The 57,671-nt window shown below is 56.0% G+C and carries 47 protein-coding genes, 6 tRNA genes and 2 pseudogenes (2 of these 55 running past the window's edge); 37 read left to right on the top strand and 18 right to left on the bottom strand.

Annotation, left to right across the window (positions count from 1 at the left end; translation table 11 throughout):
- From ACA373_RS16005 to ACA373_RS15995, 3 genes and pseudogenes are all read left to right on the top strand, one after another.
- Window positions 1-1,818, top strand: the 3' portion of a protein-coding gene (locus tag ACA373_RS16005) for a peptidase domain-containing ABC transporter (RefSeq protein WP_253455958.1). Its footprint begins 282 nt before the window's first position; the window shows 1,818 of its 2,100 coding nt (coding positions 283-2,100); the start codon falls outside the window, past its left edge; it ends in the stop codon at window positions 1,816-1,818.
- Window positions 1,819-2,214: 396 nt separating this feature from the next.
- Window positions 2,215-2,390 (top strand): annotated as a pseudogene (locus ACA373_RS16000) (DUF4400 domain-containing protein); the annotation flags it as partial.
- 63 nt (window positions 2,391-2,453) lie between these two features.
- Entirely contained in the window at window positions 2,454-2,738 is a 285-nt protein-coding gene (locus ACA373_RS15995) for a hypothetical protein (RefSeq protein WP_253455955.1), read from the top strand.
- Window positions 2,739-2,841: 103 nt separating this feature from the next.
- Here ACA373_RS15995 and ACA373_RS15990 read toward each other — a convergent pair whose 3' ends face one another.
- Window positions 2,842-3,678, bottom strand: coding sequence for a hypothetical protein (locus tag ACA373_RS15990; protein ID WP_301253281.1), 837 nt, complete (start codon window positions 3,676-3,678; stop codon window positions 2,842-2,844).
- Between the two features lie 231 nt (window positions 3,679-3,909).
- Between ACA373_RS15990 and ACA373_RS15985 the strand changes: the two are divergent.
- Window positions 3,910-4,116, top strand: a pseudogene (locus tag ACA373_RS15985) (RAQPRD family integrative conjugative element protein); the annotation flags it as partial.
- Between the two features lie 267 nt (window positions 4,117-4,383).
- Here ACA373_RS15985 and ACA373_RS15980 read toward each other — a convergent pair.
- The 5 genes from ACA373_RS15980 to aspA all read right to left on the bottom strand — a co-directional run bounded on the left by ACA373_RS15980 (window position 4,384) and on the right by aspA (window position 10,458).
- Window positions 4,384-4,459 (bottom strand) — tRNA-Phe (locus ACA373_RS15980).
- A 343-nt stretch (window positions 4,460-4,802) separates the two neighbouring features.
- Window positions 4,803-5,381 (bottom strand): transcriptional regulator, encoded by a 579-nt coding sequence (locus tag ACA373_RS15975; RefSeq protein WP_253455949.1) that lies wholly within the window; start codon window positions 5,379-5,381, stop codon window positions 4,803-4,805.
- Between the two features lie 63 nt (window positions 5,382-5,444).
- Window positions 5,445-7,409, bottom strand: coding sequence for a protein-disulfide reductase DsbD (gene dsbD / locus ACA373_RS15970; RefSeq protein ID WP_370734799.1), 1,965 nt, complete (start codon window positions 7,407-7,409; stop codon window positions 5,445-5,447).
- A gap of 200 nt (window positions 7,410-7,609) precedes the next feature.
- Window positions 7,610-8,911, bottom strand: coding sequence for an anaerobic C4-dicarboxylate transporter (locus ACA373_RS15965; RefSeq protein ID WP_301253285.1), 1,302 nt, complete (start codon window positions 8,909-8,911; stop codon window positions 7,610-7,612).
- A 116-nt stretch (window positions 8,912-9,027) separates the two neighbouring features.
- Window positions 9,028-10,458 (bottom strand): aspartate ammonia-lyase, encoded by a 1,431-nt coding sequence (gene aspA, locus ACA373_RS15960; protein WP_253455939.1) that lies wholly within the window; start codon window positions 10,456-10,458, stop codon window positions 9,028-9,030.
- 315 nt (window positions 10,459-10,773) lie between these two features.
- On the opposite strand from aspA, the gene ACA373_RS15955 reads away from it, so the two are divergent.
- The 3 genes from ACA373_RS15955 to groL all read left to right on the top strand — a co-directional run bounded on the left by ACA373_RS15955 (window position 10,774) and on the right by groL (window position 13,431).
- Window positions 10,774-11,235 (top strand): FxsA family protein, encoded by a 462-nt coding sequence (locus tag ACA373_RS15955; protein ID WP_253455937.1) that lies wholly within the window; start codon window positions 10,774-10,776, stop codon window positions 11,233-11,235.
- A gap of 211 nt (window positions 11,236-11,446) precedes the next feature.
- Window positions 11,447-11,740 (top strand): co-chaperone GroES, encoded by a 294-nt coding sequence (locus tag ACA373_RS15950; protein ID WP_125290273.1) that lies wholly within the window; start codon window positions 11,447-11,449, stop codon window positions 11,738-11,740.
- A gap of 44 nt (window positions 11,741-11,784) precedes the next feature.
- A complete protein-coding gene (gene groL / locus ACA373_RS15945; RefSeq protein ID WP_125290274.1) occupies window positions 11,785-13,431 on the top strand; it encodes a chaperonin GroEL in 1,647 nt (548 codons plus the stop codon).
- 60 nt (window positions 13,432-13,491) lie between these two features.
- On the opposite strand, the gene ACA373_RS15940 is transcribed toward groL, so the two are convergent.
- Window positions 13,492-15,588, bottom strand: a complete 2,097-nt coding sequence (locus ACA373_RS15940; protein ID WP_370734798.1) for an autotransporter outer membrane beta-barrel domain-containing protein — start codon at window positions 15,586-15,588, stop codon at window positions 13,492-13,494.
- A gap of 923 nt (window positions 15,589-16,511) precedes the next feature.
- On the opposite strand from ACA373_RS15940, the gene ACA373_RS15935 reads away from it, so the two are divergent.
- The gene (locus ACA373_RS15935; protein ID WP_253455934.1) at window positions 16,512-16,862 is read left to right on the top strand and encodes a DUF4156 domain-containing protein; all 351 of its coding nucleotides are present in this window, start codon (window positions 16,512-16,514) and stop codon (window positions 16,860-16,862) included.
- 56 nt (window positions 16,863-16,918) lie between these two features.
- On the opposite strand, the gene epmB is transcribed toward ACA373_RS15935, so the two are convergent.
- Entirely contained in the window at window positions 16,919-17,947 is a 1,029-nt protein-coding gene (gene epmB / locus ACA373_RS15930) for an EF-P beta-lysylation protein EpmB (RefSeq protein ID WP_253455932.1), read from the bottom strand.
- Window positions 17,948-17,988: 41 nt separating this feature from the next.
- Here epmB and efp point away from each other — a divergent pair, with 41 nt between their 5' ends.
- Window positions 17,989-18,555, top strand: coding sequence for an elongation factor P (efp, locus tag ACA373_RS15925; protein ID WP_125290277.1), 567 nt, complete (start codon window positions 17,989-17,991; stop codon window positions 18,553-18,555).
- A 259-nt stretch (window positions 18,556-18,814) separates the two neighbouring features.
- Window positions 18,815-18,949 carry an entericidin A/B family lipoprotein gene (locus tag ACA373_RS15920; protein ID WP_034939964.1) on the top strand — a complete coding sequence of 45 codons (135 nt, stop codon included), beginning with the start codon at window positions 18,815-18,817 and terminating at the stop codon, window positions 18,947-18,949.
- Window positions 18,950-19,003: 54 nt separating this feature from the next.
- Here the strand turns inward: ACA373_RS15920 and ACA373_RS15915 are convergent, their stop codons facing one another.
- The 5 genes from ACA373_RS15915 to frdA form a co-directional block, all read right to left on the bottom strand.
- Window positions 19,004-19,528, bottom strand: a complete 525-nt coding sequence (locus ACA373_RS15915; protein ID WP_253455930.1) for a lipocalin family protein — start codon at window positions 19,526-19,528, stop codon at window positions 19,004-19,006.
- Window positions 19,529-19,600: 72 nt separating this feature from the next.
- On the bottom strand, window positions 19,601-19,954 hold the full coding sequence (gene frdD / locus ACA373_RS15910; protein ID WP_253455928.1) for a fumarate reductase subunit FrdD: 354 nt from the start codon (window positions 19,952-19,954) through the stop codon (window positions 19,601-19,603).
- Entirely contained in the window at window positions 19,954-20,358 is a 405-nt protein-coding gene (gene frdC / locus ACA373_RS15905; RefSeq protein WP_253455926.1) for a fumarate reductase subunit FrdC, read from the bottom strand. The genes frdD and frdC overlap by 1 nt, the downstream gene beginning before the upstream one ends.
- A gap of 11 nt (window positions 20,359-20,369) precedes the next feature.
- Window positions 20,370-21,104: a succinate dehydrogenase/fumarate reductase iron-sulfur subunit gene (locus tag ACA373_RS15900; protein WP_301730312.1), complete on the bottom strand. Its 735-nt coding sequence runs from the start codon at window positions 21,102-21,104 to the stop codon at window positions 20,370-20,372.
- Window positions 21,097-22,878 carry a fumarate reductase (quinol) flavoprotein subunit gene (gene frdA / locus ACA373_RS15895; RefSeq protein WP_370734797.1) on the bottom strand — a complete coding sequence of 594 codons (1,782 nt, stop codon included), beginning with the start codon at window positions 22,876-22,878 and terminating at the stop codon, window positions 21,097-21,099. The genes ACA373_RS15900 and frdA overlap by 8 nt, the downstream gene beginning before the upstream one ends.
- A 262-nt stretch (window positions 22,879-23,140) precedes the next feature.
- Here frdA and epmA point away from each other — a divergent pair, with 262 nt between their 5' ends.
- A complete protein-coding gene (gene epmA / locus ACA373_RS15890) occupies window positions 23,141-24,118 on the top strand; it encodes an elongation factor P--(R)-beta-lysine ligase (RefSeq protein WP_370734796.1) in 978 nt (325 codons plus the stop codon).
- A gap of 108 nt (window positions 24,119-24,226) precedes the next feature.
- Here epmA and mscM read toward each other — a convergent pair whose 3' ends face one another.
- The 3 genes from mscM to rsgA all read right to left on the bottom strand — a co-directional run bounded on the left by mscM (window position 24,227) and on the right by rsgA (window position 29,602).
- On the bottom strand, window positions 24,227-27,556 hold the full coding sequence (gene mscM, locus ACA373_RS15885; protein WP_253455916.1) for a miniconductance mechanosensitive channel MscM: 3,330 nt from the start codon (window positions 27,554-27,556) through the stop codon (window positions 24,227-24,229).
- A 9-nt stretch (window positions 27,557-27,565) separates the two neighbouring features.
- Window positions 27,566-28,465 carry an archaetidylserine decarboxylase gene (gene asd / locus ACA373_RS15880; RefSeq protein ID WP_253455913.1) on the bottom strand — a complete coding sequence of 300 codons (900 nt, stop codon included), beginning with the start codon at window positions 28,463-28,465 and terminating at the stop codon, window positions 27,566-27,568.
- Window positions 28,466-28,552: 87 nt separating this feature from the next.
- The gene (gene rsgA / locus ACA373_RS15875; protein ID WP_253455910.1) at window positions 28,553-29,602 is read right to left on the bottom strand and encodes a small ribosomal subunit biogenesis GTPase RsgA; all 1,050 of its coding nucleotides are present in this window, start codon (window positions 29,600-29,602) and stop codon (window positions 28,553-28,555) included.
- 91 nt (window positions 29,603-29,693) lie between these two features.
- Here rsgA and orn point away from each other — a divergent pair, with 91 nt between their 5' ends.
- The 5 genes from orn to ACA373_RS15850 all read left to right on the top strand — a co-directional run bounded on the left by orn (window position 29,694) and on the right by ACA373_RS15850 (window position 30,762).
- The gene (gene orn, locus ACA373_RS15870) at window positions 29,694-30,239 is read left to right on the top strand and encodes an oligoribonuclease (protein ID WP_253455908.1); all 546 of its coding nucleotides are present in this window, start codon (window positions 29,694-29,696) and stop codon (window positions 30,237-30,239) included.
- A gap of 150 nt (window positions 30,240-30,389) precedes the next feature.
- Window positions 30,390-30,465: transfer RNA gene (locus ACA373_RS15865), tRNA-Gly, on the top strand.
- Between the two features lie 22 nt (window positions 30,466-30,487).
- Window positions 30,488-30,563: transfer RNA gene (locus ACA373_RS15860), tRNA-Gly, on the top strand.
- Window positions 30,564-30,586: 23 nt separating this feature from the next.
- A tRNA-Gly gene (locus tag ACA373_RS15855) sits at window positions 30,587-30,662 on the top strand.
- Window positions 30,663-30,686: 24 nt separating this feature from the next.
- Window positions 30,687-30,762: transfer RNA gene (locus ACA373_RS15850), tRNA-Gly, on the top strand.
- 275 nt (window positions 30,763-31,037) lie between these two features.
- Here the strand turns inward: ACA373_RS15850 and ACA373_RS15845 are convergent.
- The gene (locus ACA373_RS15845) at window positions 31,038-31,502 is read right to left on the bottom strand and encodes a winged helix-turn-helix domain-containing protein (protein ID WP_253455906.1); all 465 of its coding nucleotides are present in this window, start codon (window positions 31,500-31,502) and stop codon (window positions 31,038-31,040) included.
- Window positions 31,503-32,292: 790 nt separating this feature from the next.
- Between ACA373_RS15845 and ACA373_RS15840 the strand changes: the two genes are divergently transcribed.
- Entirely contained in the window at window positions 32,293-32,529 is a 237-nt protein-coding gene (locus ACA373_RS15840) for a hypothetical protein (protein ID WP_370734795.1), read from the top strand.
- A 533-nt stretch (window positions 32,530-33,062) separates the two neighbouring features.
- Window positions 33,063-33,138 (top strand) — tRNA-Gly (locus tag ACA373_RS15835).
- 313 nt (window positions 33,139-33,451) lie between these two features.
- Here the strand turns inward: ACA373_RS15835 and queG are convergent.
- The gene (queG, locus tag ACA373_RS15830) at window positions 33,452-34,591 is read right to left on the bottom strand and encodes a tRNA epoxyqueuosine(34) reductase QueG (RefSeq protein WP_253455902.1); all 1,140 of its coding nucleotides are present in this window, start codon (window positions 34,589-34,591) and stop codon (window positions 33,452-33,454) included.
- Here queG and nnr point away from each other — a divergent pair.
- From nnr to rnr, 19 genes are all read left to right on the top strand, one after another.
- On the top strand, window positions 34,590-36,113 hold the full coding sequence (gene nnr / locus ACA373_RS15825) for a bifunctional ADP-dependent NAD(P)H-hydrate dehydratase/NAD(P)H-hydrate epimerase (RefSeq protein ID WP_301252883.1): 1,524 nt from the start codon (window positions 34,590-34,592) through the stop codon (window positions 36,111-36,113). The genes queG and nnr overlap by 2 nt on opposite strands.
- Entirely contained in the window at window positions 36,110-36,577 is a 468-nt protein-coding gene (gene tsaE, locus ACA373_RS15820) for a tRNA (adenosine(37)-N6)-threonylcarbamoyltransferase complex ATPase subunit type 1 TsaE (RefSeq protein ID WP_253455898.1), read from the top strand. The genes nnr and tsaE overlap by 4 nt, the downstream gene beginning before the upstream one ends.
- On the top strand, window positions 36,574-38,205 hold the full coding sequence (amiB, locus tag ACA373_RS15815; RefSeq protein WP_370734794.1) for an N-acetylmuramoyl-L-alanine amidase AmiB: 1,632 nt from the start codon (window positions 36,574-36,576) through the stop codon (window positions 38,203-38,205). The genes tsaE and amiB overlap by 4 nt, the downstream gene beginning before the upstream one ends.
- Window positions 38,206-38,218: 13 nt before the next feature.
- Window positions 38,219-40,174, top strand: a complete 1,956-nt coding sequence (gene mutL, locus ACA373_RS15810) for a DNA mismatch repair endonuclease MutL (RefSeq protein ID WP_370734793.1) — start codon at window positions 38,219-38,221, stop codon at window positions 40,172-40,174.
- Window positions 40,167-41,117 carry a tRNA (adenosine(37)-N6)-dimethylallyltransferase MiaA gene (gene miaA, locus ACA373_RS15805; protein WP_301730308.1) on the top strand — a complete coding sequence of 317 codons (951 nt, stop codon included), beginning with the start codon at window positions 40,167-40,169 and terminating at the stop codon, window positions 41,115-41,117. Before mutL ends, miaA begins: the two co-directional genes overlap by 8 nt.
- 100 nt (window positions 41,118-41,217) lie before the next feature.
- A complete protein-coding gene (hfq, locus tag ACA373_RS15800) occupies window positions 41,218-41,529 on the top strand; it encodes an RNA chaperone Hfq (protein WP_246760812.1) in 312 nt (103 codons plus the stop codon).
- A gap of 178 nt (window positions 41,530-41,707) precedes the next feature.
- A complete protein-coding gene (gene hflX, locus ACA373_RS15795) occupies window positions 41,708-42,988 on the top strand; it encodes a ribosome rescue GTPase HflX (RefSeq protein WP_370734792.1) in 1,281 nt (426 codons plus the stop codon).
- 62 nt (window positions 42,989-43,050) lie between these two features.
- Entirely contained in the window at window positions 43,051-44,283 is a 1,233-nt protein-coding gene (gene hflK, locus ACA373_RS15790) for an FtsH protease activity modulator HflK (protein WP_125290307.1), read from the top strand.
- A 2-nt stretch (window positions 44,284-44,285) separates the two neighbouring features.
- The gene (hflC, locus tag ACA373_RS15785) at window positions 44,286-45,290 is read left to right on the top strand and encodes a protease modulator HflC (protein ID WP_253455887.1); all 1,005 of its coding nucleotides are present in this window, start codon (window positions 44,286-44,288) and stop codon (window positions 45,288-45,290) included.
- Window positions 45,291-45,757: 467 nt separating this feature from the next.
- Window positions 45,758-46,780 carry a glycosyltransferase family protein gene (locus tag ACA373_RS15780; protein WP_301252891.1) on the top strand — a complete coding sequence of 341 codons (1,023 nt, stop codon included), beginning with the start codon at window positions 45,758-45,760 and terminating at the stop codon, window positions 46,778-46,780.
- A complete protein-coding gene (locus tag ACA373_RS15775; protein ID WP_370734791.1) occupies window positions 46,780-47,985 on the top strand; it encodes a glycosyltransferase family 4 protein in 1,206 nt (401 codons plus the stop codon). The genes ACA373_RS15780 and ACA373_RS15775 overlap by 1 nt, the downstream gene beginning before the upstream one ends.
- Window positions 47,986-48,015: 30 nt before the next feature.
- The gene (locus ACA373_RS15770) at window positions 48,016-49,191 is read left to right on the top strand and encodes a glycosyltransferase family 4 protein (RefSeq protein ID WP_370734790.1); all 1,176 of its coding nucleotides are present in this window, start codon (window positions 48,016-48,018) and stop codon (window positions 49,189-49,191) included.
- Window positions 49,191-51,008: an ABC transporter ATP-binding protein gene (locus ACA373_RS15765; RefSeq protein ID WP_370734789.1), complete on the top strand. Its 1,818-nt coding sequence runs from the start codon at window positions 49,191-49,193 to the stop codon at window positions 51,006-51,008. The genes ACA373_RS15770 and ACA373_RS15765 overlap by 1 nt, the downstream gene beginning before the upstream one ends.
- Window positions 50,995-53,271, top strand: coding sequence for a phosphotransferase family protein (locus tag ACA373_RS15760; RefSeq protein WP_370734788.1), 2,277 nt, complete (start codon window positions 50,995-50,997; stop codon window positions 53,269-53,271). Before ACA373_RS15765 ends, ACA373_RS15760 begins: the two co-directional genes overlap by 14 nt.
- Window positions 53,272-53,285: 14 nt before the next feature.
- On the top strand, window positions 53,286-54,533 hold the full coding sequence (locus tag ACA373_RS15755) for an alginate export family protein (protein ID WP_370734787.1): 1,248 nt from the start codon (window positions 53,286-53,288) through the stop codon (window positions 54,531-54,533).
- 86 nt (window positions 54,534-54,619) lie between these two features.
- Entirely contained in the window at window positions 54,620-54,820 is a 201-nt protein-coding gene (locus ACA373_RS15750; RefSeq protein ID WP_125290314.1) for a DUF2065 domain-containing protein, read from the top strand.
- Between the two features lie 131 nt (window positions 54,821-54,951).
- A complete protein-coding gene (locus tag ACA373_RS15745) occupies window positions 54,952-56,250 on the top strand; it encodes an adenylosuccinate synthase (protein ID WP_253455869.1) in 1,299 nt (432 codons plus the stop codon).
- A gap of 186 nt (window positions 56,251-56,436) precedes the next feature.
- A complete protein-coding gene (gene nsrR, locus ACA373_RS15740; RefSeq protein ID WP_253455868.1) occupies window positions 56,437-56,880 on the top strand; it encodes a nitric oxide-sensing transcriptional repressor NsrR in 444 nt (147 codons plus the stop codon).
- 19 nt (window positions 56,881-56,899) lie between these two features.
- Window positions 56,900-57,671, top strand: partial view of a ribonuclease R gene (gene rnr, locus ACA373_RS15735; protein ID WP_253455866.1) — the start only. The gene runs 1,682 nt beyond the window's last position; 772 of the gene's 2,454 nt are visible here — the first part of the coding sequence; it begins with the start codon at window positions 56,900-56,902; its stop codon lies off the right edge, out of view.

The following is a 57,671-nucleotide window of genomic DNA, read 5'->3' as shown; positions in this document are numbered from 1 at the left end:
ATGCCCTGCATACTTCACTGGGATTTTAACCACTTTGTCGTGCTGGTCAGCGTGAAACGCAACCGTTTTATTCTGCACGATCCTGCCAGAGGACGAAGGCATATCGGGCTTGAAGAAATGTCGCAACACTTTACCGGTGTCGCGCTGGAAGTCTGGCCCGGCAGTGAATTTACAGAACAAACGGTTAAGAATCGCCTGAGCCTGCGTACGCTGATTAGTAGTATTTATGGCATTAAAAGTATGCTGGCAAAAATATTTTTCCTGTCAGTAATTATTGAGGCCATCAATCTGGTGATGCCGATAGGTACGCAGCTGGTGATGGATCATGCTATTCCGGCAAGCGATAAAGGATTATTAACTTTGATTTGTTTCGGATTAATGTTCTTTATATTTCTGCGAGCGGCAACGGGCATTGTTCGAGCCTGGTCTTCACTGGTTATGGGGACTTTTATTAATGTGCAATGGCAGTCTGGCCTGTTTAATCATTTGTTAAGGCTTCCTTTAACTTATTTTGAAAGGCGCAGGCTGGGTGATATTAATTCTCGTTTTGGCTCGCTGGATACGCTACGTTCTACCTTTACGACCAGCGTTGTTGGCGCCATCATAGACAGTATTATGGTCGTCAGTGTCCTGATAATGATGGCGCTATATGGTGGTTGGTTAACCTGGTTTGTACTGGGTTTTACTGCGGTCTATGTTATTATTCGGCTATTGACCTATGGTCATTACCGTCAGGTTTCAGAAGAAACGCTTGTCAGAGGTGCGCGTGCCAGCTCCTATTTTATGGAGACATTGTATGGTATAGCCACGGTCAAAATACAGGGAATGACGGAAAGGCGCGGAACACACTGGCTGAATTTGAAAATTGATGCGATAAATTCTGGTATCAAATTAAATAAGATGGATCTCCTTTTTGGCGGAGTAAATACGTTTGTAGCTACATGCGATCAGATTGCTATTTTATGGCTGGGCGCTGGGCTTGTTATCGATAACCAAATGACCATAGGTATGTTTGTAGCATTTGGTGCGTTTCGTGGCCAGTTTTCCGACAGGATTGCTTCACTAACAAACTTTCTCCTGCAACTGCGCATCATGAGTCTGCATAATGAACGTATTGCGGATATCGCTTTACATCAACGGGAAGAAAAAAAAGCGGATATCGACTATATCGCGACTATGAATCCGGTATCGCTGGAAATATCAGATATCAGCTACAGCTACGATAGTCAGTCAGCTGCGATATTCAGCAGCCTGTCGTTTTCAATTTCACCAGGCGAAAGTGTAGCGATAACAGGTAACTCTGGTTCGGGCAAGACCACATTGATGAAAATATTATGCGGGCTGCTTGAACCTGATACCGGTAAGGTAATCGTTAATGGGATTGATATCCGTCAGACGGGAATAAATAACTATCATAAAATGATTGCCTGTATCATGCAGGACGACAGGTTATTCTCTGGTTCAATACGTGAAAATATCTGCGGATTTGTAGAGAATGTAGATGAAAGCTGGATGATAGAGTGCGCCAGAACCAGCTATATTCACGATGTGATTATGAAAATGCCTATGGGTTATGACACGCTAATTGGAGAACTGGGTGAAGGACTGTCAGGTGGGCAAAAGCAGCGAGTTTTTATTGCCCGCGCACTTTATAAAAAGCCTTCTATTCTGTTCATGGATGAGGCGACAAGCTCTCTTGATAGTAATAGTGAGCGGTTTGTAAATGGAGAAATTAAAAAGCTCAATATTACAAGAGTTATTATTGCACATCGGGAAAAAACGCTTAAGGCTGTCGACAGAATTATTGCAATAAATTAGTTGCTTGTATGCACGGCGCAACATGGAGGCGTGGTGCATATCTTATAGCCAATGTCGGCTCCATTTTGCACGGGATTGGATGACACCTGCTGGATTTGCCGAAAAACCGGCCGTTTGCCAGAATAGGCAACCAGTTATGCCTGGATCAGATTCGGGAGCGGGGCCATACCGTCGGAGCTTCTTTACTGGCTGATGGATAACGTTTCAGCTTACTGCGCGTCAGCCATCTCTATTAAAAATAGTATTTAGGGTAATCCCTTGTAAGGCGAAGATGATTTTTGCATTAGGGCCATAACCGATAATTTTCATCGTCAACTTTGGTCTGCTCATCGAACTGACGTCGCGGTAAAAATCCTGTGGCATGTAATGAAACAGCCGCCACGCGTCGGGTAGGCGTCGAGTTTTGTGTATCACCATGCAAAACGAATGGTGAAACCCGCAATTTATGTCCCTGTATGCTGTATCTGTCGTGGCCAACGGCGGTATATCCCAACCTGCTGCTGTTGCCCGCCGCTATTTTGCTGGGTATTGCAGTGACGGTGACCACAGCTTCGTTTAAAAAGTACCTTTAGTAGTTGATCCTGATTGATATCTGAGTGAAAAATATGCAGGTGATTAATGACAGGAGAGAATATATGAAGGGATTCATTTTTAGTTTCATGCTGGGAACGATAGTGCTAAGCGCACCAGTTCTGGCCAGCAATGCTCAACAACAAGATGCTCAAACTATAAAGATTGAACAGTGGGCTGATTCGAACCCCGAGGAGTTCAATACATTTTTAGTTAAATGTAATGAAAACAAGGTGTTTAGATTAGATAACTTACGGTCTTGCAGTATCGCTTCTTCTTATAAGGCTGAGCAAATATCAAACCAGTATCGGAAAGAAGTGCAGAGCGCGCAGTCAGCTCCTTCGTACTAGAGTAGTAAGCTGGGCGGCGGCGCACAAAACTGGCTTTTGTGCGCTGTCGTCAGCAGACAAGCCCTGTAAAAACGGTTACTGGCGCGTCAGTAAGGGAAGTATTTTAAATTTGATACATACTCACTTCATTTTCCCAGCATAGCTGAATCATCCGCCATTGCTGTATTAACTCAGATAATGCCTGTACTCGACCGTCAATATAAACAAGTACGCCAGAGGGAAAACCTGGTAAAAATGGCGGTTCATCGCCTTTATAATATGATCCCGAATCCAGTTGTGTATTTTCGGGAAGCAGCTTGATAAGTTCTTCTGCTATTCGCTGTAGTTCAAAGATTTTATTTCTAAATTGGTGGGAGTATATATTAAAGGTAGGCAGGCCTATTCCTCTTCTGGCAAGCCCCCAGAGCGTTACGATAATCTTGTGATCAACTCTGAAAGTTCGGAACTGAGTTCCTTGAACCTTTAAACAAAATTGATAGATAGTGTCAATAAAAGGACTGGTGAAGTGGAGGTATTTTTCTGTTTCCCGACAGTCGTCAAGCGTCGTTCGTCCATATCCTGGATTCTTCCAGCGGTCTCTCCCCTCGGGGTTATTACTCTGTTGCGCCTCTCTTTTCCACTGAAAAAGATGTTCTGCTGGGAACATCAGTTCACAATTATCGACACGACGATGGCAAGTTGTACAAAGGTATATTCCGTTAGTTTGAGCGCTGAGTTGTTCAGGCGTCATATGTGGGTTGGATCGAGGGCCACTTCCCGACAGGCTAACAGCAGAATAAATATGGGCTACATCGCCCAGTTTTCGAGTTTTATTTTGTTCGGTGTAGAACTCAAGTAAATGCATACGGCAGCCAGGATTTGCACAACAATATCCGGCTTCCTCCATGACCATTTTTCTGGTTGCTTCTGTGAACTCCACCCTACCTGATGATAACGTCATGCTATTTTCTAACCTTCTGGATCAGACAGTAATAATTCGCTAATGATAACGCAGCGATAGATATATTGTTGTCTCTACTAATCAACTTGTATAGCGCTTTGGCTTGCTATTTGTTAATACGAAAATTATCAAAAAACCATAAACAGTTATCCCCTGACCCGTCTTCACATTTATCGCACCCTCACAGCACCCTAAATCACTGAGGAGTGCTTAACCTGACGAGCCGGCTGTTTGCTGGGGCTGACATTGCTGATCGCGTTACCCGTCCATGCATCTGAAAAAGATGAGCTGGCGTCTGCCCAGCACCTATTGATTCAAATACAGGCAGCACTTGAACGTGCTCGCGTTGCTGCCGTTCAGGCTGACCGGCCAGAACAGGGGCGTTTCTGGTTCGACTATTCCCGTGTCACATCGGATCTCAAAACCATCAATACCGGATAGGAATGTGGTTTTGCCGTCTCGCCATATTATTTTCACCATAACCTCACGACGGCGCTGATAACATCGTCGGAACGGAATCTTACGCTGGTGAAAGACTTACTGGGGCATCAAAGCGTCAGTACAACAAAATACGTGGGGCAGAATGCCCATTTGGCACCATCGGGAAGCGGGGGCAGACAGAGAGAAGGATAATATCTACTGGTAATCCAGTGATTTTTTGACGCATAAAGCAAAAACCCCCGCATAAGCGAGGGTTTGGAATAGTGGTGCCCGGACTCGGAATCGAACCAAGGACACGGGGATTTTCAATCCCCTGCTCTACCGACTGAGCTATCCGGGCAACGGGGCGCATTAAACCGTAAAGGCCGCCCGCCGTCAACGGCTTTGTCATAAAAAAGCGTTAAAGCGTGACTGACTGCCTGCTTTTCAGACAGTCAGCCTGAAAGTTATGCAAATCCATTCGGGACAGCCTGTCTTTCAGGCTTCCGTCGTGTGCGTTTCCTTTGTCAAAGAACGCGACGACCTGTGCGGCGCGGCGCACTTACAGTACAGGACGCTGATTAAACGCACCACCGCGCTTACGGCTCAGCGCGCCGCTCTGAGATCGCAGAAGGCTTCCGTGTTTACAGTTTAGCGCGCCGCTCTGAGGCCGCAGAAGGCTTCGGCGCTTACGGCTCAGCGCACTAGCTCAGTGCGCCATTCTTACGGCATAGCGCGATACTCAGCACGTCTTCCGCCAGCGAACGGGCCGTCACCACTTCCTGCACGTTGCGTTTCACCAGCAGCCGGCTCAGGCAGCCCTCCAGAATCAGCTCCATCTGATGAGCGAGCAGTTCCGGGTTATCGGTTTCCAGCTGGGTCAACAGCTCGTGGGTATATTGCCAGGAAGCGCGCTTCTGCTGTTCGGCAACCTGATGGATAGGGTGGTCCGGCTGCGGATAAAAGCTGCACGCGGCCACAAACAGGCAGCCGGGATAGCGGTTATTGTTAACGGCCTCCTCCAGCACCTGATAACGCGCCAGCAGCTTGCGTGCTGGCCCCATAGTGTCATCCAGCAGCAGCTTGCGCCGCCAGATATCAACCTGCTGGCTGTGATAGCGCAGGGCGTCATAGAGCAGCGCCTCGCGGTCGGGCCAGTAGCGTTGCAAATCTTCCTGTTGGCAGGCTGCCGCCTCCGCCATCATGGCGAAAGAGGTGGAGGGGGCCAGCCCGTTCTGCTCGAGTACGTTCAGTGCATGCTCGAGTACCTGTTCACGTTGCAAGCGACTCTCCTCTTGAATGCATTACTTTACGGTCGCGACCGTAAAATTCTTCTCTAGTGTCGTTTACTGCGACAATTTCTGCAAATGCTCCCGGAAGGCTGCGGCATCCATAAAACCGGTCACGCGCGAGCCGGGGATCTCTTTGCCGCTGGCGTCAAAAAACAGGATGGTAGGCAGCCCCAGCACGTTCAGCCGTGCCAGCAGCGCTTTGTCTTCTGCATTATTAGCCGTGACGTTCGCCTGTAACCGCTGCGTTTTATTCAGCGCATTCTGTACCTGCGGCTCGCTGAACGTATATTTTTCAAACTCCTTACAGGCTACGCACCAGTCGGCATAGAGATCCAGCATGGTGATGCCGTTATGCTGCTGCAACGCCCGATCGAGCTGGCTGACGGTGGCGATGCGCGTAAAGCTTAACGTCGTGCGGCTTGCCGCTGCAGGCGTACCGAACGCCCAATCCTGCAAAGGACGGGCCGCGACCAGCGCCGCCGCCAGCATCAGGATCTGCCCCAGGCGCAGCCAGCCGTTAGCGGATTTCAGGCTGATAAAGGCCCAGCCGAAAAAGGCGACGGCCAGCAGGCTCCACAGACGCAGTCCCCAGGCGTCGCCCACCACGCGCTCAAGCAGGAAGACCGGCAGCGCCAAAATCACGAAGCCAAAGCCTTCTTTTACCGTTTGCATCCACGCGCCGCTTTTCGGCAGCAGGCGGTTGCCGAACAGCGTCACCAGGATTAGCGGCAGCCCCATGCCCACGGCGTAAAGCCAGAGCGTGCCCGCCCCGGCCAGCATGTTGCCGCTTTGCGCGATATAAAGCAGGATGGCGCTGAGCGGCGCGGTAGTACAGGGCGAGCAGATCAGACCGGCCAGCGCGCCCATCAAAAAGACGCCCGGCAGCGAGCCGCCCTGCTGACGATTGCTTAACAGCGTTAGCCGGGTTTGCAGCGCAGAGGGGAGCTGGAGCGTAAACAGCCCGAACATTGACAGCGCCAGCAGAATAAACAGCACGGAGAGGCCAATCAGCACCGCTGGCGACTGCAACGCGGCCTGAAAACGCAGCCCGGCAGCGGCGACGATCACGCCCAACGCGGTATAGGTCAGCGCCATACCTTGTACATAGACCATAGCCAGCGCAAACAGGCGCTTCAGCGAATAGCGACGGTTGCCACCAAGGATAATCCCGGAGATCAGCGGATACATCGGCAGCACGCACGGCGTAAAGGCAACGCCGATGCCGATCAGCAGCGCCCACAGCGGCGAGAAGGGCAGTTTATGATCCGGTTGCGCGGGTTGCCCGACGAGGGCGTCGGTCTGCGTGCCGGAGGCCGCATTGCCTGCATCGGTCTGCATAGCGGAGGCAACATTGCCTGCATTAGTTTGCGCATCCGAGGCCGCATTGCCTGCATCGGTCTGCATAGCGGAGGCCGCATTGTCTGCATTAGTTTGTGCATCCGAGGCCACCTTGCCCGCATCGGCTTGCGTACCGGAAGCAGCATTTTCTGCATTAGTTTGCGTATTGGAAATCGCGTTACCTGCCTCAGTTTGCGTGCCGGAGGCCGCGCTTTCCGCATCCGCTGGCGGCTGGCTGGCGGCCGTCACTTCGTTCAGCGGCACGCTGCGGGTTTCCGGCGGATAGCAAAAACCGGCGGCGGCGCAGCCCTGCCAGGTTACGCTGAGCGTCGCGCCCTTTTTCGCTTCCAGCAGCGTTAAAGGCACCGTCAGGCTGTCGGGATAGATTTCCGTTTTGCCGTAAAACTCGTCTTCATGCGGTTTGCCCGCGGGCAGCGCCCAGTCGGCCAGCTTCGCGCCCTGTGCGGTCAGGGAGATTTGCTGGCGATAAAGGTAGTAACCGGGCTTCACCGTCCAGCTGAGCGTCAGCCGATCGGCCCGCTGGCTGAAATCAAAGCTGAAGGCCTGGTCGACGGTGCCGAAGTGGCTGTTGGCGTTGTTGCCAAACAGCGAGGCGCTGGCACTCGTACTAAAGAAGGCGATCAGCGCCAGCAGCAGGCAGGTTGTGATGCGTTTCATCATGACAGGGATCATTTTTCCACTACCGATATAAACCAGAAAACAGGCAGACTCCGACGCGGCGGAGATCTTATGCAAGGCGCAGACTATATCACGGCCTGGCGGCTGCGGCTGTTGCAGGATGTCGCACTGGAAGCAACGGAAAGGGTGTGGTTAAGGCGGGGTTTAACCAGGCGGGCCGTCAGCGCAGCCCGCCCTTATCGCTACAGGAACAGATTGGCGAAGAGAAAGCCAAAGGCGACCGACAGCGCAATCGCCAGCGTGCCGGGCACGATAAAAGAATGATTAAAAACGAATTTTCCGATGCGTGTCGAGCCAGTATCGTCCATTTCCACGGCGGCCAGCAGCGTAGGATAGGTAGGCAGCACGAACAGCGCCGAGACGGCGGCGAAAGAGGCTATCGCGGTATGCGGCGACACGCCCAGCAGCAGCGCCGCAGGCATCAATGCTTTGGTGGTGGCGGCCTGCGAATAAAGCAGGGTGGAGGCAAAAAAGAGGATCACCGCCAGCATCCATGGATAGTCGCGCAGCAGGCTGCCGGCAAAATCCTGAATTTCGTTGATATGCGCTTTGACAAAGGTATCGCCCAGCCAGGCGACGCCCATCACGCAGATGCAGGCGCTCATGCCGGAACGGAACGTGCTGGCGGAGAGGATCTTTGCGGTATCTACTTTACAGCTCAGGCAGATCAGCGCCGCAATGGTCAGCATAAAAATCACAATAGCTTCGTTGCGCGGCAGCACGGGGTTCTGGATCAGCCCAACGGTTTCGCTAATCGCGGTAGCGTAAAGCACGACGGCTATAATGCCGATCAAAAACAGCAGTACGGATAGCTTCGCGCCCGGTTTCTCTTTAAATACCGTTTCGCCGCGCAGCGTGACTTCGCCCTTTGCCAGACGCTGCTGATAAACCTGATCTTCATGCAGCTCTTTGCCCAGAAAATTGGTGATCATCGCGGCGATGAAGATCGCGACCATCGTGGAAGGGATCGCCACGGCCAGCAGGCCCAGATAGCTGACGCCCTTCGGTTCCAGAATGCCGGAAAGGAACACCACGGCGGCGGAAATAGGCGAGGCGGTAATGGCGATTTGCGAGGCGACTACCGCAATAGAAAGCGGGCGGGAAGGGCGAACGCCCTGTTCCTTCGCCACCTCGGCAATCACCGGCAGCGTGGAGAATGCCGTATGGCCGGTGCCGGCCAGCAGCGTCATTGCGTAGGTCACCAGCGGCGCCAGAAAAGTGATATAGCGCGGATGCTTGCGCAGCAGGCGTTCGGCCAGGCTGACCAGATAATCCATTCCGCCCGCGACCTGCATTGCCGCAATAGCCGCGATCACGCCCATGATGATTTCAATCACATCGAACGGGATTGCACCTGGCTTAATCTGAAACCCCAGCGTCAGGATCAGCATGCCCACGCCGCCAGCGAAGCCGATGCCGATGCCGCCCAGTCGCGCGCCCAGATAGATCGCCGCCAGCACGACAATAAGCTCAGGTAAAATCATAGTTTGCTCCCCTGGTCTGTTTGGTTATGAATTGGTTGATAGCATGTAACTTGCGGCATAAAAAAAGGCACGTCGTTCTGTGAACCAACGTGCCTTTTTTCGCTTACCGCGGCGGATTACTCTTCATCGGTGTAGCGTTTCGCTTTATAAACCGGATACATCAGGTTCTGGGTCGAGAAAATGTCGTCCAGCTCCGTTTCGGTCAGCAGGCCGCGCTCCAGCACCACTTCGCGCACGCTTTTACCCGTTTCGGCGCAAATCTTGCCGACGATATCGCCGTTATGGTGGCCGATATAAGGATTCAGATAGGTAACGATGCCGATTGAGTTAAAGACGTAGGCTTCGCAAACCGCTTTATTGGCGGTAATGCCGTCCACGCATTTCTCCAGCAGGTTGGCGCAGGCGTTGGTCAGGATAGACACCGACTCAAACAGCGCCTGGCCGATGACCGGCTCCATTACGTTCAGCTGGAGCTGGCCCGCTTCTGACGCCATCGTCACCGTCACGTCATTGCCGATAACCTTAAAGCAGACCTGATTAACCACTTCCGGCACGACCGGGTTGACCTTGGCAGGCATAATAGAAGAGCCGGCCTGCAGTTCCGGCAGGTTGATTTCGTTCAGGCCGGCGCGCGGGCCGGAAGAGAGCAGGCGCAAATCATTACAGATTTTCGACAGCTTCACCGCCAGGCGCTTCAGCGAGCTATGCACCATGACGTAAGCGCCGCAGTCCGAGGTCGCCTCGATCAAATCTTCCGCCGGTACGCACGGCAGATTGCTGACTTCCGCCAGCTTCTGTACGGCCAGCTGCTGATAACCATCCGGCGTGTTAAGGCGGGTGCCGATAGCCGTTGCGCCCAGGTTAACTTCCAGCAGCAGCTCGGCGGTGCGCAGGATGTTTTTGATCTCTTCCTTCAGCAGCACGTTAAACGCGTGGAATTCCTGGCCCAGCGTCATCGGCACGGCATCCTGTAGCTGGGTACGGCCCATTTTCAGGATGGTGTTGAACTCAATGGCTTTACGCTCGAAGCCTTCGCTAAGGTTGCCGATAGCGTCCAGCAGTTGCAGGATCGAGCTGTAAACCGCGATGCGGAAACCGGTAGGGTAGGCGTCGTTGGTGGACTGGCATTTATTGACGTGATCGTTGGGGTTCAGAAACTGATATTCCCCTTTCTGATGGCCCATCAGCTCCAGGCCGATATTGGCCAGCACCTCGTTGGTGTTCATATTGACCGAGGTCCCGGCGCCGCCCTGATAGACATCAACCGGAAACTGATCCATACATTTGCCGTTAATCAGCACTTCATCGCAGGCTTTGATAATGGCGTTGGCAACATTACGGGGAATGGTTTGCAGCTCTTTATTGGCCATGGCGGCCGCTTTTTTTACCATCACCATGCCGCGAACAAAGGCCGGAATATCGCTGATCTTACTGTTACTGATATAGAAATTTTCGATCGCACGCAGCGTATGAACACCGTAGTAAGCATCCGCCGGAACTTCTCGCATACCTAACAGGTCTTCTTCGATACGAATGTCGTTAGCCATGAGCACCTTCTTGTGATTGCTGCCGGTTATACTAGCCAGAGTCAGAATGATCCATGAGTCGCCATCAGTCCGGGACCGATATGTTAACGTTTTGCGTCATCAGGAGCATCACTATATTCGTTAAAATATTGACGCTTTTCACTTTATCGCGAGGTTTTTTTGGCCGTCGTGTTGCCGTTGTTTATCTGACGAGGCGGCAGGGAATTTTCCGCTGACGGTTGAAAAGACGGGGCGACGTGCCCATCTTTAATCGATACGATCCTTTTTTCGCCGCTATGCCTGGCGCATGGCGGCTCTAACCGACAGGAGACTGCGGTGCGCTGGTTACCGTTTTTAGTACTTTTTGTTCTCGCCTGGATTGAGATCACTATTTTTATCCAGGTCGCCCATGTGATGGGCGTGCTGCTGACGCTGCTGCTGGTGGTGTTCAGCTCGTGCATCGGTATTTCGCTGGTGAAAAACGAAGGCATGAAGAACTTTATGCTGATGCAGCAAAAGCTGGCGGCGGGGGAAAGCCCGGCGGCAGAGATGCTAAAAAGCGTCTCGCTGATCCTGGCCGGTTTTCTGCTGCTGCTCCCCGGCTTTTTTACCGACTTCCTGGGCCTGCTGCTGCTGCTGCCGCCGGTGCAAAAACACCTGACGCTGAAGCTGATGCCGCACCTGCGTAGCTGGCGCGGGCCTGGCGCGGGGCCGGACAGCGGCTATACCGTGGACGGCGAGTATGAGCGTAAAGACACCACGCTTATCGAACACGACGACAAGCACGACAGGCAGTAATCTTCAGAAAGGCGGGCAACCCGCCTTTTCTTTTATCCGCCGTTTCGCTGACTGTTATTTGTGCAGTTGTGACGCAGAAGCAAAATTTTTATTTTTTACCCCTTGAAAGGGTCGGGCGCTGTCCCTATCTCTTGCGTCACGAGGCCGGTGCCAGTGAAGCCCGGCATTCATCCCAAAATGACTGATTGGACTTCTCAAAGGAGAGCTATCAATGAAAATTCGTCCATTGCACGACCGTGTTATCGTCAAGCGTAAAGAAGTGGAATCTAAATCGGCTGGTGGCATCGTTCTGACCGGCTCAGCAGCAGGGAAATCTACCCGCGGCGAAGTGCTGGCTGTTGGCAATGGCCGTATCCTGGAAAATGGCGAAGTGAAGCCACTGGACGTAAAAGTCGGTGACGTCGTGATTTTCAGCGAAGGCTACGGTGCGAAAACTGAGAAAATCGACAACCAGGAAGTGCTGATCATTTCTGAAAGCGACATTCTGGCAATTGTTGAAGCGTAATTTACGTAACTCATTGAACGAAACGAATTTAAGGGATATTGATAATGGCAGCTAAAGACGTAAAATTTGGCAACGACGCTCGTGTTAAAATGCTCCGCGGCGTTAACGTACTGGCAGACGCAGTAAAAGTAACCCTGGGCCCGAAAGGCCGTAACGTAGTGCTGGATAAATCCTTCGGCGCACCAACCATCACCAAAGACGGCGTTTCCGTTGCACGTGAAATCGAGCTGGACGACAAGTTCGAAAACATGGGCGCGCAGATGGTGAAAGAAGTTGCCTCTAAAGCGAACGACGCAGCGGGCGACGGCACCACCACCGCCACCGTGCTGGCACAGTCTATCATCACCGAAGGTCTGAAAGCCGTAGCCGCGGGCATGAACCCGATGGATCTGAAGCGCGGTATCGATCAGGCCGTTATCGCTGCGGTTGATGAGCTGAAAAAACTTTCCGTTCCTTGCTCCGATTCCAAAGCCATTGCTCAGGTTGGTACCATCTCCGCTAACTCCGATGAGAGCGTGGGTACCCTGATTGCTCAGGCGATGGAAAAAGTGGGCAAAGAAGGCGTGATCACCGTTGAAGAAGGCACCGGCCTGCAGGACGAGCTGGACGTGGTTGAAGGTATGCAGTTCGATCGTGGCTACCTGTCTCCTTACTTCATCAACAAGCCGGAAACCGGTGCGGTTGAGCTGGAATCACCGTTCATCCTGCTGGCTGACAAAAAAATCTCCAACATCCGCGAAATGCTGCCGGTGCTGGAAGCTGTGGCAAAAGCAAGCAAGCCGCTGCTGATCATCGCTGAAGACGTTGAAGGCGAAGCGCTGGCGACTCTGGTGGTTAACACCATGCGCGGCATCGTGAAAGTGGCTGCGGTTAAAGCACCTGGCTTCGGCGACCGTCGTAAAGCTATGCTGCAGGATATCGCTGTGCTGACCGGTGGTACCGTTATCTCTGAAGAGATCGGTATGGAGCTGGAAAAAGCGACGCTGGAAGACCTGGGTCAGGCAAAACGCGTTGTGATCAACAAAGACACCACCACCATCATCGATGGCGTGGGCGAAGAGTCTGTGATCTCTGGCCGCGTAACGCAGATCCGTCAGCAGATCGAAGAAGCGACCTCTGACTACGATCGTGAAAAACTGCAGGAGCGCGTAGCGAAACTGGCAGGCGGCGTGGCCGTGCTGAAAGTAGGCGCAGCAACTGAAGTTGAAATGAAAGAGAAGAAAGCTCGCGTTGAAGATGCTCTGCACGCTACCCGTGCGGCAGTAGAAGAAGGCGTGGTTGCCGGTGGCGGCGTGGCGCTGGTACGCGTGGCGGCTTTGCTGTCCGAGCTGAGAGGCCAGAACGAAGACCAGAACGTGGGTATCAAAGTTGCGCTGCGCGCAATGGAATCCCCACTGCGTCAGATCGTTTCTAACGCAGGCGAAGAGCCATCTGTGGTCGCTAACAACGTGAAAGCGGGCGACGGTAACTACGGTTACAACGCGCAGACCGAAGAATACGGCAACATGATCGACTTCGGTATCCTGGACCCAACTAAAGTGACCCGTTCTGCGCTGCAGTACGCGGCTTCCGTTGCGGGCCTGATGATCACCACCGAGTGCATGGTCACTGACCTGCCAAAAGCTGATGCGCCAGACTTAGGTGCAGGCGGCGGCATGGGTGGTATGGGCGGCATGGGCGGCATGATGTAAGTCGGCACCCAGCCCCTGTAAGAAAAAAAACCTGCCAGCGATGGCAGGTTTTTTTTATGCCTAAAATCCGATGCGAAAGCCCAGATTGGCGGTCAGAGGGGATTCAACAGCACGCCCTTTTTGATAGGTGAGTTCGCTATACAGTGAAGCATCCCTGGCAAGGCTGATATCGATCCCCGCGCCGTAGCTTCCTGCGCTGGCGTTAGCGGCATCGTTAAAATCCCAGCGATCGTTCAGCCGGACTTTAGCGGATTTGGCGAGTCCGTGCGTTACGCTGGCCTTCAGGTAAGGATCAAGCACGGCTTTACCGAGCCGGACGCGTTTACCCATCTGCAATCCTGTTTCGGCCTGCACCAGGGATGGCTGATAAATTTGCGCTCTCATGCCGTTGCTCAGCGTCATTTGGCTTCCGTCAGCCCGAAAAACCATCATTCTGGCAAAAGGCTCCACCCAATAGTCATCCGCCAGTACGATATGCCAGCCGCCCTCCAGTGCGCCGCCCAGGCCGTACTGATTGTAGCCGCCGCTGACCGCCACGCCGTCGCTCATGCGCGTGTGCAGCCGGCTATTAAAGCGGTTCATTTTGATTGTCGTATCCAGATACAGGCCGCTATCGGCAAACCAGCTGGCGTACGCCCCGATACCGTAGCTGTCAATCTGGCTGTTGCCGCCACGAACATCCCTGACGGAATTATTGGTGATGGAGGCCATTACGCCGACAAGCAAGTTGCCTTGTCCTGCCGCAACGGCTTTATCACCGCCCAGTTCAAAGCCGTTCTGGCCCAGCTTCCAGCGGCTCGTCGCGCTGTTTATCCGGGTGTTTTGGTGAAGATAACGGCCCCAGAGCCCGCCATCGCCGGCTTCCCGACCACGAAGATCGCCCCGACGCTGACGCAAGTTTTGCAGTTCGTTAGTAAAAATAAGCCCTGGCGCCGCAGCCATGTTCAATACGGCATCTGCCGAAGGCGTAAGCGAAGGCTGCGGAGGGTTATCAGGCGCATCGGGCGTATCGGGCACGTCAGGCGTATCGGGTGCATCAGGCCGGGCGCTGTTAGCCAGATACCATGCATTATCTTTCTGGATCAGATCGTACTGCCAGACGCCCGCATCCACTTTCCCGCCATACAGCGCAAACAGCGCCGTATTGGTCGGTCCCTGCACTACCTTGAGCATGGCGTCTGGATCGTCAGGCTCCGCACCGCTGTTCGCCACGCGCAGTAAAAACGTGCCATAGAGGTCGCGGGTAATATTGAGCATATCGCCCTGCATCTTCTGCAAACTGGTATTCAGCGCAAACAGGCCGGCGCCGGTGAGGCTGTCGATCGTTAAGGTATGATATTTATCATTCGGGTCAACATCCGGCATCAGAATCGAGCCGCCGATAAATAACAATTGTTTAATGTGATTATCCGCCGTCATTTTCCACTGCGCGCTTCGGCCGATCTCCAGCGTACCCACACCGGTTATATTGCCTTCCAGCTGGCTGGCGCCGCTTAAAAGAACGTTCACCCGGCTGCTGTCATCCGCAAAAATATCACCCCTGGCATAAATGTTATAGAGTGAGAAATCCACCTGGCTATTATTAAGCGCTTCCAGCAGCTTACCTTCTTTACTGGTGACAGAAGGGGAGCCTGACGAATAATTGTTGCGGAGGGCGATGGCGGCATTACCCTGGTTAACGCTGAAAACGGCTTTCTGTGCGTTGATGGGAGAGTCGCTGACGTCAAACTGGGTTTTATTTTCTCCCGTTATAAATACGCCAACGTTGTTGCTGTTGATAACGGAGTGTTGACTGACGAAAACATTAGCGCCTTCCACATGCAACGCCCCGCAGCCGTTGATGGCGGCGCTCCCCGCATAACAGGCTATTTCATCGCCGTTGCTGGCGGTATTTAACGTTGAGTTATAAATGATCATATCGCTGTTAGCGGCTTCGAGCGCCGAGGCTGCCTTAGCCGACAGTGTGGAGTTGCTGATAAACAAATTGTCCAGCACGCCGTCGTCAGCGCTGTTACGCATTCTGATCGCCGTTCCGTCGCTGGTAATAACAGAATTCATAATATCAACGTTATCGACATCCTGAAGCAGGATGCCGGTGACGCCTATCGCCATTGCGCCCGTATAATCACTGGTGCTGTTGATATCAATCTTTTGCAAAATGGCGGAATCAGTATTTCTGATATCCATCACCGCAAAGTTATGGTTATTAAGTTTACTGTTTTCAACAATCAGGCTGCCGCTATAGACAGATAAAGGGGAAACTCGTCCCTGTCCATTAAAAACGTCGTCCTTAATGGTTACCGTTTTATTATGGTTATTTTGTCCGGTCCTGATACTGCCGTTTACGACAGAGGCATTAATATAAATGTCACCCAGACTGGCTGAGGAGAGCGGCCTGATATTTCCGGTATAGGTACTGTCAGAAAAAATAATATGGCTGTTATTGCTGTCTATATCGCCTGAAAAGATCGCATTGCTGTTCAACGACAGCGTTGAATCGCTAAACAGATGCGATTGCGGCGAGGGGGTAAACCCCGCTTCCGCGTTGCTGATGGTTAAGCTGCCGCCATTGGTAACGTTAAAAAGGGTTTCTTCGCTTTGCGGCGTATAAATATAAACATGCTCGTTATTAATGTTGACTATATTAGGGGCGCTAAAGGCGAGAGGTAAGTAATTTGTTAAAATTAATAAGCTGCACCCTGTGCCAACGAGTTTCAGTTTTTTTATTACCGGTGTTGAAAACATTGTGATGCCTTAAGAAATAAAGGAGAAAGCGTGGTGGGTAGGATTTATTTTATTTATAATAACATCCCTTTTCTTATTAAATTAAACCGGCATTCAACGCTATAAAGAATAATCCTAAACATCATCGGGTTGCGACGGCATCTTGCAATGGGTATGTATATAAAATGCGATAGTTATGAAAACTAATATTGGCATTTTATGATCAAGCAGGCGCTTTCCCCTTTCTTTTGCCATGCCCGTCGACTCTTTTTTTCATCGGCGCAGCAGAAGTTCAGGCGTATCGCCGATTTTATGTTAATCTGCGGATGAGTCTGTTAATAATAATGGAGATTAAAATGCGGATTAACGTCTTGCTGGGGCTCTCTGTCGCGGCGGTGCTGCTGGCGGGCTGTAGCAGCTCTACCAAACTGAGTTCAGCAGGTGAACGCGTCACCTTCACCGACCAACAACCGGCAAGCAGCTGTCAGCTGCTGGGCAACCTGACCGGCTCACAAAGCAACTGGCTGAGCGGTGCGGGCGGCGGTGAAAGCAGCTCTCTGCGCGGCGCGGCTAACGATCTACGCAATCGCGCGGCGGAAATGGGCGGCAACGTGATTTACGGCGCAACCAGCCCAACGCAGAACATTTGGTCAAGCTTCGCGCCGCTGGACAGCAAAATGAGCGGTCAGGTTTATAAGTGTCCCTGAGGCGTTAGCAGCACGGATTACCCGGACAGGAGAAGACTGCCGCTTCTCCTGTTTTTTTATTGCTGACGCAGCTGCAAATCAAGCGGCGTTTTGCTTGGCTCACCGCCAATCTCCCTTGCCAGCTTCGGCACCATATAGCCGGAAACCTGGCTCAGCAGTTCCCGCATAATATTCCTCGCCTGCTCGTCGGAAACGTAGAAGTGCGCCGCGCCCTGGACTTTATCCAGCACGTGCAGATAGTAGGGCAGGATCCCGGCGTCGAATAGCGCGTTACTGAGCTCCGCCAGCGTGGCGGCGCTGTCGTTGATGCCGCGCAGCAGCACGCTCTGGTTCAGCAACGTGACGCCCGCTCGCTTCAGCTGCCGCATGGCTTCCCGCAGCTCGTCGTCAATCTCGCGCGCGTGATTGATATGGGTGACCAGCAGCGTTTGCAGCCGTGTCTCTGCCAGCCGCTGGCAAAGCGCAGCCGTGATGCGCGCAGGGATAACCACCGGCAAACGAGTGTGGATACGCAGCCTTTTCACGTGCGGGATCTGCTCCAGCTCGGTTATCAGCCACGCCAGCTCGCTGTCTTTCGCCATCAGCGGATCGCCGCCGGAGAAAATTATTTCATCCAGTTGCGGCTGCTGTCGGATATACTCCAGCGCCTGCTGCCAGTTGCGCTTGTTGCCCTGGTTATCCGAATAGGGAAAATGACGGCGGAAGCAGTAACGGCAGTTGACGGCGCAGCCGCCTTTCACCAACAGCAGCGCGCGATTATGATATTTATGTAACAGACCCGGCACTACGCTGCTTTGCTCGTCGAGCGGATCGGTACTGTAACCTGGCGCATCGATAAACTCCTGGCTTTGGGTGATCACCTGGAGCAGCAGCGGATCCTGCGGATCGCCCTTTTGCATTCTTGCCGCAAAAGCGCGCGGCACGCGCAGAGCAAAAAGACGGCGCGCGTTGGCGCCGCCCCGAAGCTCAGGATGTGAATCAAGGCCTAAAAGCTGTAATAATTCATCAGGGTCGGTGATTACATCTGCAAGTTGATGCAACCATTCTTCTCGCGAAGGGGTATTTAGGGTTACAATGTGTGCCATTTTTTTGGCTAAGTACCAGTATTAAATTGTAGAGGGCCTTTATGGCGACTTATTCTAGCAACGATTTCCGTCCCGGTCTTAAAATCATGTTCGAAGGCGAGCCTTATGCCGTCGAATCCAGCGAGTTTGTTAAGCCAGGTAAAGGCCAGGCGTTCGCACGTGTGAAAATGCGTCGTCTGCTGACCGGCACTCGCGTTGAGAAGACCTTTAAGTCTACCGACTCCGCCGAAGGCGCAGACGTAGTAGATACCAACCTGAACTACCTGTACAACGACGGCGAGTTCTACCACTTTATGCACCCGGAAACCTTCGAACAGCACCCTGTCGAAGAGAAGACTGTTGGCGACGCGGCAAAATGGCTGCTGGACAACGCAGAGTGTATCGTGACGCTGTGGAACGGCAAGCCGATTCAGGTTCTGCCGCCAAACTTCGTTGAGCTGGAGATCGTGGATACCGATCCAGGCCTGAAAGGCGATACTGCCGGTACCGGCGGCAAGCCAGCCAAACTTTCTACCGGCGCGGTAGTGAAAGTGCCTCTGTTCGTACAGATTGGCGAAGTGATTAAAGTAGACACCCGTTCGGGCGAATACGTTTCTCGCGTAAAATAAGTGGTATGGGCCTGCCTGCGCGGGCCCTTATTTTTTCCCGCCCCATAAACCGCCTCTTTTATTGCTGTCACTCTAACGGCCTGCGCGCTGAGCGCAATATTTTCCACGGCTTCGGCAAAGACGCCCGGCACCCGGGCGGCGTCATCTCACACACTGTCAGCTGAGTTCCCGTCTTCCTTTCCGCCTCGCCAGACGCATTCGCGAAATTACGACTATGCTTAACACGCTGTACTTTACTTCTAATTAAAAGGAACTGGTTATGTTAAAGAAAAGTATTGTCGCGATCTTTTCCGTTCTGGTGCTCTCTTCTGCGCTTACCGCCTGTAATACCACCCGTGGGGTAGGCGAAGACGTGTCCGCAGGCGGACGAGCGATCCAGCGAAGCGCTCAGTAAAAGAGAGGCCGGTGTTTGCACACCGGCCTTCTTGTTTTCAGCCTTCACAGGGTATTAATCCTGCTTCACCCAAATCAGCTTGTTCACGTCAAAACCGGCCTGACGCGCCTTCGCCGTCAGCTCTTCTTTTACCTTGCCGTCGAGCTGCGGCGTGCGCGATAAAATCCACAGATAGTTTCTGTTTGGCCCGCAGACCAGCGCGTGCTGATAGTCTTTATCCAGCGCGATCACGTTGTAGCCGCCATAAAAAGGCCCGAAGAAGGAGACTTTCAGCGCCGCCTGGCTTGGCGAACCGGTAAAGTAGGCTTTGCCGATGCTTTCCTGCCAGCGCTGTTTTTTGACGTTAAAGCCGCGGTTGATCACCTTCAGCCCGCCGTCGTCGCGCTTGCTGTAGGTGGCGGTCACGTGATCCAGGCCGCGTTCGAAACGGTGATCCAGACGGGCGATTTCATACCAGCTGCCCAGATAAAGGTCGGCGTTGAAGCCTTCGATGGGCGTGACGCCTTTCGGCGGCGTGGTGGTACAGGCGACAGAGAGAAGGGCGCCGGCGCCTGCGGCCAGCATTTTCCAGAGAGACATAAGCGATTCCTTTGCGTTTGAACTGCTTAAGTATAGGCCATTTTGCGCAGGCGGCCCGAAGCCGCCCGGTTATCAAAGCGTCAGTACGCCAATCGCGGTGACGATGCTTAAAATGGCGGCCAGGCCATAGAAAATCCATTTGCTGGCGGGAAGATGAATTTTCAGGTCGTGCGTCATGTGGTGCAGCCGATGCACCGCGCACCAGAGCGGCAGCACGATAGCCAGAAAAAGGAAGAGGCGGCCCGGCCAGCTTTGCGCAAAGCCAAGGATGCGCTCAAAGCTGAAGGCCGACGGCGCGCCCAGTCCCAGCGGCATCATGATACCCGCCAGCAGCACCACAACGGGCGACACCAGCGCGGCCCACATGCCGCCCGCGCCAAACATGCCCCAGAACAACGGCTCGTCAGAACGGTTTTTATTTTTCATTATCCCTCCCTTACCAGCAGAACAGCGGCCAGCATGGCAAGGCTAATCAGCGCCATCGCCAGCCACAGGCTTTTAACAATCGGCCCGGACGACAGCTTCTTGTCGCCAATAACGATAATCGACGCCTTAGGCGCCAGCTCAAACCAGGTTTTGCTGTGCAGCAGCGCCGCGGCCAGCGCAATCAGGTTCAACAGCAGCAGCACGGGATGCTGTAGAAAATTCACGAAGGCTGCCCAGCTTTCCGCTCCGTGCTTTAGCGCGTACAGCCCGAAAATCAGCTCTACGCTAAACAAGAGCGCCGGAAGCGCCGTGCCTTCGCGCAGCATATAGAAGCGATAGAAACCCGTTTTTCGCCACCAGTCGGCTGTAACCGGGCGGTGATAAGCATTGCGTTTAGAACTCATCTGGCAACTCCTTATTGTGGCCTGAGGCTGGCGATCAGATAGTCTTTGGCGCTTTCCACTTTGCTCTGCTGGATAGCGGCGGCCGGATCGACATGTTTCGGGCAGACCTCCGAGCAGAAGCCAACAAAAGTGCAGGGCCAGACGCCGTTATCGCCGTTCAGCTGCGGCATTCGCGCGCGTTTGCCTTTGTCGCGGCTATCGAGGTTGTAGCGGTGGGCCAGCGTAATAGCGGCCGGGCCGATAAATTCCGGGTTAAGCCCGAACTGCGGACAGGCGGCGTAGCACAGGCCGCAGTTGATGCAGCCGGCAAACTGGTGATAGCGCGCCATTTGCGCCGGCGTCTGCCGGTTGGGGCCGTTCTGCGCCTGCGACGAATCGCCGATAATCCAGGGCTTGATTGCCGCCAGGCTCTCGATAAAGCGGCTCATATCCACCACCAGATCGCGCTCGATGGGGAAGTTAGCCAGCGGCTCTACGCGGATCCCCTGCGGATAGTGGCGCAGGAAGGTTTTACAGGCGAGCTTTGGCACGCCGTCCACCATCATGCCGCAGGAGCCGCAGATAGCCATGCGACATGACCAGCGAAAGGACAGATCGCCGGCCAGGTTGTCTTTGATATATCCCAACGCGTCCAGCAGCGAGGTTTGCTCGTCCCACGGAACCGGGTAGGTGACAAAGTAAGGTGCCTTATCCGTTTCCGGGTTATAGCGTTGGATGGCAATGTTGCAATGCGCCTGGTCAGCCATTTTGCGCCTCCTTATGTTCTGATTCCGCGCCGTAAACGCGTTTCGCCGGCGGCAGCCGGGTAATCACGACGTCGCCCCAGGCGATGGTCGGCGCGCCCTGCGCGTTGAAAAAGCTCAGCGAGTGCTGCAAAAAACGCTCGTCGTCGCGCTCGCGGCAGCCCTCATCCAGACGCTGGTGTGCGCCGCGCGACTCTTTACGCGCGAAAGCCGCGTGCGCCATACATTCCGCCACGTTCAGCCCGTGCTCCAGCTCAATGGCATAGAGCAGTTCGGTGTTGAAGACGCTGGAACTGTCGCGGATGCGCACGCGGCCGAAGCGCGCTTTCAGCTCCGCCAGCTTGTCGATAGTCTGCTGCATCAGTTCCGGTGTGCGGTAGATACCGCAGCCTTCCTCCATCGTCATGCCCATTTCATCACGCAGCGTCGACCAGCGCTCGTCGCCGGGCTGATTAACCAGCGCCTTCAGCCGCTGCTCGCAGTCGCGGGCCTGGGCATCCAGCGCGGCGGTGGCGAAGTTACGGTTTTCCAGCGCCCTGACGGCGGCGTTTTCACCGGCCAGACGGCCAAACACCACCAGCTCCGCCAGCGAATTCGATCCCAGCCGGTTGGCACCATGCAGGCCTACCGACGAGCATTCGCCCACGGCAAACAGCCCACGGATAGTGGTTTCACAGCTGGCGTCCGTAGCGATACCGCCCATGGTGTAGTGCGCCGTCGGACGGATAGGGATAGGGCTGGTAACGGGATCGACGCCGACGTAGGCTTTGCTCAGCTCGCAGATAAACGGCAGCCGCTCCAGCAGTTTTTTCTCGCCCAGATGGCGCAAATCGAGATGGACGACCTCGCCGCGCGGCGTATGAATGGTGCGGCCTTTCTGCGACTCATGCCAGAAAGCCTGCGACACCTTGTCGCGCGGCCCCAGCTCCATATATTTGTTTTTGGGCTGGCCGAGCGGCGTTTCCGGCCCCATACCGTAATCCTGCAGATAGCGATAGCCGTCTTTATTAACCAGGATGCCGCCCTCGCCGCGACAGCCTTCGGTCATCAGGATACCGGAGCCGGGCAGTCCGGTCGGGTGATACTGCACAAACTCCATGTCCCGCAGCGCCACGCCGTGACGCAGCGCCATTCCCATGCCGTCGCCCGTAACGGTGCCGCCGTTGGTGTTATAGCGATAGACGCGCCCCGCGCCGCCGGTTGCCAGCACCACCGATTTCGCCAGAATTTTTATCAGCGCGCCTTCCATCATGTTCATGGCAACCAGCCCGCGCGCCTCGCCGTTATCCACCAGCAGATCGAGAACGAAATGCTCATCGAAGCGAGTAATCTGCGGATATTTCAGCGAGGTCTGAAACAGCGTATGCAGCATATGGAAGCCGGTCTTGTCGGCGGCGAACCAGGTGCGCTCGATTTTCATGCCGCCGAAGCGGCGCACGTTGACCGAGCCATCTTCACGACGGCTCCAGGGGCAGCCCCAGATCTCCAGCTGGGCCATCTCCTGCGGGCAGTGCTGCACGAAGTAGTCCACCACATCCTGTTCGCACAGCCAGTCGCCGCCGGAAACGGTATCCTGAAAATGCAGATCGAAGCTGTCATGCGCCTGCGTGACGGCGGCGGAACCGCCTTCAGCGGCGACGGTATGGCTGCGCATGGGATAGACTTTTGAAACCAGCGCAATGGAAAGCGTGGGGTGGGCCTCCGCAGCGGCGATGGCCGCCCGCAGCCCGGCACCGCCCGCGCCGACAATCACCAGATCGGCAGTAAAAGTTTGCACGATATTCTCCCTGTCAGGCCGTTATAGAAAGGATGAGGGGATACCCTCGGTTAACGGAGACAGCAGTATAAAACCGGCGGTAGCGGGTAAAATTGATATGCTCAGGCAAACAGGTGAAAAAATGACGGCAATAATGTTAAGGGGTTAACGTTTTCCGCAGTGGACGCTGTATCGGGCGCGCGTTTTTTTTACCGGCGCAGGTTTGTTTGTACGAAGCGCCTCGGGTAGACTGCTTCACCCTGATCCCTGAGGAGTACAAACTATGAGCGATACGGCCAGCTGGCAGCCGAGCGCGCCCGTCACCAACTTGTTAAAACGGGCAGCGATAATGGCTGAAATCCGGCGTTTCTTTGCCGATCGTGGGGTGCTGGAAGTGGAAACCCCGGCGATGAGCCAGGCAACCGTAACCGACATCCACCTGTTTCCTTTTCAGACGCGTTTTGTCGGGCCGGGTGCGGCGCAGGGGCTGGATCTCTACCTGATGACCAGCCCGGAATACCATATGAAGCGGCTGCTGGCAGCGGGCAGCGGGCCGATTTTCCAGCTTTGCCGCTGCTTCCGTAATGAGGAAGCGGGACGCCATCACAACCCTGAGTTCACCATGCTGGAGTGGTATCGGCCGCATTACGATATGTACCGGCTGATGAACGAGGTGGACGATCTGCTACAGCAGGTGCTGGAGTGCGCGCCTGCGGAAACGCTCTCCTATCAGCAGGCTTTTCTGCGTCATCTGGAGATGGATCCGCTGTCGGCAGATAAAGCGCAAATGCGTGAAGTGGCGGAAAAGCTGGGCGTGGGCGATTTGGCTAACCGCGAGGAAGACCGCGACACGCTGCTGCAGCTGCTGTTTGTCACGGGCGTGGAGCCGCAAATCGGCAAAGAGAAACCGGCGTTTGTGTACCATTTCCCGGCCAGCCAGGCGGCGCTGGCGGAGATCAGCACTGAAGATCACCGCGTGGCGGAACGCTTCGAGGTCTATTTCAAAGGCATTGAGCTGGCCAACGGCTTCCGTGAGCTGACCGACAGCCGCGAGCAGCGCCAGCGTTTTGAGCAGGATAACCGCAAGCGGGCCGCGCTTGGCCTGCCGCAGCAGCCGGTTGACACTAATCTGCTGGACGCGCTGGCGCACGGCATGCCGGAATGCTCCGGCGTGGCGCTGGGCGTGGATCGCATTGTGATGCTGGCGCTTAAGGCGTCGCAGCTGAGCGAAGTGATCGCGTTCTCCGTCGACCGCTGTTAAGTCGCCAGAAAAAAGGCCAGGGATTGCGCCCTGGCCTGCGTCTACAGCCCGCCTGATTTAACCGTTCTGGCCTGTATTAACAGCCCGCCTGATTTAGCCGTTCTGCGTCTACAGCCCGCCTGATTTATACGTTCTGGCCGCCGGCACGCCGTTGTTGACCGGCGTTTTGCGCCCGATGGTTTCCATACGCACCTGGAACGGTGGGAAAGGCATCTCCAGCCCGTGCTCGTGATAGCCCTGCAAAATAAGCTGATGCAGCTCGTGGCGCAGCGGCATCCTGTGGCCCATCTCCGCCGCGTGAATGCGCAGCTCAAACAGCTGAATGCCCTGCTGCAAATCCACCAGGAACGCTTCCGGCGGCGGCGTGTCGAGCACGTACTGACAGCGCTGCGCGGCGGTCAGCAGCACGTTGGTTACCTCTTCGCTGTTGGCTTCCGCCGCCGCAGGAATAGTCAGCACCACGCGCGTAACCGAATCGGAGAGCGACCAGTTAATAAACTGCTCGGTAATAAAGGCCTTATTCGGCACGATAATCTCTTTGCGATCCCAGTCAGTGATTGTCGTCGCGCGCGTGTTAATCCGCGTAATGCTGCCGGTCAGATCGCGAATGGTAACGGTATCGCCGATGCGGATCGGCTTTTCAAACAGGATAATCAGGCCGGAAATAAAGTTGGCGAAAATTTCCTGTAATCCAAAGCCCAGCCCCACGCCCAGCGCCGCCACCAGCCATTGCAGCTTCGACCAGTCGATGCCGATCATTGAGAACCCGGCCAGGCCGCCAACCAGAATCAGCGTGTATTTGGTCAGCGTGGTGATGGCATAACCGGTACCGGGCGTCAGATTAAGGTGCTGGAGCAGCGCCAGCTCAAGCAGCGCCGGCATATTACGCACCAGCTGCGTGGTAATAATCAGCACCAGGATCGCAATCAGCACCGAGCCGAGCGTGATCGGCTCCAGGCTTTCCACGCCCTGCACCGTGGTGCTGGCATCCCACAGCCTGATGTTCTCCAGAAAGCCGAACGCCGAATGGATCTCTGACCAAAGCACAATAACCGACACCAGCGCAATCAGCGTCAGGATGGAGCGTACCAGCCGCAGCGACTGGGCGCTGATGGCGTCCAGATCGATAACCGGCTCGTCGACTTCCGTTTCCGTGCTTTGCGTAGCCGTGGTTTCCTCTTCACCTTTGGCGCGCTGGGCCAGTATTTCCGCCCGTCGGTTGCGCGCGCGATCGAAAGCGATGCGGCGACGCTGAATAAGCATCCAGCGGCGAATAATGTGATAGATAATCAGCAGCAGGAACCAGATAGCCAGCGAGGTTTCCACCCTGGCCAGCAGCGCCTGCGCGGTGGCCAGATAGCCGATGCAGGAAGCCAGCGCGGCGATCAGCGGAATGCAGATCATCATGTTCCACAAGATATTGCTGATAAAGTTTTCGCCGTTGCCCTCTTTATCCAGGTAAAGAGGAATGCCCGCGCGTTTCAGGCTGATGGTCACCAGGCTCAACGCGCCGCAGATCAGGATAAAGCAGAGGCGGCCCAGCGTGGCGGAGAAATGGCGCTCGTCCAGGTTATCAAAGCCTATCAGCAGCATAATCAGCGGCACCACAAAGCCGATGCAGAGCGTATAGAAGCGCATCGCGCGCGCCACCCGATTCTGCTGCCAGCGGAAGTGGACGATAAACAATCCTTTAGAGCGGGCAAAGCCCGCGCTGATCATAAAGGCCCACAGCAGCGGCACGGTGGCGGTGATGCCGTCGCCAATCGCCACGGCGACGGGGTAGGGCCAGGCGTGCTGCAAACCGTAGCCCAGCGCCATCCACAGCACCGGCAGCGGCAGCGCCACCAGAATCGACCAGAACACGGTGCGCATGGTCAGCCCAAAGCGATCCTGAGTGACTTTGCCCACCTTACTGGCGGAACGGTCCAGGAAATCACGATAGTGTCGGCGCGAACTCAGGCTGAAGCCTACCAGCAAAACCGCACCGATAATGGGCAGCACGGTTTCCCGGTTGGTAAACATCATCACCAGCGCGCCGCCCAGCTGGCCCAGCGTATTCAGCGACAGCAGATTGCGTAGATCGCGCATCAGCAGCAGCGGGAAGTCGAGATGCAGCGCGCCGACATCCGCCGTCCAGAACAGATAGCGATGCGTCGCCTCTTTGATTTCCCGCAGCGCGTCCTCAAGCTGACCGTTGGCGACTTTAAGCTTGGTCACTTCCAGGATCAGGTTGTCGCTGCCGGAAAGCAGCGAGCCAATCAGCTCGCGCTGGGTTTTCAGCTGGGCGTCGAGGATGCGGCGCTGCTCGCTGGTTAGCGGCGTGCCGTCATCCTGGCGGAGCTGACGCAGCTGCTGCTGGCGCTCCAGCAGATCTTCATAGCGCAGCCGCTGGACGCGCAGCTGGGCCATATCGTTATCCAGCTGCTGCGGTTTGGGCATTTCCGGCAGGCGAGCCACCTGCGCGCGCAGGGCTTCACCCAGCACCGTGGAGACGCCGAGCCACTGCGACTGCTCGCGGATAGTGCTCAGCGCCTGGCGAACCTGAATAGTTTGATTAACGGCGGTACGCTGCTGCGAGGCGACCAGATCCATGCGCTGCGCCTGTTCATTCAGCGCGGCGGACAGCTCCCGGTTAATACGGAACTGTTCGCTGAGTCTTTGCGGCAGCTCGCCGCTGTTTTCCGCCAGCTGTTCCGTTTTTTCCAGCGCGATTTCGGCTTCGCGCTGACGGCGGCTGTTCAGCTGATTGCGCAGCGCCTGCAGATACGCATCCAGCTGGGTGGCTTTACGCTGGTGAAGCTCGCCGCGCATCCGCGCCAGCTCCTGACGGTTGTTGGCCGACAGCTGCGCCAGCTCCAGCTCATCGACGCGGGCTTTACGCGCTGCCGACTCTGCCTGGCGAGCGGAGAGCTGTGCCTGAGCGAGCGGCGTGGTGGGGGTGGGCTGAGCCTGAAGGCGCCGTTCAATCTCATTCAGCGCGCGTCGGGCGTCGGTTTGCTGCTGCGGCAGCTGGGCCAGAGAGTCGCTGATTTCCCTGGCGCGATCCTGCTCCTGCTGCGCCTGGCGGCCTTCTTCCAGCAGCTGGCTGCTGATCTGCAGGATCTCCTGATCCAGCTCCGCCGCCGTCATGGTAGCGCTCACCGTTTTGCTGCTGTCGCCCAGCACGACCAGCTGCTGGCGTAATTCGCGGGAAAGGCGGGGAAAATCGTCAATAACCTGCTGATAGTCGCTGGCGTTGGCCTGCGACTTTTGTTGGTCATCGATCCAGTTTAGCGCTGACTGAAGCGCATCCACGATTTCCGCCTGATTGGGCGTGTCCTGACTGGACTTCGCCTCTTCCAGGGCCTGTTTAATCTGCGCAGCGTCGGGGGCGCTGGCGGCCCAGGCGGGCTGGAGCAGCGTCCAGCCCACGAAAAGAATAACTATCAGGCGTAACATACGTCTCTGCTATGGGTGATGTAAGACTTCTTCAGCACTGGTTTTTTGCAGCGCGATAGCCAGCGGCTGGCCCAGACGCGTGGTGGTTTCCGGCGTCAGGCTTTCCGCCAGTTTCACTTTACCTTCGGCGAACAGGTTGATAACGGTCGATCCCAGCTTAAAGCGGCCCATCTCCTGGCCTTTCAGCAGCACTACCGATCCCTCTTCTTCCGCGCCCGGCCAGCGCCAGCGTTTGATCACGCCTTCGCGCGGCGGCGTTACCGTGCCCGCCCAGACGGTTTCGATGCTGCCGACGATAGTGGCACCGACCAGAATCTGCGCCATCGGGCCGAACTCGGTATCAAACAGGCAGATAACGCGTTCGTTACGGGCAAACAGGTTAGGGATATTTTGCGCCGTCAAAGGGTTCACGGAGTAAAGATCGCCCGGCACGTAGATCATCTCACGCAGGATGCCGTTGCACGGCATATGCACGCGGTGATAGTCGCGCGGCGCCAGGTAAGTGGTGACAAACTCGCCGTTGCGGAACATATCGGTCATCGCGACGTCGCCCGCCAGCAGCGCTTCCAGGGTATAGGTATGGCCCTTCGCCTGGAAGATGCGATCCTCGTCGATATGGCCCAGCTGGCTGATTGCGCCATCGCATGGCAGCACCAGTAGATTAGGATCGGTTTCAATCGGGCGAGCCTCGTCACGCAGCGGACGCACGAAGAAATCGTTAAAGGTCCGGTAGCTGGCGGTATCGGGCTTCTGCGCCTCTTTCATATCAACTTTGTAGAACCAGACAAAAATATCGATAACGGCTTTAGTCAGCCAGCCGGCGCGCTTGCCTGCGCCCCAACCGGCCAGTTCAGTAAGGCCTTTTTTCGGCAAAACAGCATTCAGGCCGAGCTTCAGACGATCCAACACAATAGCCTCCTGGCTTTCTGAAATAATTAAGGGTGCGGATTGTAACAGCGTCCGTGCATTCAGGCTACGACGCCCGCCGCGCGGATCTCAGTCGCTGTTTTCAGAAAAACTGCGTCGCGTTTTTAGCTGCATATCCGACATGCTGTCCAGAATTCGGTGGTAGTTGGCAAAACGCGACTCGTCGATATCGCCGCGTTCTACCGCTTCGCGGATAGCGCAGCCCGGATCGGTGTCATGCTTGCAATCACGGAATTTGCAGTGACCTAAAAACTCACGGAATTCGACAAATCCGCGGGTGATTTGTTCCGGCTCCAGATGCCATAAACCGAATTCGCGCACGCCCGGCGAGTCGATAACGTCACCGCCGTTAGGGAAGTGGTAAAGACGGGCTGCGGTAGTGGTGTGCTGACCAAGACCGGAGACGTCGGAAACGTCGTTGGTGAGGATCTCTGCCGCAGAGTCCAGCCCCAGCAGCGCATTAAGCAGGCTGGATTTCCCTACGCCCGACTGGCCGGCGAAAATGCTGACGCGATCAACCAGCGCGGCTTCCAGTTCGCTCAGGCCCTGCTTGCGATGGCTGGAGACCATCACGACGCGATAGCCGATGTTGCGGTAAATAGTCATCTGCTCCTGCACAAAGGCCATGCCTTCGTCATCCAGCAGATCCGTTTTATTCAGCACCAGCAGCGGCTCGATATCCAGCGTTTCGCTGGCCACCAGATAGCGGTCGATAATATTCAGCGACAGCTCCGGCAGAATAGCCGAGACGATAACGATCTGATTGATATTGGCGGCAATCGGCTTTACGCCGTCGTAGAAGTCAGGACGGGTCAGTACCGAGGTGCGCTCGTGCACCGCTTCCACAATGCCTTTGGCGCTCTGCACGCCGGGCCGCCAGAGTACGCGGTCGCCGGTCACCAGCGAACGAAGGGTGCGGCGAATATTACAGCGGTGGACGCTGCCGTCCGCATCTTCCACGTCGGCGTGCATCCCGAAACGACTGATCACCACGCCGTCGCGCGCTTCACCAAACAGGCTATCATCCGGCTCCGGCTTGTCGGCGCGCTGCTTCAGACGGCGCTCATGGTTGGCACTGACGCGACGTTGCTGACCTTTAGACAGTTTGTTCTTGCTCACGCTTCCTCACAGGCTTAGCTTCGCCCTGACAGGGCAAAACGTTTATGATACACCCTAACGTTTGATGATATAAGCCACGGCGAGAAACCCTATGACAGTAAATGCCAGTAATCTGATCTGGATTGACCTTGAAATGACCGGCCTGGACCCGGAACAGGATCGTATTATCGAAATCGCCACGCTGGTGACCGATTCCGATCTGAATATCCTTGCGGAAGGACCGGTGTTCGCCGTCCATCAGTCCGATGCGCAGCTGGCGCTGATGGATGAGTGGAACGTGAACACCCATACCAACAGCGGGCTGGTGGAGCGAGTGAAAGCGAGTCAGTACGACGATCGCGCCGCCGAGCAGGCGACGCTGGCGTTCCTGAAAAAGTGGGTGCCGGAGAACAGTTCCCCAATCTGCGGCAACAGCATCGCTCAGGATCGTCGCTTCCTGTTTAAATATATGCCGGAGCTGGAGGCCTACTTCCACTATCGCTATCTGGACGTCAGCACGCTGAAAGAGCTGGCGCGCCGTTGGAAGCCGGAAATCCTTGCCGGTTTTAAAAAGCAGGGCACGCACCAGGCGATGGATGATATTCGGGAGTCGGTTGCCGAGCTGGCCTGGTACCGCGAGCATTTTATCCAACTCTAGGAGCGAAGCGCTGACAAAATTAGCGTTATGCTGGTTTTGTCAGCAATCAGGCGGCAAAGCGAAAAAAAGTGGCGTTGCAGGCTTGCGGCGATTCTCATTTCTCGTATAATGCGCTCCCCGTACAGGAAGAGTTTTTACCTGATACGCAGAGCGGGAATAGCTCAGTTGGTAGAGCACGACCTTGCCAAGGTCGGGGTCGCGAGTTCGAGTCTCGTTTCCCGCTCCAAACGTTTTACAGCACCACCCAAGCGGGAATAGCTCAGTTGGTAGAGCACGACCTTGCCAAGGTCGGGGTCGCGAGTTCGAGTCTCGTTTCCCGCTCCAAACGTTTTACTGCACCACCCCAAGCGGGAATAGCTCAGTTGGTAGAGCACGACCTTGCCAAGGTCGGGGTCGCGAGTTCGAGTCTCGTTTCCCGCTCCAAAACGTTTTACTGCACCACCCCAAGCGGGAATAGCTCAGTTGGTAGAGCACGACCTTGCCAAGGTCGGGGTCGCGAGTTCGAGTCTCGTTTCCCGCTCCAGTATTATCCTCCCAAAATGCTTTTTGTAACCTATCCTGATGTCAGTAGTTATCCCATTTTCCCTCTGTTTCTGATTTCACAATCTTATAAACTTACCTGCTTTTGAGACCCAGCCTGGCCGTTTCTGTTGAGTAACAGATGGCGCAGCACTTCCTTTATTTACGCCTCCTCGCAGCGTAATAACAACGAATACAGGGACTGGCTACGTCACGGAACCCTTCCCTGCCTGATGCGTTATGCTGAACCCGCTTGTAACAGGACGTCGCTACAGCGGATTAGCGGAAACGAGCAATGGAAGTCAGCATTTTTTTTGGATAAGCGCTAAAAATTTTTCTACAAAACCCTTTCAGACCTTGCTGCTGGAGCATCGTATCCGCTATGGCACCGATCGCTTTTTCCTCAATGGGAACCTTGTCGCTGATACTCCATCCCCGACGCGGGTGAGTCTGAATAATATTTTCCGTCAGTCCGGCATCCTGTAGCTGCTTTCTTAATTTTGAAATAGTCTGATAAAGCGTATTCGGGGTGACAATTTTCCCATGATTTTCCCAGCCCGCCGCATACAGGGAATGATGAGAGACCATTTCCCCGCTTTGGCAAATCAGCAAATGCAAACAGCGCGAAGCAGTAACGTAAGTGACGTGCTCTTTTCCCGTTTTGCACGAGATAAGCTTATTCTGCTGAGGAACAAAATGGATCTGATTGTTAATGCAATAAACAATAGAATCTTTATTATCCATGGTGCTTATCGTCCTTAATAAGTGGCATATCCTGAAGATATTGTTATGTGTTTTTAATAACCAGCCACAGGCGCATGGCTGAGCCTGAAATTTTTTTGCCTCGTCAGGCGCGCGCGTCTGTTTTACTGTTAATTAATGTAATTTTTTAAAAATAAAGTCGACGGCGCAGGGATGCTTTAACACCTTTTAATTATCAATTCTTACCGTAAACGCCAGAACGCGTATCTTTGTCAATGCTTTTATCCTTTGCAATAACAAAGAAATGTCATAAGTAAGTGTGCGGCCAACTTCCCCTGTATTCAATCTTTTTTTTACTGGTCGGATGAATCACTTTAGCCGTAAATTAAATAGCCGGGTAAATTATATATGATGAAGATATTAATAACTTTTAACATAGCCTGGTGTCAGGCTGGAAAAAGTGAGATCCAGCGTATCTGCTTGTATGGGAACATAAAAAAGGCAGGCAGGGGGCCACAAATGTAACCGAGGGCAGGTAATAGTTGGACGACCCTTAATTAAGACAGGAGAAAATAACAGGCTAAGCGAAAAATAAAAGGAATCAGATATAATTGGCTAATATTTAATGATTTTTTTAAGGAAGAACGGGATGGTTAGCGAGGTAATGAATTGTTTTTTTAGAAGTTTCAGACTGCTCACAAGCCGATGGTTTACTTTATTCAGGTGATAACGTGATGATCGAGCGAACATTAGCCTTGAGTGTTTAACTATAAAGCAACATTTTAATGGGTTTTGCGGTTAGTGGTTCATAACCTCTCTGCTTGTGCTGAGAATGTTGACATTAATTTTAGGGGGTGGCTTACTTTCGTTCAGGATATGCCTGTTGCCGTTAAAATGGAAAAGGGAAACATCAGCCGGCCTTGCGCTCAGTACTCAGCATGGGCAGCCTGCGGTTCCTGTAACACGCAGAGAGTACGAAGGAGAAATTGCTGGCATGGGCTATAAAGGCATTTCAGTGGATAACTGTCATCAAACCCTTCCTGATAATATTTTTTATAAAGAGTTTTAAAGTAATAAAATTAATGGAGGCGTCACTGCTGGAAATACGGATAAGAACAGGTTATCGAAGGTTATCTATGAGAGGTGCTAATGACCAGCTGTGGAGCAGGTCAGGATAATGGCGAGGGCTGCCCCTAAACAGCAGGCTTTGTTAAATCAGCTAACGGTTCGCCTGTTCAGGATGACCGGTAGGGTTTAAGAGCAGGCAGCAGCCCGGCAGGGAACGCCAACAAGGGAAACGAGCCGAAGTGATGAAACAACATAGTAAGAAGGGGAAGGGCCTCTCCATGAGGTATAAACGCGCAGCCCGAGGGTTTACTCTGCATTCGAGGAGCGTTTATCACCCTGTCTGTCAGCCTACGCATAGATGCGTAGCAAGGCGACGATCGCCAGCAACAATTAGCCGCAGACAGCAGAAAAAAGCTTGTTTTTGCTCAATGATACGTTCATAATCGCACCCGTTCGACCATAAGAGAATAACAATTCTTTTAAAATCAACAAGTTAACAATTTTAACGCGGTTAACTCTTAGTATTATCTCTTTGCGGGAATAGCTCAGTTGGTAGAGCACGACCTTGCCAAGGTCGGGGTCGCGAGTTCGAGTCTCGTTTCCCGCTCCAGAACATTCATCATTATCATTTCTGATCGAGTTATCCACAGCCCTTTAGCGGCTGGGTTTCGCTTTTTTCAGCCTGTACAGAATAACCTTCAACAGAGTTATCCACAGGTTGCGATCTACCCCTGCCTGCTATTCAGGAATAAAAGACGTTACGCACATTTTTTATCTTTTTGATTTATAAAGAAAAATTAATATTTCAAAATGTTATAGAGATCGCTTGCGCTTTCTGTGGCAGTTGAATGACAACGGCTTTTTATTTTTATGCACAGCGTGTGGAAAAGTGGCTTAACGACGCAGGCAGCCTACGTGGTTATTTATGCGTCGCGCGGCAATCCTTTTTCTATGACGCGCACCAGCCGCTTTTGCTGGCCGCTCTGCACCTCAATCGCGTTTTCCGCTCGCCTTGCCAGCTGACGGGTCAGCGCCCAGGTAATATGCTCGTCCAGCATCGGATTTTCTCCCTGACGGTTTTGTAAGGCCGCCACGTTTTCCTCTGACCAGGGCGCATTGCCCAGCGCTACCGCGACGTTGCGCAACCAGCGAAGATGACCGATACGTCTGATCGCCGATCCTTCCGTCACGCGTAAAAAGGTCGCCTCGTCCCAGGCAAACAGGTCGGTTAAGGGCGGCGCATGAAGCACGGCGCGCGGGCTGAAATCATCCTCATCCGTTAGCTGACCGTAGCGATTCCAGGGGCAGATTAGCTGACAGTCGTCACAACCGTAAATGCGATTGCCGATAAGCGGCCGGAACTCTTCCGGAATGGTGCCTTCCAGTTCAATGGTCAGATAGGAGATACAGCGCCTGGCATCCACGACGTAAGGCTCGACTATCGCGCCGGTCGGGCAGGTGGTCAGGCAGGCGACGCAGCGGCCGCACTGCTCCTGCTGCGGTGAATCGACCGGTAAAGGCAGGTTGATCAGCAGTTCGCCAAGAAAAAACCACGAGCCGGCTTCCCGGTTCAGGATCAGAGAATGTTTGCCCGTCCAGCCCAGCCCCGCTTTGGCCGCCAGCGGTCTTTCCAGCACCGGGGCCGAGTCGACAAAAGGCCGAAACTCAGCCTCTTCGCAGCGCTCACGGATACGATCGCCGAGCTTTTTCAGGCGATTGCGCAATACTTTGTGGTAATCACGTCCCAGCGCATAGCGGCTAACGTAGCCAAGCTGCGGATTTTTTAGGGTGCTGGCGAACGCCGCCTTAGCGGGCAGATAATTCATGCGCACGCTGATAACCCGCAGCGTGCCGGGCTGTAGCTCATGAGGGCGGGCGCGCATCATACCGTGACGCGCCATCCAGTCCATTTCGCCATGATATTGCTTGTCTAACCAGGCCTGCAGGCGCGGCTCTTCCAGACTAAGATCGGTATCGCAGATACCGACCTGCTGAAAGCCGAGTTCCAGCCCCCACTGTTTAATTTCCAGGGCGAATTGAGAAAGATCGAGAGGATGCGACATGACTAACCTGAACCAGCTAAATAACCCGACCAGTTTACCCTATTCTGTCTGGCCTGTAGAGGCGATTGCGCAACTTGAGCGCGAGGGCGCGGACGCATTGGGGATCACGCTGTTTGAGCTGATGCAGCGGGCGGGCGAAGCGACATTCCGCCACGTTCAGGCCCTGTACCCGGAGAAGAAACGCTGGCTGATCCTGTGCGGCCATGGCAATAACGGCGGCGACGGTTTTATTGCGGCTCGCCTGGCGCTATCGGCAGGGAAGGAGGTGACGGTCATTGCCTGCGAAGGATCGAAGGCGCTGCCGGAAGAAGCGACACAGGCGCGCGACGCGTGGCTGGCGGCAGGCGGGGAAATCCATGCAGCGGACACGCCCTGGCCTGAACAAAGCGATATTATTATCGATGCGCTACTGGGCACCGGGCTGAACCGCGCCCCTGGCGACCAATACGCCCGGCTGATTGAGAAAGCGAATGCGGCCAGCGCGCCGGTATTTGCCGTAGATATACCCTCCGGGTTAGTGGCTGCTAACGGGACCACTCCCGGCGCAGTTATTAACGCCGCCCATACGCTAACGTTTATCGCGCTTAAGCCGGGTCTGCTGACCGGTAAAGCACGGGATTGCGTCGGTCAGCTACATTTCCATGCCCTTGGGCTGGATGCCTGGCTGGCAGGGCAAACTGCACCGATGGCGCGCTACGATGCTTCCGTGCTGACGCGCTGGCTGCCGCCGCGTAAGCCCACTTCTCATAAGGGCGACCATGGCAAGCTGGTGATAATCGGTGGCGATCAGGGAACGGCTGGCGCCATCCGGATGACGGGCGAAGCCGCGTTGCGCGCCGGAGCAGGCTTAGTGCGAGTACTTACTCACAAAGATAATGTCTCACCGTTGTTAACGGCGCGGCCCGAGCTAATGGTACAGACGCTAAGCGATCGGGCGCTTGATGAGGCGCTGGAATGGGCCGACGTCATTGTGATTGGCCCGGGGCTGGGGCAGCGTGACTGGGGTAAAGATGCCCTGGAAAAAGTAAAAAAATCGTCTAAACCGATGCTTTGGGATGCTGACGCGCTTAACCTGCTGGCAATCGCTGGCGATAAACGTCAAAATCGAGTCATTACGCCGCATCCGGGCGAAGCGGCCCGTCTGCTTAATGTAAAAACCAGCGAAATAGAGAGTGACCGCTTACTTGCCGCTCGCAGCCTGGCTAAACGCTACGGCGGCGTGGTGGTCCTGAAAGGGGCCGGCACGCTGATTGCCAGTGAAGCGGGCGAGATGGCGATTGCCGATGTCGGTAACGCCGGTATGGCGACCGGCGGCATGGGCGACGTGCTTTCCGGCATTATCGGCAGTTTGTCAGGCCAGAAGCTCTCGCTGTATGAAGCGGCCTGCGCAGGCTGCGTGGCCCACGGCGCTGCGGCGGAAGCCGTATCGCAACGTCTGGGCACGCGCGGGATGCTGGCGACCGATCTGTTTTCCGAGCTGTACCTGTTTGTTAACCCAGAGATCCTGAACAGAAAAGAATGAAGACCGCTATCGCATTGTCCGACGAGGCTGCCACTCTCGCACTGGGAGCCAGCCTGGCCCGCGCCTGTCACAGCGCGGCAACACTCTATTTGTATGGCGATTTGGGCGCGGGGAAAACCACGTTCAGTCGCGGTTTCTTACAGGCGCTGGGCCACCAGGGCAACGTGAAAAGCCCGACCTATACGCTGGTAGAGCCTTACGTTCTGCCGGATCGTCGCATTTATCATTTCGACCTCTACCGGCTGGCCGACCCTGAAGAGCTGGAATTCATGGGGATCCGCGACTATTTCGGCGGCGACAGCCTTTGCCTGGTCGAATGGCCGCAGCAGGGTGCGGGCTTTCTTCCGCCGCCGGATATTGAACTGCGTCTCAGTTATCAGGGCGAAGCCCGTCAGGCAGAGCTTGAGGCCTGCTCGGCAGAGGGCGAGGCGATCCTGGCCCGCATGGAGAAAGACGGACAATGATCAAGCTGGGACTGCTGCTGGCTGCTTTACTGAGTACGTTTTCCACTCTGGCCGCTAATTTATCGGATATACAGGTTTCAAACGGCAACGACAGGGCCTCGATCACGCTGAGCTTCGGTGGTCAACCGGTGTATGGCTTCTTTCCGCTGCACAATCCGGAACGGGTGGTGCTGGATATTCGCCAGAGCGGCGTGATCAAAGGCCTGCCGTTGACGTTCAGCGGCGATAATATGGTGAAGCGTATTCGCGCCAGCACGCCAAAGGATAAGCAGAGCATCCGGCTGGTGTTCGAGCTGACGCAGCCGGGAAAAACGCGCGCCGTGACCCAGCGTAACGGCAGCACCTATAACGTGGTTTTCACCATCAACGGCACGCGTCCGGCTCCGCGATCTGCCGCCGTCAGCAGCGTTTCGCGGCCCGTTCCGGCAGACAATCCGTTTAAGGGCAACGCCGTTACGGCGGTCAGCAACGGCAACGAAGTCGCGGTGCCGGGCAGAACGGTGCGTGCCGTTGACGAAGCTATCATCGTGGCGATAGATGCCGGACATGGCGGCCAGGATCCGGGCGCTATCGGCGCGAACGGGCTGAAAGAGAAGAACGTGACTATCGCCATAGCACGCAAATTAAAAGCGTTGCTGAATGCCGATCCTATGTTTAAAGGCGTGATGACCCGCGACGGCGACTATTTTATCTCCGTGATGGGCCGCTCGGACGTGGCGCGCAAGCAGAACGCTAATCTGCTGGTGTCTGTCCATGCCGATGCCGCGCCGAACCGTAGCGCGTCCGGCGCGTCCGTCTGGGTACTCTCTAACCGCCGTGCCAACAGCGAAATGGCGGGATGGCTGGAGCAGCACGAGAAACAGTCGGAGCTGCTGGGCGGCGCGGGCGATCTATTGGCTAACAGCCAGGCCGATCCCTATCTCAGCCAGGCGGTGCTCGATTTGCAGTTCGGCCACTCGCAGCGCGTTGGCTATGACGTAGCGGTTAAGGTTATCGCCCAGCTACAGCGCGTTGGCTCGCTGCACAAACGACGCCCGGAACACGCCAGCCTGGGGGTATTACGCTCGCCGGATATCCCTTCGCTGCTGGTGGAAACCGGCTTTATCAGTAACCCTTCGGAGGAGCGACTGCTCGGCAGTAGCGCTTACCAGCAGAAGATTGCCGAGTCGATTTATAAAGGCCTGCGCAACTACTTCCTGGCGCACCCGCTGCAATCCATCCCAAAGGAGGAAAACCGACCGTTGCAGTCCGCAACGGCGGTTGATGTTCAGCCTAATCCCGCCCCGGTCAGCACGCGCTATGCCGGTGCGGTAACGCGCCACGTGGTGAAAAGAGGCGAGACGCTTTCCGGGATTGCCGACCACTACGGCGTCAGCATGGCGATGCTGCGTTCGATGAATACGTTGAAGAAGGATGTCGTTTGGGTCGGCCAGCGGCTGAAAGTGCCGGCTTCCGGCGCGCAGAGCGTGAGCGCCAGCCGGCCGCAGCGGCATAAAGTGGTGCGCGGTGACTCGCTGACCGCCATTGCCGCACACTATGGCGTCAGCCCGAAAGCGATACAGCAGGCGAATAATATGAAATCGCAAAATGTTATGCTGGGGCAGACGTTAACTATTCCAACCTCGTAAACAAGGATCTTTTATGCCGATTCAGGTACTGCCGCCACAGCTTGCCAACCAGATTGCCGCAGGTGAAGTGGTAGAGCGTCCGGCGTCGGTGGTGAAAGAACTGGTCGAAAACAGCCTGGACGCTGGCGCGACAAGAATAGATATCGAGATCGATAAAGGCGGCGCCAAACTGATCCGTATCCGCGATAACGGCTGCGGCATCAGCAAAGCCGAGCTGGCGATGGCGCTGGCCCGCCACGCCACCAGTAAAATCACCACGCTTGACGATCTGGAAGCCATTATGAGCCTCGGCTTTCGGGGCGAAGCGCTGGCCAGTATCAGTTCCGTTTCGCGCCTGACGCTGACCTCGCGTATGGCTGAACAGGCGGAAGCCTGGCAGGCCTACGCGGAAGGGCGAGAGATGGACGTGACCATCAAGCCTGCGGCGCATCCGGTCGGCACCACGCTTGAAGTGCTGGACCTCTTCTATAATACGCCCGCCCGCCGGAAATTTATGCGCACGGAGAAAACCGAATTCACCCATATCGACGAGGTGATCCGGCGTATTGCGCTGGCAAGGTTCGACGTGGCGTTTTCGCTGACCCATAACGGCAAGCTTATCCGCCAGTATCGCGCCGTCAGCGACAGCAAGCAGCGTGAACGCCGCCTGGGCGCAATCTGCGGAACTGCTTTTCTCAGCCATGCGCTGGCTATCGAATGGCAGCACGGCGATCTCGTGCTACAGGGTTGGGTCGCAGATCCGATCGGCGCTCGCGCCGTTACCGATCTGCAATATTGCTATGTTAACGGCCGCATGATGCGCGATCGCCTGATCAATCATGCTATCCGCCAGGCCTATCAGGATAAGCTGGGCGACCATCAGCCTGCCTATGTGCTTTACCTGACCATCGATCCGCATCAGGTAGATGTCAACGTGCATCCTGCCAAGCATGAAGTGCGTTTCCATCAGTCGCGGCTGGTGCATGACTTTATCTATCAGGGCGTGATCAGCGTGCTGCAGGAAGCCGGGGCGGAAACGCTGCCGGGCGTGTCTGCTCAAGCGCCGACCGAGCGCTGGCAGCCAGAGAACCGACAGGCGGCGGGCGGCAACCATTTTTCCGCGCCTGCACCGGCCAGAAACGCTGGCAGTAACGGTGGAGGTAGCGGTGGAGGTAATGGCGGCGGCAACGGCGGAAGTAATGGTGGAGGTAATGCTGGCGGCCACGGCGGAAGTAACGGCGGAGGCAACAGCGGCGGGAAAGCCGCGGCAGGCTGGCAACATCAGGAGCCGGGCTACCAGAAAAAAGAGGGCGCGCTCTATCGCCAGCTGCTGCAAACGCCTGAATTGCCCGCCGCGCGCGAGGCGTCGTCGCGTCCGGTTGAGCCAAAAAGCGCACGCGCGCAGCCTGAACCCGAGCCAACGCTCAGCGGTCACAGCGAAAGCTTTGGCCGCGTGCTGACCGTGCTGCATAACGACTTTGCGCTGGTGGAATCTCGCGAGCGCCTGGCTCTGATTTCGCTGCCGGTGGCGGAGCGCTGGCTGAAGCAGGCGCAGCTGGAGCCTGGCGAAGAAGGGTTAAAACCGCAGCCGCTGCTGATCCCGGTCAGGATAAAAATGGCGAAGCCGGAGCGCGAAGCTGCCAGTCGTTTAGCGTCGTTATTGCAGCAAATGGGCATAGAGCTGGAAGCGGACGGGCAGCACATCACGCTGCGCGCCGTACCTTTACCATTGCGCCAACAAAATTTACAAATCTTGATTCCAGAACTGTTAGGCTACCTTGCTCAACAGCCGGAGATTGCGGTCAGGCAGGTGGCGCAATGGTTAGCGCGGCACGCTGTGACCGAGCGTCCGCACTGGAATCACTCGCAGGCGATTGCGCTGCTGGCAGAGGTCGAAAGACTTTGCCCGCAGCTGATTAAATCGCCGCCATCCGGACTACTACAGTATGTTGATACTGAACTGGCGATGAATGCCCTGAAGCATGAGTGACTTATCTACGGCTGGCCGGCCTAAGGCTATATTTTTGATGGGGCCTACGGCCTCCGGCAAGACGGCGCTGGCGATAGCCTTGCGCCAGCAGCTGCCGGTTGAGCTGATTAGCGTCGATTCCGCCCTGATTTATCGCGGTATGGATATCGGCACCGCCAAGCCCTCGGCAGAGGAGCTGCGGCTGGCGCCCCATCGTTTACTGGATATTCGCGATCCTGCTGAAACGTACTCGGCGGCGGAGTTCCGCCGCGATGCGCTGGCGGAAATGGCAGAGATTACCCGAAGCGGGCGTATCCCGCTGCTTGTTGGTGGTACCATGCTCTACTACAAGGCGCTGCTGGAAGGATTATCGCCGTTGCCCCCGGCCGATCCTGAAGTACGCCAGCGTATAGAGCAAAGGGCGAGTGAAGAGGGATGGGAAGCGCTTCACCGTCAGTTATGTGAAATAGATCCCATTGCTGGAAATCGTATTCATCCGAATGATCCCCAGAGACTCTCGCGAGCACTGGAAGTTTTTTTTATTTCAGGTAAAACTTTAACAGAACTGACGAAAACCGCAGGTGAAGCGTTGCCGTACGAGGTGGTGCAGTTCGCCATCGCTCCTCGTGAGCGGGAAACCATCCATCAGCGTATCGCGCTGCGTTTTCAGCAAATGTTAGCGTCAGGATTTGAAGCGGAGGCTCGGGCACTTTTTGCACGAGGTGATTTGCATACGGACATGCCTTCCATTCGTTGTGTGGGTTATCGCCAGATGTGGTCATTTTTGCAGGGCGAGATCGATTACGATGAAATGGTTTATCGGGGAATTTGCGCAACACGGCAATTAGCCAAGCGCCAGATAACCTGGCTGCGCGGCTGGAAGGATGTTCACTGGCTGGATAGCGAACAACCTGAGGCGGCGCTGGCAGAGGTATTACAGGTTCTTAGTGCGAAGGCTGGGTGATTGTGTACAATTGGTGCGTTATCGTGCGCAAATTTTTACGCAGTATTTCAGAGCGCAAGCTCTTAAGTAGTAAACAACAAGCATATAAGGAAAAGATAGAATGGCTAAGGGGCAATCATTGCAAGATCCGTTCTTGAACGCACTGCGTCGCGAACGTGTTCCGGTTTCGATTTATTTGGTGAATGGTATTAAACTGCAGGGTCAGATTGAATCATTTGACCAATTTGTAATTTTACTGAAAAACACGGTTAGCCAGATGGTTTATAAACATGCCATTTCTACCGTTGTTCCGTCCCGTCCGGTCTCCCATCATAGCAACAACGCGGGTGGCGGAAGCAGCAACTATCATCACGGTGGCAGTAATCAGGGAGCATCATCGCAGCCCCAGCAGGAAAGTGACGACGCAGAGTAATCGCTCTTCTTTCAGGACGGGCCGGCTCGCCCGTCCTGGCAATGTCCCTGACTCGCGCCTCTTCTCAGGAAAAGGCGAACGGGCGTCGCTAGTTAGCGCAAATGTGCATTTTGCCTCTGATCCCAGGCAGTATGGCCATCGTAAAGCAGGTTCAACAAGGTTCTGAGAGGTTTTAAGTTTGTTTGACCGTTATGATGCCGGTGAGCAGGCCGTACTGGTACACATCTATTTCTCCCAAGACAGAGATATGGAAGATTTACAGGAGTTCGAAACTCTTGTCTCTTCCGCTGGTGTCGAAGCACTACGCGTAATTACCGGAAGCCGCAAGGCGCCACATCCAAAATATTTTGTTGGTGAAGGTAAAGCCACAGAAATAGCCGAGGCGGTTAAAGCCAGCGGCGCTTCTGTCGTGCTCTTCGATCACGCCCTTAGTCCGGCTCAGGAGCGCAACCTTGAAGCGTTGTGCCAGTGCCGCGTAATCGACCGCACCGGCCTGATCCTGGATATCTTCGCGCAGCGTGCGCGTACCCACGAAGGTAAACTTCAGGTCGAGCTGGCTCAGCTACGCCATCTCGCCACGCGTCTGGTACGCGGCTGGACCCACCTGGAACGCCAGAAAGGCGGTATCGGCCTGCGCGGCCCGGGTGAAACACAGCTGGAAACCGACCGTCGTCTGTTGCGCAACCGCATCACGCTTATCCTTTCCCGGCTTGAGAAAGTAGAGAAGCAGCGCGATCAGGGACGTGAGGCGCGCAACAAGGCCGATGTGCCTACGCTCTCGCTGGTCGGCTATACCAACGCCGGAAAATCCACCCTTTTTAACCGCATTACTTCTGCCGAGGTCTATGTCGCCAACCAGCTGTTTGCGACCCTGGATCCCACGCTGCGTCGTCTGGACGTGGCGGACGTAGGCGAAGTGGTGCTGGCGGATACCGTTGGCTTTATCCGTCACCTGCCGCACGATCTGGTCGCCGCTTTTAAAGCGACGCTGCAGGAAACACGGCAGGCCACGCTGCTGCTGCACGTTATCGACGCCGCCGATCTGCGCGTGGATGAGAATATTGAAGCCGTAGAAGAAGTGCTGGAAGAGATCGAAGCAAACGACATTCCGACGCTACAGGTGATGAATAAGATTGATGCGCTGGAAGATTTTATCCCCAGGATCGATCGCAATGATGAAAACCTGCCGGTTCGCGTCTGGGTTTCCGCGCAAACGGGCGAAGGCATTCCGCTGCTGTTTCAGGCGCTGACCGAGCGGCTGGCAGGCGAAATAGCCCAATACGATTTACGCCTGCCGCCGGAAGCGGGGCGGCTGCGCAGCCGCTTTTATCAGCTGCAGGCGATAGAAAAAGAGTGGAATGAAGATGACGGCAGCGTAGGGTTACAGATACGCATGCCCATCGTTGACTGGCGCCGCCTGTGTAAACAGGAACCGGAGCTGGTGGATTACATTGTTTGACGCCCGACTCGCGTATCCCGGCTCTGGGATAACACCGCATACACAATAAATGGAGCAGAAACATGGCGTGGAATCAGCCCGGGAATAACGGACAGGACCGCGACCCGTGGGGGAGCAGCAATAATCAAGGCGGCAACCCCGGGGGAAACAAAGGAGGGCGCGATAAAGGGCCTCCTGATTTGGATGATATTTTCCGCAAGTTAAGCAAAAAGCTTGGCGGTTTCGGCGGTGGTAAAAACGACGGCGGCCAGCAGGCGCCGGGACGCGGCGGTCGCCTGATCGGCATCGTTGCCGTTGCTGCGGTAGTGATTTGGGCAGGCAGCGGTTTCTATACCATTAAAGAGGCGGAGCGCGGCGTGGTAACACGTTTTGGCAAGTTCAGCCATCTGGTAGAGCCGGGCCTGAACTGGAAGCCGACCTTTATCGATCAGGTTCGTGCCGTCAACGTTGAGGCGGTACGCGAACTGGCTGCATCAGGAACGATGCTGACTTCGGACGAGAACGTGGTGCGCGTGGAAATGAACGTGCAGTACCGCGTGACCAACCCGGAACGCTATCTTTTTGCCGTAACCAGCGCGGACGACAGCCTGCGCCAGGCGACGGACAGCGCGCTGCGCGGCGTAATCGGCCGCTCAACGATGGATCGCATTTTGACAGAAGGTCGTACCGTCGTGCGTAGCGATACCCAGCGCGAGCTGGAAGAGACGATCCGTCCTTACGATATGGGCATTACGCTGCTGGACGTCAACTTCCAGGCCGCTCGTCCGCCGGAAGAGGTGAAAGCCGCCTTTGACGATGCCATTGCCGCGCGTGAAAACCGCGAGCAGTACGTTCGTGAAGCGGAAGCCTACGCCAACGAAGTCCAGCCGCGCGCCAACGGCCAGGCTCAGCGTATTCTGGAAGAAGCACGCGCTTATAAAACGCGTACCGTGCTGGAAGCGCAGGGTGAAGTGGCACGCTTCGCCAAGCTGCTGCCGGAATATAAAGCCGCGCCGGAGATTACCCGCGAGCGTCTCTATATTGAAACCATGGAGCGCGTACTGAGCCACACCCGTAAGGTGCTGGTTAACGATAAGGGCAACAACCTGATGGTACTGCCGCTGGATCAGCTGATGCGCGGCCAGAGCGCCCCAGCGTCAGCGGGGCAGAACAATAACAGCCTGCTCCATCTGCCGGCAGCCTCGGGCAGCAATGAACGCGCCAGCAACGGCTCGTCGTTCAGCCCGGACAGCATTATGGATCAGCGTCGGGTTAATGCTCAGCGTAACGACACCCAGCGCGAAGGGAGAGATTAAGGATGCGTAAGCCATTAATCGTGGTATTAATTGTGGTGCTGGTGGTGCTTTACGCATCGCTGTTTGTGGTGCAGGAAGGCCAGCGCGGCATCGTTATGCGCTTTGGCAAAGTACTGCGCGACGATGAAAATAAACCGCTGGTCTATGCGCCGGGCCTGCACTTCAAGATCCCTTTCCTGGAATCCGTGAAGTCGCTGGACGCGCGCCTGCAGACGATGGATAACCAGGCCGATCGCTTCGTCACCAAAGAGAAGAAAGATCTGATCGTGGATTCCTATATCAAATGGCGCATCAGCGATTTCAGCCGCTACTATCTGGCTACCGGCGGCGGCGACGTTTCGCAGGCGGAAGTGCTGCTGAAACGTAAATTCAGCGACCGTCTGCGTTCTGAGATTGGTCGTCTGGACGTTAAAGATATCGTTACCGACTCGCGTGGACGGTTGACTACCGACGTGCGTGACGCCCTGAACACCGGCAGCGCAGGCCAGGATGACGAGATCGCCACGCCAGCGGCCGATGATGCTATCGCTTCCGCTGCGGCGCGCGTAGAGCGCGAAACCAGCAGCAAAGAGCCAGCGGTGAATCCGAACAGTATGGCGGCATTGGGCATTCAGGTCGTTGACGTGCGTATCAAGCAGATCAACCTGCCGACCGAGGTGTCTGACGCTATCTACAATCGTATGCGCGCCGAGCGTGAAGCGGTTGCTCGTAGCCAGCGTTCACAGGGTCAGGAAGAGGCAGAGAAACTGCGTGCGGGCGCTGACTATGAGGTCACGCGCACCCTGGCCGAAGCGCAGCGTACCGCGCTGATGACGCGCGGTGAAGGGGATGCCGAAGCGGCGAAACTCTTTGCCGACGCCTTCAGTCAGGATCCGGATTTTTATGCCTTTATCCGTAGCCTGCGCGCCTACGACAGCAGCTTCAACAGCAATCAGGACGTAATGGTACTGAGCCCGGACAGCGACTTCTTCCGCTTTATGCAGTCGCCTTCCAAAGCGACTCGCTAAGCGTCTTCACACTCAGGCCGGGGATCCTCCCCGGCTTTTTTATTTCTCGCCGCAAGCGTGATGCATTTGTTAATTAATTATTAATTAATATTCGCGCAAAAATGTGATTATTCCGCTTTTTCCCCCTTGCCGTTGACGGCCTGCCGCGCTTTGTGTAGCCTTTTTTTACGCTTATTTTATTAAATGATTAATGGCTGCAAATATTTAACCATGATAAGCGTTTGCCGTTTTTAAATAAGCCGGGAGTTTTACGGGTGAAATAACCGGGCGGCCATCTTAAAATAGCGTTAATAACAGGATGAATGGAAATGGATCCTTCCAGAAATCCCCGCTGTGTCTTTTATTCACATGATACAATGGGATTCGGCCATATACGCCGAAATATGTTGCTCAGTCAGTCAATAACAGCAGCCTGCCCTGATGCTGAGATATTGCTTATTTCAGGCGTGCGTGCAGCCGGTGCCTTTATGCTGCCGCCCGGCGCAGACAGCCTTATCCTGCCTTCCTGGCAGAAGACCGTAGAGGGAAAGTATCGCCCCCGCGCGTTGGGCAAAAAGGTTCAGCCGCTGGTCAGGCTTCGCTCGCAAATTATTTACGCGGCTATCAACGCTTTCTCACCGGATATTATGATTGTGGATAACGTGCCGCGCGGCGCCATGCGCGAGCTGGATCTCAGTCTGCCGCTGCTGGCCGCTAAAAAAACGCATCTGATATTAGGCCTGCGCGATATTATTGACGACCCCGAAGCGGTGAAAAAACAGTGGCATAAGCAAGAAAACAGTGCGGCGCTCAGGAAATTTTATTCATCGATTTGGGTTTACGGCGACAGGGCGCTTTACGATTTGGCTCGCGAATATCACTTTGACGCCGCGACCAAAAATAAGATGATTTTTACCGGCTATCTGGACGCGACGCGCCGCATTCAAAGCTTTGGTGATGATGAGGCTGCGCCTGTCGCCCGGCCTTATGCGCTGTGCGTCGTGGGCGGCGGGCAGGATGGCTTTCGCCTGGCGGAAAGCTTCGTCAGCACCGTATTGCCCAACGGGATGCACGGCGTATTAGTGACCGGAACGATGATGCCCGAGCCGCAGCGGCTACGGCTAAAAAAACTGGCCGTAGGGTTTCCTGAAAAAACCGTGGTGGAATTCGTGGCGGAACCGCTAAAACTGCTGCGCTACGCCAGCCGCGTTATTGCGATGGGTGGATATAATACCCTGACGGAAATCCTGGCTTTTAATAAAACGGCGCTGATTGTGCCGCGCATCGCTCCCCGCCAGGAACAGTGGATCAGAGCGACGAAACTTGCCGCGCTGGGGTTGATTGACGCGCTGCATCCGGCTCATCTGACCCAGGAACGGCTGGGCGACTGGCTGAAGCAGCCGCGCCATTTTGTTAATCCGCGTGAAAAGCTTAATTTTGACGGTCTGGAAAAGGTAGCCGTCAGCGTCCGGCAAATACTCAACGGCAGGCGTATCGGGGAGTATGTCTGATGGCGTCTGAACCGCTGCGCGTGGGCTACGTGCTGAAACGCTACCCACGTTTCTCAGAAACATTTGTCGTCAGTGAAATCCTGGCGCATGAGCGTACGGGCCTCAGCCTGACGATTTTTGCGCTCGGGCCGGTGATGGAAACGCATTTTCAGCCCGATATCGGCACGGTGAAAGCGCCGGTTATTCGCCTGGCGAATAAGCAGCGTAACACCGAACTTTTCTGGAGCCTGGTAAAAGAGGCACTGGAGGTGCTGCCTGATTTTGCCGCCCGGCTGGCAGGGGAGCGGGATCACGACGTGCACGAGCTGGCGCAGGGCATAGCGCTCGCCCTGGCCGTCAGACAGCACGCACTGCGGCATCTGCATGCGCATTTTGCCACCCAGGCCGCTACCGTGGCGCGGCTTGGTGCAAAGTTCAGCAACGTAAGCTGGTCTTTTACCGCCCATGCAAAAGACATCTATTACCGCTATGACACGGATATCCGGCTGGCCCGCAAAATAGAGGATGCCAGCCATGTGATAACCGTGTCCGATTACAATCTTGCCTGGCTATGCGAGCGTTACGGCGGCGATCGGCAGAAAGTCAGCCGGCTTTATAACGGTCTGGATCTGCGCCAGTTTCCCTGGCTTTCCCCGCTCAGGCGGCAGGCCGCTATTCTGGCGGTGGGGCGGCTGGTGCCTAAAAAAGGGTTTCGGACGCTGATTGCCGCCCTGGCGCAGCTGCAGGCCAGAGCCATTCCGTTCCACTGCATGCTGATTGGCGACGGCCCGGAACGGGCGGCGCTTGAGGCGGCTGTCGCGGCCTGCGAGCTACAGGCACAGGTGACTTTTACCGGTCTGTTACCGCGCCAGCAGGTGGCGGCAGCGATGCAGGAGAGCGCCATGGTGGTTGCGCCCTGCACCATTAGCGAGGACGGCGATCGCGACGGTCTGCCAACCATTTTGGTTGAAGCGATGGCGTTGGGTACACCGGTGATTTCCACTCGCGTGGCAGGGATCCCGGAACTGGTCATTGATGGTCAAACCGGGCTGTGCGTCGACCCTGATGATGCCATCGGGCTGGCCGATGCGATAGTGATGCTGCTGAGCGGGCAGGATATGCGTGAAAAGCTGGCAAGGCAGGCGCGCAGGATGATTGTTCGCGACTACGACATCGACCGTAACATCATGGAAATGCAAAAGATATTTACTCCACAGCAGAAATAAATTCTGCGTATGAAAAAAGGATTTTCATTTATGCGAGTTGCTTTCATCTGTGCAGATAGCGGGATCCCCGTTTTTGGCTGTAAGGGTGCATCCGTCCATATTCAGGAAGTGCTGCGCGCGCTTCTCCGACAGGGCGCGAAGATCGTGCTTTTTGCTCGTCGCATTGCCACGCCGCCCGACGATCTGCAAGGGATCAAACTTGTTTCGCTCGATCCTTTGGATCCGCCTGCGGTGGACAATGCGCTGACGCGGGTTGAAACGGCGCTGGCCGTTAATTCTCAGCTGGAGCAGGCGCTCCAGGCGGAAGGCCCGTTTGATTTGGTCTATGAACGCTATTCCCTGTGGAGCTTCGCCGGACTGGCGTATGCGCACCGACAGGGCTGGCGCACGGTGCTGGAAGTCAACGCGCCGCTGATTGAGGAACAAAAACGCTACCGCGAGCTGGTGGCAGAAAAGAAGGCCGTGGCGGTGTTGAAAAAGCTGCTTGCCAGCGCGACGGTGGTTATTGCCGTTTCGCCCGGCGTAAAAAAGTGGCTGACTGACTTTGCCGGTTCTGCTGAACGCATCCACATTATTGCTAACGGTGTCGATCCGTTGCGCTTTCGGCCTCCCATCGCGCCGCCACAGCCGGAAACCAGCTGGGGAGCGATAACCATCGGCTTTGTCGGCACGCTTAAGGCCTGGCACGACGTAGAAACGCTGCTGGATGCTTTTGTACTGCTCCAGCTGCAGCGTCCTGACGTCTGGCTATTGATTGTTGGCGATGGGCCACAGCGGCAGAAACTGCAAAAAACGGTGCAGGCGAGAGCGATTTCCGGCGTCGCTTTCGCCGGTGCCGTTAGCCCGGCGACGGTGCCGGACTGGCTGAACAGGATAGACATTGCCGTCGCGCCCTATCCGCAGCTGGCGGACTTCTACTTTTCGCCGCTGAAAATCTATGAGTATATGGCCGCGCAGCTGCCGGTTGTGGCAACGCGGGTCGGCCATCTTGCCGAAGTGATTGACCACGGCGTCACGGGCATGCTGGTAGAGCCGGGCGATGCCACGGCGCTTTGCGTTTTGCTTCGGCAGCTGGTGGACCAGCCTTTGCTGCGCCAGCGCCTGGGGGTAGCCGCCCGACGCTTCGTCACGGAGCATCACAGCTGGGATAAAATAGTCAGCGAGACGCTGCGGTTGGCGCAAATGCCTGTCGGGAGCGCAAGCTAATGTCTCTGCCCTGGCTGCCCGTTGCTGCCCGTTTCGCTCCCTGGCTTCGCCAGCAGCGCGGCTTAATCGTGCGTTCGCTCCTTTTCCTGCTGCTGGCGACGGGCATGCGCCTGCTGGAGCCGTGGCCGCTGGCCTTTATTATCGACGAGGTGCTGACGCAGCCTGGCGCGCCGGTTACGGGCAGGCTGAATACGCTGGTTGGCCATTTTAGCGCGGCGGGTCTGCTGCTGCTTTGCGCCGGCAGCGTCATCCTGATTACCGCCGTCAAAGCCGGCCTGAGCTACCTGAGCACCGTCGGCCTGGCGATGGCGGGCAATCGCATCATCAGCATGCTTCGTCAGGCGCTGTTCAGTCATCTGCAAAGCCTGTCGTTAAGCTTTCATCATCAGGCGAAGAGCGGCGATCTCACCACGCGGTTGATCAACGATATCGGCATGCTGCGCGAGGCGATGATTACGGCGATGGTGCCCATGCTGGCGAATATCCTGATCCTGACCGGCATGTTCGGCATGATGCTCTATATCAACTGGAAACTGACGCTGCTGTCGCTGTTGTTGATGCCGCTGCTGCTGTTCAGCATTCGCCGCACCAGCGTGAAGGTGCATAAGGTCAGCCGCGATCAGCGCAAGCGGGAAGGGGCGCTGGCTGCCAGCGCCGCTGAATTTCTCGGTGCGATAGGCGTGGTGCAGGCGCTGTCGCTGGAGTCCGTCGCCGCCGGCCGTTTCGCGGTTGACGACGTAAAAAGCCTGCGGCAAAACGTACAGTCCCGTCGCCTGCTGGCGGGCCTGGAACGCAAAGCCGATCTGATCATCGCTTTCGCCACGGCAGCGGTCCTCTATTATGGCGCAAGCGAAGTATTGAAAAGCCGGATGTCGCCCGGCGATTTGCTGATTTTTGTCTCCTACCTTAAAAACTCATTTCGGCCCGTGCGCGAGTACGCTAAATATGCCGGACGCCTGTCCAAAGCGCTGGCCGCAGGCGAGCGCGTCACCAGCCTGATGGATGTCCGGCCGGTAATTGTCGATCGGCTGGACGCGCAGACGGTCAGCGTTCGCGGCGAAATCTGCTGCGAAGACGTCGGCTTTAGCTATTCGGCCTCGCAACAGCACGGCACGCTGCGGCATATCAGCTTTTCCCTGGGCGTCGGCGAGTCGCTGGCTATTGTCGGATCTTCCGGCACGGGGAAATCCACGCTGCTTAGCCTGCTGCTGCGGCTGTACGATCCGCAGGCGGGCCGTATTCTGCTCGACGGGCGGGATATTCGGCACTGTACGATTAAAAGCGTGCGGCAAAATATCAGCTATGTGCCTCAGGACAGCCTGTTGTTCGGCCTGAGCGTTCGGGAAAATATTGCCATGGCAGCGCTGAAAGCCGTGACGGATGAACAGGTTTACGCCGCCGCCAGGCTGGCAGGCGCGCACGAGTTTATTATGCGGCTGCCGCAGGGGTACGACACCGTGCTCAGCGAAAGGGGACACTCGCTGTCCGGCGGCCAGCGCCAGCGTATCGCGATTGCACGCGCCGCCGTCAGGCAAAGCCCGGTGCTGCTGCTGGACGAGCCGGATACGGGCCTGGACTGCGAAAGCAAGCATCGGTTGACCGGCGCGCTGACCCGGCTGATGGCTGGCCGCACCACGATTATCGTAACGCATAACCTTTCCTTTGCCGCGCGAGCCCAGCGGATCCTCGTAATGGAAGAGGGCGAAATCGTTGAGCAGGGCACGCACGAGCTGCTGTTGGAAAGGCGCGGGCGCTACGCCTGTCTGTGGGCACTACAGCAAAGCAACAACAGGGACGTATCCTATGCTACGGGATAAACATGAACCGATCGGGAAAGACGGCGACCTGCCGGGGCTGGCGGCGCTATTTGATGAAGATCTGCTGACGGCAAGAATACGTGCTTTACCGCCGTTTGCCGGGCTGCGCTCGCTTAAAATCGACTATATCCGTTATAAACCCGCCACCAGCTGCGTCGCAACGCTGATCCTCCAGTTCGCTGACGGAGAGCGGCGCTGGCTGGCCGCCAAGGCGCTGACGCTGACGCGCTTCGAGGTTTCCTGGCGGCATCCCAGACGGCAAAAGCTCATTAACAACGGCGATCCTTTTGCCCCGCTGGCTATTCCCGAGCTGGGGATCATCCTGAGCTATCCACAGCACGATCGCGCGCTTCCCGGTCTCGCTTTGCTGAATGGCTCGCGTGAGCGGGACGCGCAGCTGCGCAGCTGGCTGCCTGACATTGCCGTCGGGGCGCGTCTTGAGCTGAACATCCTGCGCTATAAGCCGGAACGCAGGCTGCTGGCGCTGCTGCGCTGCTGCGGTCAGCCCTGGGCCACGCTGCGTTTTGCCAGCGATGAACGTTATCAGGCAATGCTGACAGGCAACCGGTTGGGGCACGCCACCGGCGAAATTGAACTGCTGGCGGCGCTGCCCGAGCAACGATTGCTGATCGCCCGCTGGATTGAGGGGGAAGCGCTGTGCGCGGAGCAGGCCGGCAACCTGACGGAGCAGGATGTTTTCCTGCTGGGAGGCAAACTGGCCAGGCTGCACAGCCTGAAAATATCGCTGCCAGACGCGCCGCTGCCGGACGGCATCAGGGACGCATGGCAGGTGCTGAACACGCTGAAGGTTGTGGCGCCCATCCAGCAAGAAAAATTTATCTCACTGTTAACCGGATTGGCAAAAAAACTGACGGGTCGCCTGTTCCGGCGCGTGGTTATCCACGGCGATTTCACTGTCGATCAGGTGGTCAAACGCACCGTGGAGAGCCAGCTGCGGTTGATTGACTGGGACAGAGCCACAGCCGGTCATCCCGCCGTCGATCTGGCCGCTTTTCAGGCCAGGCTGGAACTGCAGGTCATTGAGAAAACGCTGACGCCAAACCAGGCCAGGCGGATTGTCGCCGCGCTACATGAGGGATATCGTCAGCAGCGCGGCCATCTGCCGCCGCTGCTGGCTGATTATACGGCGCTGGCGCTGTTGCAGCTGGCCGCTGAACCGTTTCGCAAGCGCACGGCGGGCTGGCCGCAGCATATCGCCGAACTGTTGCAGCGGGCCGGAGAGCTGATGGCGCAGCGCGAGCCGCCCGCCGATCCGGCAGCGACGCTGTCCGGGCTGCTGAGCAAGCCGCGCATAGCGCCGCTGCTGCGTCAGGCGTTGGGATTGCCTGCCGCCGCCATGCTGGAGGAGGCTACGCTCGTTACCCACAAGCCCGGTCGTCGCGCAGTGCTGGCCTGGCGCTGGACATCAGCGCCGGACGAACTGAGCATTATTGGCAAATACCGTTATAAAGGGTTCGAGCCGCATGGTTTTCTTGTCCAGCAGGCGCTGTGGCGCAACGGTTTTAGCGGTGACAGCGATATTATCGTGCCTGAGCCTCTGGCCGTGCTCGAAGCGCAAAATCTCTGGCTCCAGCAGCATATCGCCGGTGAGCGCGTCACCGAAGCGCTGTCGCCGGATAATAAACAGCTGGCGGCAACGGGCGAGCTGGTCGGCACGGCGCTGGCCCGGCTACAGCACAGCCGCGCCGCGCAGCGGGCCGTTGCGGGCAAGCGCTGGTCGGTAAAAGACGAGCTGGAGACGCTGCGGCAGCGGCTGAAACAGGCCGCGACGACGCGGCCTGCATGGGCTGCCAGGATAGCCGGCGTCAGCCGCGCCTGTGAGCAACTGGCGCTGGCGCTAAGCCCCACGCCCGGCCTTTTTCTCCATCGTGATTTCTATCCCGCCCAGCTGCTGCTGATGGCCGCACGGCCGGGGCAGCTTGCCGTACTGGATTTCGATCTTGCCGCCCTGGGGCCGCCATCGCTGGATGCAGGCAACTATATCGCTCATCTGCGCGAGCAGGCGCTGCGGGACTACGGCGACGACAAAGCGCTGGCCGTGCATGAAGATGCTTTTCTGGCGGCCTGGCTGGCGCGATCGGCCGCAGCGGATATCGCTAATATCAGCATTTTTACCACGCTGGCGCTGGCGCGCCATATCGCCATCAGCCTGCTCTTTCCTGAACGTCACCACACAACGGCCAGTCTGCTGGCGCTTTGCGAGGCGCGGCTAAAGCACGCGGCTGCACGGAGAGGATGCTGATGATCCGGCGCGGCGTGCTTGTACTTATAGTATTGCCGCATTTTTACCCGGCCGAGGCGCAGGCAGAGCCGGTCAGCTTTCACTGGCGGGCGATTTACGAGGCGAAAACGCTGCAGAACAGCAAGCTCAGATATGGCGAAGATCGCAGCAATCAAACAGAAACCGAGCCGACGCTGCGGCTGAACGTGCGGGGATTTAAAGACGAGCCGGTCTCTTTTTTCAGCGAGCTGGAGCTGATCCAGAAACGAAAGCGCCAGACGGGAAGCGGCGGCAATACCACCGATACGCTGAACTTCAACCAGCTCTGGCTGCGTGTTGATAACCTGCTGCTGCCGGAAACCGAACTGCGGCTGGGGCGCTGGCTGCTGCGCGACGAGCGGGAATGGCTGGTTGATGAAAACGTGGATGGCGTCCATGCGCGCTTTGGCGATGCGCTAAAAACGGCAGTAGGCGTGGGACGCGTCAATTACTGGCAGCGAAACCTGCTGGATAGCCACACGCGCGGCGATAAGACCACGCTGCTGATGCTGTTCTCTCGTTACGGGATCAACCCACAGTGGCGAGTCGGCGGCTATAGCTTCTGGCAGTATAATCGCGCCGCAGAAGGCGACAGGCAGCTCAACATGGGGCTGCGATCCTGGTCGCCTCCGCAGGCACCGGTCAGCCACTGGCTGGATATCGGCGCGGTACGCGGGCAAAAAGCGCGGCAGGCGCTGCGGGGCTATGCGCTGGACGGCGGCGTCACGCTGACCTTTAAACAGATAGCGTTACGTCCCCGGCTGACGTTGGGCTACGCCTGGGGCAGCGGCGACCGCGATGGCGATAACATTTCCAGGCGCTATCGACAGACCGGATTACAGGGGAACGAGGCCCGGTTCGGCGGCCTGGCGAAATATAAAATCTATGGCGACACGCTCGATCCTGAACTGAGCAATATCCATATCCTCACCGCAGGCGTGGGTGTGAATATCACTGACCGTCTTTCGCTTGATGTTATCGGCCATTACTACCGTCAGGATCGCCTGGGCCAGCAGGTCAAAAACAGTACGGCGCTGCAGGCTAAATACGATCGTCTGAGCACGAAAAAGCTGGGATCGGCGCTGGATATCGTGGCGGGCTGGCGAGCGTCGTCGCATATCCGAATAGAGGCCAGCGCCGCCTGGTTTGCGCCTTCGTCCCGCTTTTATAACGGTTCAGGGCGACGCAGCGAGCACGCCAGCAGCGCCAGCTCGTGGTGGCTGAAAGCGGGAATACAGTTTTAGCGCTTTAACATGATTTCTTTCATTTTCCCGGCCAAACCGGTAAAAAGCCGTGGCATACTACGGCTCTTTTTTCCGGATCGTCATTTATGAATGCAAATGTTTGGTTAGCGCTGGCATTAGTGCTGATTTTAGAAGGGATTGGCCCGATGCTGCTGCCGCGTATCTGGCGGCGTTTGATCCTCACGATGGCGCAGGTTCCCGACCGATTACTGCGTCGTTTCGGCGGCGGGCTGGTGGTCGCCGGCCTGGTGATCTGGTATAGCGTCAGCGTCCACGGCGGCGGATAACGGTACGAAAAAGCGCCCGTCGGCACCGGACCGCGCGACGGGGAAAAAAGTACGCAAACGTGTGCTAAAAGAGCTGAAAGACGTGTTTTACGGTGGTAGAATCCATTTTTAAGCAATCGGTGATTTTAGAAATGGGTAAGAACGTCGTCGTACTGGGCACCCAATGGGGTGACGAAGGTAAAGGAAAGATTGTTGACCTGCTGACCGAACGTGCGAAATACGTGGTTCGCTATCAGGGTGGTCATAACGCGGGCCACACGCTGGTCATCAACGGTGAAAAAACCGTCCTCCATTTAATTCCCTCTGGTATTCTGCGTGAAAACGTAACCAGCATCATCGGCAACGGTGTGGTGCTTTCACCGGCCGCGCTGATGAAAGAGATGAAGGGTCTGGAAGATCGCGGCTTTCCGGTACGCGACCGCCTGTTTATCTCCGAAGCCTGTCCGCTGATCCTGGAATATCACGTCGCGCTGGACGTGGCGCGTGAAAAAGCGCGCGGTGCCAAAGCGATCGGCACCACCGGTCGCGGCATCGGCCCAGCCTATGAAGACAAAGTTGCCCGTCGCGGTCTGCGCGTTGGCGACCTTTTCAATAAAGAAACCTTTGCGGCCAAGCTGAAAGAAGTGATGGAGTACCATAACTTCCAGCTGGTGAACTACTACAAAGAAGAAGCGGTCGACTACGACAAAGTGCTGAACGATATCATGGCCATTGCCGATATCCTGACCGGCATGGTGGTGGACGTTTCCGAACTGCTGGACGGCGCGCGTAAAAACGGTGACCTGATCATGTTTGAAGGCGCGCAGGGCACGCTGCTGGACATCGATCACGGCACCTATCCGTACGTAACTTCTTCTAACACCACCGCGGGCGGCGTAGCGACAGGTTCCGGTCTGGGCCCACGCTATGTGGATTACGTGCTGGGCATCGTAAAAGCCTATTCCACCCGCGTTGGTGCAGGCCCGTTCCCGACCGAGCTGTTCGACGAAACCGGCGAATTCCTGTGCAAGCAGGGTAACGAGTTCGGCGCCACTACCGGCCGTCGTCGTCGTACCGGCTGGCTGGATGCGGTTGCCGTGCGCCGCGCGGTGCAGATCAACTCGCTGTCTGGTTTCTGCATGACCAAGCTGGACGTGCTGGATGGCCTGAAAGAAGTTAAAATCTGCGTCGCTTACCGTATGCCGGACGGCCGCGAAGTGACCACCACGCCGCTGGCAGCAGAAGGCTGGGAAGGCATTGAGCCGATTTATGAAACCCTGCCGGGCTGGAGCGAAACCACCTTTGGCGTGAAAACGCTGGAAGGCCTGCCGCAGGCGGCGCGCAACTATATCAAGCGCGTTGAAGAAGTGACCGGCGTGCCGGTAGACATCATCTCTACCGGTCCTGACCGTAGCGAGACGATGATCCTGCGTGACCCTTTTGACGCATAAGATGTTAGCCAGGCCGGACAATATCCGGCCTGATTTCCTCTCCCGCTCTCTCGTCCCGCCCTCTCTTTATCAGCGCTTACTGAAATAAAATGGCCTCGAATGCGAAGGCTGGTTTATCATCATTGACAACACACTCATTTTTGAGCGGATTGCTGGCGCGTTTAGCGCCGTGCCGTTGAGGTAACCGTGCAGCTAACAAGTTTCACTGATTATGGTTTACGCGCGCTGATTTTTCTGGCCGCGCTGCCCGCAGGCAGGATGACCAGCATCACGGAAGTCACCGGGGCTTACGGCGTCTCGCGTAATCATATGGTTAAGATTATCAATCAGCTGAGTCGGGCAGGCTATGTCGCTGCGGTACGGGGCAAAAACGGCGGCATCCGGTTGGGTAAACCGGCCAGCGAGATCGTGATAGGCCAGGTCGTCCGCGATATGGAGCCGCTCCAGCTGGTGAACTGCCACAGTGACTTTTGCCACATCACCCCGGCCTGCCGCCTGAAAACGGCGCTGCACGAGGCCGTACAGTGTTTTCTCGCCGTGCTGGACGGCTACACGCTGGCCGATTTGGTTACCGACAACCATCCGCTCTACCAATTGCTGCGAATTGAGCAACCCTCTTTCCGCAGCTGATGACAACGGAGGAACCGCTATGTCAAAAGATCCATTTAAGGAACGGGAAGCTGAAAAATATGAGAACCCCATTCCCAGCCGCGAATTTATCCTTTCCCATTTAGATAAACGCGAAAAGCCCGCCAGCCGTGAAGAGCTGGCGGATGAACTTTCTATCTCTGGCGAAGAGCAAACCGAAGCGCTGCGCCGCCGCCTGCGCGCGATGGAGCGCGACGGACAGTTAGTGTTCACTCGTCGCCAGTGCTATGCGCTGCCGGAGCGTCTCGATCTGCTGCGCGGCAAGGTTATCGGCCATCGCGACGGCTTTGGCTTTTTGCGTGCCGAGGGCAGCAAAGACGATCTTTATCTCTCTGCCGAGCAGATGAAGATGTGTATGCACGGCGATGTGATCCTGGCCCAGGCAATGGGCGCCGATCGCAAAGGCCGCCGTGAAGCGCGCGTAGTGCGCGTGCTGGAGCCGCGTAATAACCAGATTGTCGGCCGCTACTTTACCGAAGCCGGCGTCGGCTTTGTGGTGCCGGACGACAGCCGCCTGAGCTTTGATATCCTGATCCCGCCGGAAGAGCTGATGAACGCCCGTATGGGCTATGTGGTGGTGGTGGAGCTGATGCAGCGTCCTACCCGTCGCAGCAAGGCTATCGGTAAAGTGGTGGAAGTGCTCGGCGACAATATGGGTACCGGCATGGCTGTCGAAATGGCGCTGCGTACCCACGATATTCCTCACGTCTGGCCGGAAGCGCTGGAGCGCCAGATCGCCCAGCTGAAGGAAGAAGTGCCGGAAGAAGCCAAAG

It is taken from the genome of Erwinia sp. STN24, assembly GCF_041320675.1.
Lineage (GTDB): Bacteria > Pseudomonadota > Gammaproteobacteria > Enterobacterales > Enterobacteriaceae > Erwinia > Erwinia aeris.
The sequence above is the reverse complement of the archived record's forward strand: the minus strand, read 5'-3'. Positions and strand labels throughout refer to the sequence as shown.

What these genes read in the sequence shown, in the direction of transcription:
- ACA373_RS15990 (WP_301253281.1), bottom strand. Translation starts at nt 3,678, where the DNA reads ATGACGTTATCATCAGGTAGGGTGGAGTTCACAGAAGCAACCAGAAAA.
- ACA373_RS15920 (WP_034939964.1), top strand. Translation starts at nt 18,815, where the DNA reads ATGTTAAAGAAAAGTATTGTCGCGATCTTTTCCGTTCTGGTGCTCTCT.
- epmB (WP_253455932.1), bottom strand. Translation starts at nt 17,947, where the DNA reads ATGGCACACATTGTAACCCTAAATACCCCTTCGCGAGAAGAATGGTTG.
- ACA373_RS15845 (WP_253455906.1), bottom strand. Translation starts at nt 31,502, where the DNA reads ATGGATAATAAAGATTCTATTGTTTATTGCATTAACAATCAGATCCAT.
- frdD (WP_253455928.1), bottom strand. Translation starts at nt 19,954, where the DNA reads ATGAAAAATAAAAACCGTTCTGACGAGCCGTTGTTCTGGGGCATGTTT.
- ACA373_RS15775 (WP_370734791.1), top strand. Translation starts at nt 46,780, where the DNA reads ATGGCGTCTGAACCGCTGCGCGTGGGCTACGTGCTGAAACGCTACCCA.
- dsbD (WP_370734799.1), bottom strand. Translation starts at nt 7,409, where the DNA reads ATGATGAAACGCATCACAACCTGCCTGCTGCTGGCGCTGATCGCCTTC.
- ACA373_RS15950 (WP_125290273.1), top strand. Translation starts at nt 11,447, where the DNA reads ATGAAAATTCGTCCATTGCACGACCGTGTTATCGTCAAGCGTAAAGAA.
- amiB (WP_370734794.1), top strand. Translation starts at nt 36,574, where the DNA reads ATGATCAAGCTGGGACTGCTGCTGGCTGCTTTACTGAGTACGTTTTCC.
- ACA373_RS15840 (WP_370734795.1), top strand. Translation starts at nt 32,293, where the DNA reads ATGTTGACATTAATTTTAGGGGGTGGCTTACTTTCGTTCAGGATATGC.
- ACA373_RS15935 (WP_253455934.1), top strand. Translation starts at nt 16,512, where the DNA reads ATGCGGATTAACGTCTTGCTGGGGCTCTCTGTCGCGGCGGTGCTGCTG.
- groL (WP_125290274.1), top strand. Translation starts at nt 11,785, where the DNA reads ATGGCAGCTAAAGACGTAAAATTTGGCAACGACGCTCGTGTTAAAATG.
- nnr (WP_301252883.1), top strand. Translation starts at nt 34,590, where the DNA reads ATGACTAACCTGAACCAGCTAAATAACCCGACCAGTTTACCCTATTCT.
- miaA (WP_301730308.1), top strand. Translation starts at nt 40,167, where the DNA reads ATGAGTGACTTATCTACGGCTGGCCGGCCTAAGGCTATATTTTTGATG.
- aspA (WP_253455939.1), bottom strand. Translation starts at nt 10,458, where the DNA reads ATGGCTAACGACATTCGTATCGAAGAAGACCTGTTAGGTATGCGAGAA.
- hflK (WP_125290307.1), top strand. Translation starts at nt 43,051, where the DNA reads ATGGCGTGGAATCAGCCCGGGAATAACGGACAGGACCGCGACCCGTGG.
- ACA373_RS15995 (WP_253455955.1), top strand. Translation starts at nt 2,454, where the DNA reads ATGAAGGGATTCATTTTTAGTTTCATGCTGGGAACGATAGTGCTAAGC.
- ACA373_RS15965 (WP_301253285.1), bottom strand. Translation starts at nt 8,911, where the DNA reads ATGATTTTACCTGAGCTTATTGTCGTGCTGGCGGCGATCTATCTGGGC.
- ACA373_RS15780 (WP_301252891.1), top strand. Translation starts at nt 45,758, where the DNA reads ATGCTGCCGCCCGGCGCAGACAGCCTTATCCTGCCTTCCTGGCAGAAG.
- ACA373_RS15750 (WP_125290314.1), top strand. Translation starts at nt 54,620, where the DNA reads ATGAATGCAAATGTTTGGTTAGCGCTGGCATTAGTGCTGATTTTAGAA.
- efp (WP_125290277.1), top strand. Translation starts at nt 17,989, where the DNA reads ATGGCGACTTATTCTAGCAACGATTTCCGTCCCGGTCTTAAAATCATG.
- mscM (WP_253455916.1), bottom strand. Translation starts at nt 27,556, where the DNA reads ATGTTACGCCTGATAGTTATTCTTTTCGTGGGCTGGACGCTGCTCCAG.
- ACA373_RS15915 (WP_253455930.1), bottom strand. Translation starts at nt 19,528, where the DNA reads ATGTCTCTCTGGAAAATGCTGGCCGCAGGCGCCGGCGCCCTTCTCTCT.
- ACA373_RS15745 (WP_253455869.1), top strand. Translation starts at nt 54,952, where the DNA reads ATGGGTAAGAACGTCGTCGTACTGGGCACCCAATGGGGTGACGAAGGT.
- epmA (WP_370734796.1), top strand. Translation starts at nt 23,141, where the DNA reads ATGAGCGATACGGCCAGCTGGCAGCCGAGCGCGCCCGTCACCAACTTG.
- mutL (WP_370734793.1), top strand. Translation starts at nt 38,219, where the DNA reads ATGCCGATTCAGGTACTGCCGCCACAGCTTGCCAACCAGATTGCCGCA.
- hfq (WP_246760812.1), top strand. Translation starts at nt 41,218, where the DNA reads ATGGCTAAGGGGCAATCATTGCAAGATCCGTTCTTGAACGCACTGCGT.
- frdC (WP_253455926.1), bottom strand. Translation starts at nt 20,358, where the DNA reads ATGAGTTCTAAACGCAATGCTTATCACCGCCCGGTTACAGCCGACTGG.
- hflC (WP_253455887.1), top strand. Translation starts at nt 44,286, where the DNA reads ATGCGTAAGCCATTAATCGTGGTATTAATTGTGGTGCTGGTGGTGCTT.
- ACA373_RS15770 (WP_370734790.1), top strand. Translation starts at nt 48,016, where the DNA reads ATGCGAGTTGCTTTCATCTGTGCAGATAGCGGGATCCCCGTTTTTGGC.
- queG (WP_253455902.1), bottom strand. Translation starts at nt 34,591, where the DNA reads ATGTCGCATCCTCTCGATCTTTCTCAATTCGCCCTGGAAATTAAACAG.
- ACA373_RS15765 (WP_370734789.1), top strand. Translation starts at nt 49,191, where the DNA reads ATGTCTCTGCCCTGGCTGCCCGTTGCTGCCCGTTTCGCTCCCTGGCTT.
- ACA373_RS15900 (WP_301730312.1), bottom strand. Translation starts at nt 21,104, where the DNA reads ATGGCTGACCAGGCGCATTGCAACATTGCCATCCAACGCTATAACCCG.
- ACA373_RS15760 (WP_370734788.1), top strand. Translation starts at nt 50,995, where the DNA reads ATGCTACGGGATAAACATGAACCGATCGGGAAAGACGGCGACCTGCCG.
- tsaE (WP_253455898.1), top strand. Translation starts at nt 36,110, where the DNA reads ATGAAGACCGCTATCGCATTGTCCGACGAGGCTGCCACTCTCGCACTG.
- orn (WP_253455908.1), top strand. Translation starts at nt 29,694, where the DNA reads ATGACAGTAAATGCCAGTAATCTGATCTGGATTGACCTTGAAATGACC.